This window comes from Thermobacillus sp. ZCTH02-B1 (assembly GCF_002159085.1).
GTDB lineage: Bacteria > Bacillota > Bacilli > Paenibacillales > Paenibacillaceae > Thermobacillus.
Genome location: NZ_LZRU01000030.1, coordinates 115,344 through 171,437, shown reverse-complemented (window position 1 = coordinate 171,437; position 56,094 = coordinate 115,344). Strand labels below are relative to the sequence as shown.

The 56,094-nt window shown below is 64.1% G+C and carries 55 protein-coding genes and 1 pseudogene (2 of these 56 running past the window's edge); 36 read left to right on the top strand and 20 right to left on the bottom strand.

Features of this window, described 5'->3' with window-relative positions; genetic code table 11:
- From A9Z00_RS12675 to A9Z00_RS12655, 5 genes are all read left to right on the top strand, one after another.
- On the top strand, positions 1 to 31 hold the final stretch of the coding sequence (locus A9Z00_RS12675) for an FAD/NAD(P)-binding protein (RefSeq protein WP_296978050.1). 1,385 nt of this gene lie to the left of the window's left edge; only the last 31 of its 1,416 coding nucleotides appear in the window; the start codon falls outside the window, past its left edge; it ends in the stop codon at positions 29 to 31.
- A 212-nt stretch (positions 32 to 243) separates the two neighbouring features.
- Positions 244 to 2,115: a cache domain-containing sensor histidine kinase gene (locus A9Z00_RS12670; protein WP_296977993.1), complete on the top strand. Its 1,872-nt coding sequence runs from the start codon at positions 244 to 246 to the stop codon at positions 2,113 to 2,115.
- Positions 2,084 to 2,863 (top strand): response regulator transcription factor, encoded by a 780-nt coding sequence (locus tag A9Z00_RS12665; protein ID WP_296977990.1) that lies wholly within the window; start codon positions 2,084 to 2,086, stop codon positions 2,861 to 2,863. Before A9Z00_RS12670 ends, A9Z00_RS12665 begins: the two co-directional genes overlap by 32 nt.
- A 15-nt stretch (positions 2,864 to 2,878) precedes the next feature.
- Positions 2,879 to 4,198 (top strand): extracellular solute-binding protein, encoded by a 1,320-nt coding sequence (locus A9Z00_RS12660; protein ID WP_483316305.1) that lies wholly within the window; start codon positions 2,879 to 2,881, stop codon positions 4,196 to 4,198.
- A gap of 148 nt (positions 4,199 to 4,346) precedes the next feature.
- Positions 4,347 to 5,447, top strand: a complete 1,101-nt coding sequence (locus A9Z00_RS12655) for a stalk domain-containing protein (protein ID WP_296977987.1) — start codon at positions 4,347 to 4,349, stop codon at positions 5,445 to 5,447.
- Positions 5,448 to 5,559: 112 nt separating this feature from the next.
- Here the strand turns inward: A9Z00_RS12655 and A9Z00_RS12650 are convergent, their stop codons facing one another.
- Entirely contained in the window at positions 5,560 to 6,246 is a 687-nt protein-coding gene (locus A9Z00_RS12650; protein ID WP_296977985.1) for a C40 family peptidase, read from the bottom strand.
- A 308-nt stretch (positions 6,247 to 6,554) separates the two neighbouring features.
- On the opposite strand from A9Z00_RS12650, the pseudogene A9Z00_RS12645 reads away from it, so the two are divergent.
- A pseudogene (locus tag A9Z00_RS12645) lies at positions 6,555 to 7,850 on the top strand (homocysteine synthase); the annotation flags it as partial.
- A 62-nt stretch (positions 7,851 to 7,912) separates the two neighbouring features.
- Here A9Z00_RS12645 and A9Z00_RS12640 read toward each other — a convergent pair.
- Complete coding sequence (locus A9Z00_RS12640) at positions 7,913 to 9,226, bottom strand: 6-phospho-beta-glucosidase (RefSeq protein ID WP_296977979.1); 1,314 nt, start codon at positions 9,224 to 9,226, stop codon at positions 7,913 to 7,915.
- A 107-nt stretch (positions 9,227 to 9,333) separates the two neighbouring features.
- Here A9Z00_RS12640 and A9Z00_RS12635 point away from each other — a divergent pair, with 107 nt between their 5' ends.
- A complete protein-coding gene (locus A9Z00_RS12635; RefSeq protein ID WP_296977977.1) occupies positions 9,334 to 10,326 on the top strand; it encodes an N-acetylglucosamine kinase in 993 nt (330 codons plus the stop codon).
- Positions 10,327 to 10,508: 182 nt separating this feature from the next.
- On the top strand, positions 10,509 to 10,973 hold the full coding sequence (locus tag A9Z00_RS12630; RefSeq protein ID WP_296977974.1) for a DUF2203 domain-containing protein: 465 nt from the start codon (positions 10,509 to 10,511) through the stop codon (positions 10,971 to 10,973).
- Between the two features lie 13 nt (positions 10,974 to 10,986).
- Here A9Z00_RS12630 and A9Z00_RS12625 read toward each other — a convergent pair whose 3' ends face one another.
- Positions 10,987 to 11,568, bottom strand: coding sequence for an ATP-dependent Clp protease proteolytic subunit (locus A9Z00_RS12625; RefSeq protein WP_296977971.1), 582 nt, complete (start codon positions 11,566 to 11,568; stop codon positions 10,987 to 10,989).
- Between the two features lie 145 nt (positions 11,569 to 11,713).
- On the opposite strand from A9Z00_RS12625, the gene A9Z00_RS12620 reads away from it, so the two are divergent.
- Together A9Z00_RS12620 and A9Z00_RS12615 are read left to right on the top strand one after the other, a co-directional pair.
- Positions 11,714 to 12,421, top strand: coding sequence for an RNA polymerase sigma factor (locus A9Z00_RS12620; RefSeq protein WP_296977969.1), 708 nt, complete (start codon positions 11,714 to 11,716; stop codon positions 12,419 to 12,421).
- Between the two features lie 27 nt (positions 12,422 to 12,448).
- Complete coding sequence (locus tag A9Z00_RS12615) at positions 12,449 to 13,114, top strand: HAD family hydrolase (RefSeq protein ID WP_296977966.1); 666 nt, start codon at positions 12,449 to 12,451, stop codon at positions 13,112 to 13,114.
- Between the two features lie 47 nt (positions 13,115 to 13,161).
- On the opposite strand, the gene A9Z00_RS12610 is transcribed toward A9Z00_RS12615, so the two are convergent.
- Together A9Z00_RS12610 and A9Z00_RS12605 are read right to left on the bottom strand one after the other, a co-directional pair.
- Positions 13,162 to 13,653: a hypothetical protein gene (locus tag A9Z00_RS12610; RefSeq protein ID WP_296977965.1), complete on the bottom strand. Its 492-nt coding sequence runs from the start codon at positions 13,651 to 13,653 to the stop codon at positions 13,162 to 13,164.
- A gap of 27 nt (positions 13,654 to 13,680) precedes the next feature.
- Positions 13,681 to 14,346 (bottom strand): hypothetical protein, encoded by a 666-nt coding sequence (locus A9Z00_RS12605; RefSeq protein ID WP_296977962.1) that lies wholly within the window; start codon positions 14,344 to 14,346, stop codon positions 13,681 to 13,683.
- A gap of 275 nt (positions 14,347 to 14,621) precedes the next feature.
- On the opposite strand from A9Z00_RS12605, the gene A9Z00_RS12600 reads away from it, so the two are divergent.
- Together A9Z00_RS12600 and A9Z00_RS12595 are read left to right on the top strand one after the other, a co-directional pair.
- The gene (locus A9Z00_RS12600; protein ID WP_296977959.1) at positions 14,622 to 15,158 is read left to right on the top strand and encodes a YceI family protein; all 537 of its coding nucleotides are present in this window, start codon (positions 14,622 to 14,624) and stop codon (positions 15,156 to 15,158) included.
- Between the two features lie 167 nt (positions 15,159 to 15,325).
- A complete protein-coding gene (locus tag A9Z00_RS12595) occupies positions 15,326 to 16,192 on the top strand; it encodes a carbon-nitrogen hydrolase family protein (RefSeq protein ID WP_296977957.1) in 867 nt (288 codons plus the stop codon).
- Positions 16,193 to 16,222: 30 nt separating this feature from the next.
- Here the strand turns inward: A9Z00_RS12595 and A9Z00_RS12590 are convergent, their stop codons facing one another.
- Entirely contained in the window at positions 16,223 to 17,077 is an 855-nt protein-coding gene (locus tag A9Z00_RS12590; RefSeq protein ID WP_296977954.1) for a helix-turn-helix transcriptional regulator, read from the bottom strand.
- Positions 17,078 to 17,326: 249 nt separating this feature from the next.
- Between A9Z00_RS12590 and A9Z00_RS12585 the strand changes: the two genes are divergently transcribed.
- The 3 genes from A9Z00_RS12585 to A9Z00_RS12575 all read left to right on the top strand — a co-directional run bounded on the left by A9Z00_RS12585 (position 17,327) and on the right by A9Z00_RS12575 (position 20,477).
- The gene (locus A9Z00_RS12585) at positions 17,327 to 18,430 is read left to right on the top strand and encodes a Gfo/Idh/MocA family protein (RefSeq protein ID WP_483316307.1); all 1,104 of its coding nucleotides are present in this window, start codon (positions 17,327 to 17,329) and stop codon (positions 18,428 to 18,430) included.
- Positions 18,431 to 18,523: 93 nt separating this feature from the next.
- Positions 18,524 to 19,603, top strand: coding sequence for a Gfo/Idh/MocA family protein (locus tag A9Z00_RS12580; protein ID WP_296978042.1), 1,080 nt, complete (start codon positions 18,524 to 18,526; stop codon positions 19,601 to 19,603).
- 103 nt (positions 19,604 to 19,706) lie between these two features.
- Entirely contained in the window at positions 19,707 to 20,477 is a 771-nt protein-coding gene (locus A9Z00_RS12575) for a sugar phosphate isomerase/epimerase family protein (RefSeq protein ID WP_296978040.1), read from the top strand.
- Between the two features lie 50 nt (positions 20,478 to 20,527).
- Here the strand turns inward: A9Z00_RS12575 and A9Z00_RS12570 are convergent, their stop codons facing one another.
- From A9Z00_RS12570 to kduI, 4 genes are read right to left on the bottom strand one after another with little or no spacing between them, the layout of a single operon-like run.
- Positions 20,528 to 21,193 carry a bifunctional 2-keto-4-hydroxyglutarate aldolase/2-keto-3-deoxy-6-phosphogluconate aldolase gene (locus tag A9Z00_RS12570; RefSeq protein WP_296977951.1) on the bottom strand — a complete coding sequence of 222 codons (666 nt, stop codon included), beginning with the start codon at positions 21,191 to 21,193 and terminating at the stop codon, positions 20,528 to 20,530.
- A gap of 31 nt (positions 21,194 to 21,224) precedes the next feature.
- A complete protein-coding gene (gene kduD / locus A9Z00_RS12565; protein ID WP_296977948.1) occupies positions 21,225 to 21,983 on the bottom strand; it encodes a 2-dehydro-3-deoxy-D-gluconate 5-dehydrogenase KduD in 759 nt (252 codons plus the stop codon).
- Positions 21,977 to 22,801: a DeoR/GlpR family DNA-binding transcription regulator gene (locus A9Z00_RS12560; protein WP_296977945.1), complete on the bottom strand. Its 825-nt coding sequence runs from the start codon at positions 22,799 to 22,801 to the stop codon at positions 21,977 to 21,979. The genes kduD and A9Z00_RS12560 overlap by 7 nt, the downstream gene beginning before the upstream one ends.
- Before the next feature lie 6 nt (positions 22,802 to 22,807).
- Positions 22,808 to 23,641, bottom strand: coding sequence for a 5-dehydro-4-deoxy-D-glucuronate isomerase (gene kduI / locus A9Z00_RS12555; protein WP_296977941.1), 834 nt, complete (start codon positions 23,639 to 23,641; stop codon positions 22,808 to 22,810).
- 389 nt (positions 23,642 to 24,030) lie between these two features.
- Between kduI and glpK the strand changes: the two genes are divergently transcribed.
- The 3 genes from glpK (at position 24,031) to abc-f (ending at position 28,087) form a co-directional block, all read left to right on the top strand.
- Positions 24,031 to 25,521 (top strand): glycerol kinase GlpK, encoded by a 1,491-nt coding sequence (gene glpK / locus A9Z00_RS12550; protein ID WP_296977938.1) that lies wholly within the window; start codon positions 24,031 to 24,033, stop codon positions 25,519 to 25,521.
- Positions 25,522 to 25,616: 95 nt separating this feature from the next.
- Positions 25,617 to 26,132, top strand: a complete 516-nt coding sequence (locus A9Z00_RS12545; protein ID WP_296977935.1) for a hypothetical protein — start codon at positions 25,617 to 25,619, stop codon at positions 26,130 to 26,132.
- A gap of 353 nt (positions 26,133 to 26,485) precedes the next feature.
- Positions 26,486 to 28,087 (top strand): ribosomal protection-like ABC-F family protein, encoded by a 1,602-nt coding sequence (gene abc-f, locus A9Z00_RS12540; RefSeq protein ID WP_296977931.1) that lies wholly within the window; start codon positions 26,486 to 26,488, stop codon positions 28,085 to 28,087.
- Positions 28,088 to 28,253: 166 nt separating this feature from the next.
- On the opposite strand, the gene A9Z00_RS12535 is transcribed toward abc-f, so the two are convergent.
- A complete protein-coding gene (locus A9Z00_RS12535; protein ID WP_296977929.1) occupies positions 28,254 to 29,543 on the bottom strand; it encodes a hypothetical protein in 1,290 nt (429 codons plus the stop codon).
- Between the two features lie 614 nt (positions 29,544 to 30,157).
- On the opposite strand from A9Z00_RS12535, the gene A9Z00_RS12530 reads away from it, so the two are divergent.
- From A9Z00_RS12530 to A9Z00_RS12515, 4 genes are all read left to right on the top strand, one after another.
- A complete protein-coding gene (locus A9Z00_RS12530) occupies positions 30,158 to 31,624 on the top strand; it encodes a protein adenylyltransferase SelO (RefSeq protein ID WP_296977926.1) in 1,467 nt (488 codons plus the stop codon).
- A gap of 450 nt (positions 31,625 to 32,074) precedes the next feature.
- On the top strand, positions 32,075 to 32,278 hold the full coding sequence (locus A9Z00_RS12525; protein ID WP_296977923.1) for a hypothetical protein: 204 nt from the start codon (positions 32,075 to 32,077) through the stop codon (positions 32,276 to 32,278).
- A complete protein-coding gene (locus A9Z00_RS12520; protein ID WP_296977921.1) occupies positions 32,275 to 32,724 on the top strand; it encodes a hypothetical protein in 450 nt (149 codons plus the stop codon). The genes A9Z00_RS12525 and A9Z00_RS12520 overlap by 4 nt, the downstream gene beginning before the upstream one ends.
- A 284-nt stretch (positions 32,725 to 33,008) precedes the next feature.
- The gene (locus tag A9Z00_RS12515) at positions 33,009 to 33,584 is read left to right on the top strand and encodes a stalk domain-containing protein (RefSeq protein ID WP_296977918.1); all 576 of its coding nucleotides are present in this window, start codon (positions 33,009 to 33,011) and stop codon (positions 33,582 to 33,584) included.
- A gap of 123 nt (positions 33,585 to 33,707) precedes the next feature.
- On the opposite strand, the gene arfA is transcribed toward A9Z00_RS12515, so the two are convergent.
- The 4 genes from arfA to A9Z00_RS12495 form a co-directional block, all read right to left on the bottom strand.
- Positions 33,708 to 35,222, bottom strand: coding sequence for an arabinosylfuranosidase ArfA (gene arfA / locus A9Z00_RS12510; RefSeq protein ID WP_296977915.1), 1,515 nt, complete (start codon positions 35,220 to 35,222; stop codon positions 33,708 to 33,710).
- A 102-nt stretch (positions 35,223 to 35,324) separates the two neighbouring features.
- Entirely contained in the window at positions 35,325 to 36,173 is an 849-nt protein-coding gene (locus tag A9Z00_RS12505; RefSeq protein WP_296977912.1) for a carbohydrate ABC transporter permease, read from the bottom strand.
- A gap of 1 nt (position 36,174) precedes the next feature.
- Positions 36,175 to 37,113, bottom strand: coding sequence for a carbohydrate ABC transporter permease (locus A9Z00_RS12500; RefSeq protein WP_296977909.1), 939 nt, complete (start codon positions 37,111 to 37,113; stop codon positions 36,175 to 36,177).
- A 76-nt stretch (positions 37,114 to 37,189) separates the two neighbouring features.
- On the bottom strand, positions 37,190 to 38,491 hold the full coding sequence (locus A9Z00_RS12495) for an ABC transporter substrate-binding protein (RefSeq protein ID WP_296977906.1): 1,302 nt from the start codon (positions 38,489 to 38,491) through the stop codon (positions 37,190 to 37,192).
- A gap of 388 nt (positions 38,492 to 38,879) precedes the next feature.
- Between A9Z00_RS12495 and A9Z00_RS12490 the strand changes: the two genes are divergently transcribed.
- Positions 38,880 to 39,791, top strand: coding sequence for an ArsR/SmtB family transcription factor (locus tag A9Z00_RS12490; RefSeq protein ID WP_296977903.1), 912 nt, complete (start codon positions 38,880 to 38,882; stop codon positions 39,789 to 39,791).
- Between the two features lie 47 nt (positions 39,792 to 39,838).
- Positions 39,839 to 40,984, top strand: coding sequence for an FUSC family protein (locus tag A9Z00_RS12485; RefSeq protein ID WP_296977900.1), 1,146 nt, complete (start codon positions 39,839 to 39,841; stop codon positions 40,982 to 40,984).
- 36 nt (positions 40,985 to 41,020) lie between these two features.
- Here the strand turns inward: A9Z00_RS12485 and A9Z00_RS12480 are convergent, their stop codons facing one another.
- The 3 genes from A9Z00_RS12480 to ilvA all read right to left on the bottom strand — a co-directional run bounded on the left by A9Z00_RS12480 (position 41,021) and on the right by ilvA (position 44,276).
- Positions 41,021 to 41,647, bottom strand: coding sequence for a TVP38/TMEM64 family protein (locus A9Z00_RS12480; RefSeq protein ID WP_296977897.1), 627 nt, complete (start codon positions 41,645 to 41,647; stop codon positions 41,021 to 41,023).
- Between the two features lie 33 nt (positions 41,648 to 41,680).
- Entirely contained in the window at positions 41,681 to 42,877 is a 1,197-nt protein-coding gene (locus A9Z00_RS12475) for an MFS transporter (RefSeq protein ID WP_296977894.1), read from the bottom strand.
- Positions 42,878 to 43,007: 130 nt separating this feature from the next.
- On the bottom strand, positions 43,008 to 44,276 hold the full coding sequence (ilvA, locus tag A9Z00_RS12470; protein ID WP_296977891.1) for a threonine ammonia-lyase IlvA: 1,269 nt from the start codon (positions 44,274 to 44,276) through the stop codon (positions 43,008 to 43,010).
- 313 nt (positions 44,277 to 44,589) lie between these two features.
- Here ilvA and A9Z00_RS12465 point away from each other — a divergent pair, with 313 nt between their 5' ends.
- Positions 44,590 to 44,760: a hypothetical protein gene (locus A9Z00_RS12465; protein ID WP_296977888.1), complete on the top strand. Its 171-nt coding sequence runs from the start codon at positions 44,590 to 44,592 to the stop codon at positions 44,758 to 44,760.
- A gap of 215 nt (positions 44,761 to 44,975) precedes the next feature.
- Positions 44,976 to 45,161, top strand: a complete 186-nt coding sequence (locus A9Z00_RS12460) for a hypothetical protein (RefSeq protein WP_296977885.1) — start codon at positions 44,976 to 44,978, stop codon at positions 45,159 to 45,161.
- A gap of 146 nt (positions 45,162 to 45,307) precedes the next feature.
- On the opposite strand, the gene A9Z00_RS12455 is transcribed toward A9Z00_RS12460, so the two are convergent.
- Positions 45,308 to 46,027 (bottom strand): hypothetical protein, encoded by a 720-nt coding sequence (locus tag A9Z00_RS12455; protein ID WP_296977883.1) that lies wholly within the window; start codon positions 46,025 to 46,027, stop codon positions 45,308 to 45,310.
- A 434-nt stretch (positions 46,028 to 46,461) separates the two neighbouring features.
- Between A9Z00_RS12455 and coxB the strand changes: the two genes are divergently transcribed.
- From coxB to A9Z00_RS12405, 10 genes are all read left to right on the top strand, one after another.
- Entirely contained in the window at positions 46,462 to 47,559 is a 1,098-nt protein-coding gene (gene coxB / locus A9Z00_RS12450; protein ID WP_483316306.1) for a cytochrome c oxidase subunit II, read from the top strand.
- 33 nt (positions 47,560 to 47,592) lie between these two features.
- Positions 47,593 to 49,443, top strand: coding sequence for a cytochrome c oxidase subunit I (gene ctaD / locus A9Z00_RS12445; RefSeq protein WP_296977879.1), 1,851 nt, complete (start codon positions 47,593 to 47,595; stop codon positions 49,441 to 49,443).
- A complete protein-coding gene (locus A9Z00_RS12440; RefSeq protein ID WP_296977876.1) occupies positions 49,440 to 50,057 on the top strand; it encodes a cytochrome (ubi)quinol oxidase subunit III in 618 nt (205 codons plus the stop codon). The genes ctaD and A9Z00_RS12440 overlap by 4 nt, the downstream gene beginning before the upstream one ends.
- A gap of 3 nt (positions 50,058 to 50,060) precedes the next feature.
- Positions 50,061 to 50,381: a cytochrome C oxidase subunit IV family protein gene (locus tag A9Z00_RS12435; protein WP_296977872.1), complete on the top strand. Its 321-nt coding sequence runs from the start codon at positions 50,061 to 50,063 to the stop codon at positions 50,379 to 50,381.
- 79 nt (positions 50,382 to 50,460) lie between these two features.
- A complete protein-coding gene (gene ctaG, locus A9Z00_RS12430) occupies positions 50,461 to 51,378 on the top strand; it encodes a cytochrome c oxidase assembly factor CtaG (protein WP_367189535.1) in 918 nt (305 codons plus the stop codon).
- Positions 51,379 to 51,736: 358 nt separating this feature from the next.
- Entirely contained in the window at positions 51,737 to 52,282 is a 546-nt protein-coding gene (locus tag A9Z00_RS12425; RefSeq protein WP_296977870.1) for a hypothetical protein, read from the top strand.
- A gap of 16 nt (positions 52,283 to 52,298) precedes the next feature.
- A complete protein-coding gene (locus A9Z00_RS12420) occupies positions 52,299 to 52,742 on the top strand; it encodes a GntR family transcriptional regulator (protein ID WP_296977867.1) in 444 nt (147 codons plus the stop codon).
- Positions 52,739 to 53,677 (top strand): ABC transporter ATP-binding protein, encoded by a 939-nt coding sequence (locus A9Z00_RS12415; protein WP_296977864.1) that lies wholly within the window; start codon positions 52,739 to 52,741, stop codon positions 53,675 to 53,677. The genes A9Z00_RS12420 and A9Z00_RS12415 overlap by 4 nt, the downstream gene beginning before the upstream one ends.
- Positions 53,674 to 54,582, top strand: coding sequence for an ABC transporter ATP-binding protein (locus A9Z00_RS12410; RefSeq protein WP_296977861.1), 909 nt, complete (start codon positions 53,674 to 53,676; stop codon positions 54,580 to 54,582). The genes A9Z00_RS12415 and A9Z00_RS12410 overlap by 4 nt, the downstream gene beginning before the upstream one ends.
- Complete coding sequence (locus tag A9Z00_RS12405) at positions 54,575 to 55,867, top strand: ABC transporter permease (protein ID WP_296977858.1); 1,293 nt, start codon at positions 54,575 to 54,577, stop codon at positions 55,865 to 55,867. Before A9Z00_RS12410 ends, A9Z00_RS12405 begins: the two co-directional genes overlap by 8 nt.
- Positions 55,868 to 55,991: 124 nt before the next feature.
- Here the strand turns inward: A9Z00_RS12405 and A9Z00_RS12400 are convergent, their stop codons facing one another.
- Positions 55,992 to 56,094, bottom strand: the 3' end of a protein-coding gene (locus A9Z00_RS12400) for a C40 family peptidase (RefSeq protein WP_296977855.1). Its footprint extends 1,199 nt past the window's final position; the window shows 103 of its 1,302 coding nt (coding positions 1,200–1,302); its start codon lies beyond the right edge, outside the window; it ends in the stop codon at positions 55,992 to 55,994.

Genomic DNA, 56,094 nt, shown 5'->3' with positions numbered 1-56,094 from the left:
GGAGTTCACCGGCATGATGGAAGACGAATGAACGGATCGAATGAAAAACGGAAATGCCTGCATCCCCGTGTCGTCTTGTCTGCGGCACGGGGAATTTTTGTCAGGGAGTTTTGGATTTTGCCGACATGAGCTAAAATCGAAAGTGACCGGTCCGGTTTGCGCCCATTGGAATGGTTTTCCGGACCGCAATCAGACACGGTTTGACACATGCCGATCAGGGGCTGCATGAAAGGCGGTGGGCCTTTGCGACGGCAATTCGCGCGGACCGCGCGGGGACTGAGGAACATCTTCGTCAGAACCGGCCTCCTGCTTCGCCTGCATACGCTGCGCGGCCAGATGCTCGCCGGTTTTCTGTCCGTCATGTTCCTTACCCTGGCCCTTGTCGGATTCTACACCTACGAATCCGCGTCGAGGCTGCTCGAACAGAACGCGGAGACGCTCATCCGCCAGGCCGCCGTACAGGGGAACGGCCGGCTGGAAGCGACATTGAAGCAGATCGATTCCCTGACGCTCCAGGCGGCGACGGACGCGTACGTCCAGAACCTGCTCGAGGCCGTGGAAGACGGGGGATTCCCGTCCTTCCTGGACCGGCAGGCGCTGCAGCCGATCGTGGACCGGGTGATGATCTACGGCAGCGGCATCCGCTCGGTCGAGCTCTACACGAGCGAAGGCGACCGGCTGTTTCCGCTGGGCGGCGACGAGCTGTTCGACGCGATCGGCGGAGAGGCGGTCGGGGGCGAGTACATCGTGAAAGCCCACGCGCTCAAGGGCAGCATGTACTGGATCGGCCTGTCGCCGACCAACGAGGAGGAAGTGCTCGCGATCCGGCAGATTCAGTTGATCCAGCGCTCGTTTGCGCCGGCGGGCTACCTCGTCGTGCGGATCGACCGCCAGGTGTTCCGGCTGGACAGCCTCGGCGAGGACATGGGCGTCGGCGCCGTCACGCTGCTCTTCGACCGGGACGGCCGGCTGATCGCGTCGAATACGGAGAACGGGCTGTCCGGCGTCGATTCCGGCAGCCTGATGGCTGCGGAGGACCGGAACGTGGAGCTGGACGGCCGAAGCTACGTGCTCGTCAAGCAGCAGTCGGAAATCGCCGGCTGGACGCTGCTCATCCTGACGCCCGTCGAGGCGATCACGAGGGGGATCTTCGTTCTTCGGGCGGCCGTGCTCGTATCGGCGGCCGTCGGCTCGGTCCTGTTCATCATCCTTTCGTTCCTGCTGTCGACCGCGATCACGCGGCCGATCCTCCGGCTGATCAAATCGATGCGCAGCGCCCGGTTCGGCGAGCTGAAACCCGCGGAGCACATGTCGGCGACGGCCGAAATCGGCGAACTCGTCCATACCTACAACCAGATGGTCGACCACATGAAGAGGCTGATCCGCCTCGTCTACGAGAAGGAGATCATGCAGAACCGGGCCGAGTTGAAAGCGCTGCAAGCGCAGATCCATCCGCATTTCCTGTACAACACGCTGGAGGCCCTGTACTGGTCGCTGATCGAGAAAAACGAGGACGAACTCGCCGAGTACGTCGTGGCGCTCTCCGAACTGTTCCGCTACACCATCTCGGGGCTGAACCGGGAAGAATGGGTGACGCTGGCCGAGGAGCTCGAGCAGGTCCGGCGCTATCTGCTCATCATGGGCATGCGCTTCGGCGATCGGCTGAAATGGAGCATTCATTCGGAAGTGGACAACCATCGCCTGCTGCTGCCGAAGCTGATCATCCAGCCGCTGGTGGAAAACGCGATCCAGCACGGCATCGAGAACAAGCTCGGCTCGGGTCTCGTGACGGTAACGGTGAAGCGGTCGCCGCAGCCGGACTGTTTCCGGGTCATCGTGGAAGACGACGGGGCCGGCATGGACGGGGAGACGCTCCGGAAAATCCGCGAAGCCCTCGAAGAGAGCGGAACGGGTCTCGAACGCAAGACGGCATCGGGGTACGGCATCGCCAACGTGCATCAGCGATTGCGGCTTTACTTCGGCGATGACGCGGCGAACCTGAATCTGCTCGCCATCGAGAGCCGGAAGGGTGAGGGGACGACCGTCACCTTGACGATACCGATCCGGACGGAGGTTGTGGAACATGAACCGGCATACCATCCTGATCGTGGATGACGAGCCGCGGACGCGCATCGGGCTGGCCCGGATGCTGGAGGCCTGGAACGGGGACCGCTACGTGATCCGGTCGGCGGCGGACGGGCGGGAGGCGCTCGGCATTCTGGAGCGCGAGCGGGTGCGGCTGCTGATCACCGACATCAAGATGCCGGAGATCAGCGGCCTGCAGCTCGCCGGCGCGCTGAAATCGATGCCGGAGGAGGATCGGCCGGCGATCATCCTGATCTCGGGTTATGCGGAATTCGAGTTCGCCCAGCGCGCGATCCAGCTCGGCGTCGTCGATTACCTGCTCAAGCCGATCGGGCGGGACAAGCTGATCGCCGCCGTCGAGCGGGCGCTCGCCCAAGCCGAGGAGCGGGCGCGCATCGGCATGATGGAGAAGGTGGTCGATCCGGAACTGCTGCGGAGCGGCGATACCGGCAAGCCGCTCAGCGAGCCGGTGCGGGAGGCGCTCGCGTACATCGACAGCCACCTCGACCAGCCGTTCACGATGCGCGACGCCGCAAGCCGCGTCCACCTGAACCCGAGCTATTTCAGCGTGCTGTTCAAGGACGAGATGGGCATGACGTTCAGCGAATACGTCACGCGCCGGCGGCTGCAGCGTGCGAAGGAGATGCTGCTGCGCACGAAGCTCACGGTCGCGGAGATCGCCGAGCGCGTCGGCTACCAGTCGGCGAAGCATTTCGCGAAGATGTTCCGGCAATACGAAGGCAGCAGCCCGGGCGATTACCGGAATCAGGGTTCCTGAAACCTTCCGGACGAAATGGGGGGGGCTCGCGTGAGAATCCGCATCCCGGTGGCGGCAGCGGTCATGGCGGCCGCCGTTTTGTGCCTCACGGCCTGCGGCGCGGGCATCGGGCCGCGGGAGGGGACGCAGACGGCGGCCGAGAACGTGATGATCCGGCTGATGTCGCCGTGGCCGGACAACGATTCCCTGCAGAACAAGCTGGTGGAGCGCATCGTCGAGGAGTACATGCGGGAGCATCCGGAAGTCACGATCACCACGGAGGCGCTCGAGAACGAGCTGTACAAGGACAGGCTGAAGGTGCTGTCCGCGTCGAACGCGCTGCCGGATGTCGGATTCTCGTGGGCGGCCGGTTTTCTCGATCCGTATGTGGAGGGCGGCCTGTTCACGCCGCTGGACGACCTGCTGGAGGGCGAGCTGAGAGACCGGTTCGTCGCCGGCACGACGGAGGCGTACATGAAGAACGGCAAAACCTATGCGCTTCCGGTCGAGCTCAACATCGTCCCGATTTTCTACAACAAGGCCATCTTCGCGCGCCACCGCCTCAGGCCGCCGGAGACGTTCGAAGAGCTGAAGGACATCATCGTGCGTCTGCGGGAAGCCGGCGAGACGCCGATTTCGCTGGGCGGCAAGGATGCATGGACGCTGTCGTTCTGGTTCATGTATCTCGTCGACCGCGTCGGCGGCGCGGATCTGCTCGACCAGGCGATCGAGACGGCCCGGTTCAACGATCCGCGGATCATCGAGGCGGCGCGGCTCACGCAGGAGCTGGTCGGACTGAACGCCTTTCCGAACGGGTTCATCGGCATGTCCAACGAGGAGGCGAAGGCGAGGTTCATGGCCGAGCGGGCGGCCATGTACGCGATCGGCACATGGGAAGTGCCGAATTACACGACGAATCCGGACGTGCCGGAATCGTTCAAGGACAGGATCGGCTTTTTCCCGTTCCCGCTCGTCGAAGGCGGCGAGGGACGGCTCAACAACTGGATCGGCGGCCCCGGCGTCGGCCTGTTCGTGGCGGAGAACTCGAAGGTCAAGGAAGAAGCCAAGAAGTTCGTCGCCTATTTCGTCAAAAAGTGGGGCGAGCACGCCGTCGCGGACGCGGGCATCATACCGGCGACGAAGGTGGATACGGGCACCGTCCATCTTCCGAAGATGTACACCGAACTGTTGAAGGAGCTGCGCACGGCGAACAAGGTGACGCTGTACGCGGATGTCCAGATGAAGCCGGTCGCGGCCGAGGAGCATTACACGCTCGTACAGGCGCTGTTCGGCGGGGCCATCACGCCGGAAGAATTCGCGCTCAGGCAGGAGCTGGCGCTGCTCAAGAGCCGCTGATCCGTCTTCCCCGCCACCCGCGCCGGCGGCCGGACGGGTCCGCGCGCAGGCATCTTTCGGTCGTCCTGCTGGAACATTTCCGGGGATCCGACCGTCTGTAGAGGTGCAATTGCAATTGCAGCACTACACGGAAGGAGCGGTGGGAACCATGCGAAAATACCGGAAATGGCTGGCGGTCGTGACGGCGGCCGGCGCAATCGTCGCAACGGCTTCGGCCGGCGCGGAAGGCATCGGGGAGAAGATCAGCGGGTGGCTCCGACCCGACATCACGGTCGTCGTCAACGGCGCCGATACCGACCTGACACCGGTCATCATCGACGGCCGGGCCTATCTGCCCGCCCGCGGCTTTGCGGAAGCGGCGGGATACGAGGTGGTCTGGTCGAACGACCGGCTCGAGTTCTCGAAGCCGGATGAAGATGAAGAGGAGGCATACATGACCGTCGAGGGCTACATCGCCTCCGTCGAGCGGGACGGCGACCGCTGGCGGATCGAGACGATCGGCGCCGGGCAATGGCTCATCCTGTACGCGGACGGAGAGACGGTGATCACCGGCGCGGACGGCGAGCCGCTCGGGGCGGAGGATCTGGCGCCGGGAATGGCCATCGAGGCGGAATACGGTCCGATGATGATCATGACCTGGCCCGGCCAGTCGCACGCGGCGTCCATCCGGGTCGTGCGGCAGCATCTGACCGCGAAGCAGGTCGTCCGTTCGGTCGAGCGGACGGAGGATGGCTTCCGGATCGAACTGGCCGATGAAGCGGACGGCGATGTCAAACTGGTGCTCCACGCAGGCCCGGACACGCTGATCATCCGCTCCGACAAGCAGCCGGTGGACGCGGAACGGCTCGCGTCCGGCATGGTCGTGCGCGCCTACTACGGGCCGGAAGTCACGAAGAGCCTGCCGCCGCAAAGCCGTGCGCATTTGATCGAGATCGACGATCAGCGCACGTGGCCCGCTCCGGCGGAGGAACGGGAGTACCGCGAGCTCGCCTGGGATCTGCTGTCGGATGAGGACAAGGCGCATCTGGTTACGCCGAAGGACGAGGCGCTGGTCGAGTACGTCGACGCGGCGGACGCGGCCGTCGTTCCGCTCGAGGGCAAGGAGCGGCAGCTCGAGGACATCCGCGCGCGGGGCGGCAAACTGGTGGCCGTAACGTACCGGACGGACCGGGACGCGCTGCTCGGCCCGCTCACGATCCTGTTCGATCCGGAGACACGGGAACCGGTCGGACACATCGTCCGAATGTAACGTGCACGGGCGCCGCGGATCGGGATGTATTTCCGCCATGCACAGGACCCGTTCGGGGATTCCCCGACGGGTCCTGTCTGCCTTGGGCTCCGTATGCCTCCTCGCCTTTGTTTTACAGCACACGGCGCGCCGTTTTGTATTTTGTCTTCCAGTAGCCGGAATTCAGCGTGTTGATGCCGACCTTGTTGGCCGGGGAGCAGTGGATGAAATCGCCTCCGCCGATATAGATGCCGACGTGGTTGACGCTGCCGTTGCCGTTCGTGTCGAAGAAGACGAGGTCGCCGGGCTTGAGGCTGGACTTGGAGACGAATTTGCCCTGCTTCGCCTGTGCGGCGCTGGTCCGCGGCAGCTTGAAGCCGTGGTGCCGGTTGAAGACGAGCTGCACGAACGCCGAGCAGTCGGAATACTTGTAGTTCGTGTTCCACGGCTCCGCGCCATATTTGTAGGTGAATTTGCCGAGGTACGACTTTGCCGTTGCGACAATTGCGGATCCGGTTGCGGCTTTGGTGCCGGAACCGGCGCTGCCGCCTATGTAATCCGTGTATTTGCTGCTCGCGCTGATGTAGCCGATCTTCCCGTCCTTCGTCTGCACCTTCAGCCAGTAATCGTTGACTTTTTGGATCACGTGAATGCTTTCGCCCTTGGACAGCATGCGATATATGGAAGCGCTGGTGCTCGGGGCCGATCGGAGATTGACGCCGTAGAGAACCTTGGTTTCGTACGTCGCGGCGGAGGCTTGTCCGGCGAACAGACCGGCCGCCAATGTCAGGATTAGGCCAAGAATGGTCAATCGTCTCATTATTGCTCATCTCCTCCTTTGCAATTCATGCTAACGCAAAAAAGTTTGGGCGAAAACCTTAAAAAGTTTCCAATTGTAATTGAAAGATTTCCAATAAATGCATAAAGGCAACATCTTTCTTCCTCAATTAATTCCGTTTCCTCCACACCGTCCGGTTTCCATGTTCTGCAAGGACCGCCATGGTGAGAATTTTCTCATCTACCCCAGAAATTCCCATTGACTTTCTAATGAGAGTGGAATACTTTGGATTTATGCTGAATCCGTCAACGGGACAAGCATAAGCACATCAGCCCGACAAGGAGGATACGAGCATGACCGATGAACGCAAATTCCGTCTCGAGACACTGGCCGTGCACGCCGGTCAGGAGATCGATCCGACGACCGGTTCGCGGGCGGTCCCGATTTACCAGACGACATCGTACGGTTTCCGGGACAGCGACCATGCGGCGAACCTGTTCGCGCTCCGCGAGTTCGGCAACATCTACACGCGCATCATGAACCCGACGACCGACGTGTTCGAGAAGCGCATCGCGGCGCTCGAGGGCGGGGCTGCGGCGCTGGCGACTTCGTCCGGACAGGCGGCCATCACGTACGCGATCCTGAACATCGCCGGCGCGGGCGACGAAATTGTATCCGCTTCCAGCCTCTACGGCGGCACGTACAACCTGTTCGCGATCACGCTTCCGAAGATCGGCATCAAGGTGAAGTTCGTCAATCCCGACGACCCCGAGAACTTCCGCCGCGCGATCACGGACAAGACGAAGGCGCTGTATGCCGAGACGATCGGCAATCCGCGCGGCGACATCCTCGACATCGAAGCGGTCGCCCGCATTGCGCATGAGCACGGCATCCCGCTGATCGTGGACAACACGCTGCCGAGCCCGTACCTGTGCCGTCCGATCGAGCACGGCGCCGACATCGTCGTCCATTCCGCCACGAAGTTCATCGGCGGCCACGGCACCTCGATCGGCGGCGTGATCGTCGACAGCGGCCGCTTCGACTGGAAGGCGAGCGGCAAGTTCCCGGGCTTTACGGAGCCGGATCCGAGCTACCACGGCCTCGTGTACACGGACGCGTTCGGCCCGATCGCCTACATCATCAAGGCGCGCGTCCAGCTGCTCCGCGACATCGGCGCATCGCTGTCGCCGTTCAACGCGTTCCTGTTCCTGCAGGGGCTGGAGACGCTGCACCTCCGGATGGAGCGCCACAGCCAGAACGCGCTCGCCGTCGCGAAGTTCCTCCAGTCGCATGAAGCGGTCGAATGGGTCAACTATCCGGGACTCGAAAACCATCCTTCCTACAAGCTGGCGCAGAAGTACCTGCCGAAAGGCCAGGGCGCCATTCTGACCTTCGGCATCAAGGGCGGCATCGAAGCGGGACGGAAGGTCATCAACCACGTGAAGCTGTTCTCGCACCTGGCCAACGTCGGCGACTCGAAGTCGCTGATCATCCACCCGGCGAGCACGACGCACAGCCAGCTCGAGGGCGAGGAACTGCTGTCGACCGGCGTCACGCCCGGCATGATCCGGCTGTCGGTCGGCACGGAGCACATCGACGACATCATCGAGGACCTCGATCAGGCCATCCGCGCGAGCCAGGCTTGATGGCCCGACAAAAAGGACGGCCCCGGGACGCCTTCCGGCGTTCGGGGCCGTCTTGCTTGTGCCTATTTGAATTGGGGGAGATAGGCCGCGTGCGCCTCCAGCAGCTCGTCGAGCAGGATGCGCGCCGCTTCCGCCGATCCGACCAGCGGATGAATCGTGAGCGCCTGCAGCGCGGCGTCCCGGTCGCCGTGCACCGCCGCTTCCACCGTCAGCTCTTCGTACGCCTTCACGACCTGCAGCAGGCCGCGGATCTGCGGCGAGACGGGCGTCGAAGGCGGCACCGGATGCGCGCCGGCCGCGTCGATCACGCAATTCACCTCGATCGCCGCGTCGTCCGGCAGGCAGCGGATCGCGCCGCCGTTCCGCACGTTGACGGTCTGGATGTCCTTCCGGTTGCGCACGATCGACGCGATCAGATTGACGGCGGCTTCCGAATAGTATGCGCCGCCCCTTTGCTCCAGCTGCGGCGGCTTGACCGCGAGATTCGGATCCTTGTACAGCTCGAACAGCTCGGCTTCGACCCTCTTCACGACCTCCGCGCGCGTGCCGTTTTGCCTGAAGTCCTCGAGCTGCTTCTTCAACATTTCATCCTTCATGTAATAATAACGGTGATAGCTGCAGGGAAGCGCGCCGACGGACCGGAGAAAATCGGCATCCCAACCGAGGTCGGGAATGTTTTTCATCGTCAGGCCCCGCGCGCCCGCCGCCCGCCGGAGCAGCTCGTCCGTCACATCGCGCCCCCTCACGGCGATGCGCGTCACCCAGTTCAGATGATTGATGCCGGTCCATTCCAGATCGACCTCGTCCGGTTCGACTTCGAACAGGCGGGCGATCTGCTTCTTCGTGCCGATCGGGAGATTGCACAGGCCGATCGTGCGGACGTTCGAATACTTGAGCGCGGCTTCGGTCACGATGCCGGCCGGATTCGTGAAATTGATCAGGAAGGCATCCGGCGCCAGCTCCTCGATATCCCGGCAGATGTCGAGAATGACCGGAATCGTCCGGAGCGCCTTCGCAAACCCGCCGGCGCCGGTCGTCTCCTGCCCGATGTATCCGTGCCTGAGCGGGATCGCTTCGTCCTTCGCGCGGGCGTCCAGGAGCCCCACCCGGAGTTGCGTGAGCACGAAATCCGCGCCCCGGATCGCGGATCTGCGGTCCAGCGTCAGCTTCACCTTGATCGGCTTGCCGGCCTTCTCGATCATGCGTTGCGCCAGCGCGCCGACGATCTCCAGCTTGTGCTTTCCTTCCTCCACGTCGACCAGAACGAGCTCTTCGACCGGCAATTCCTCATGGCGCAGAATGAAGCCTTCCACGAGTTCCGGCGTATAGGAGGAACCGCCGCCGATCACCGCGATTTTCAACGGATGTCCCGCCATGTCGCACCTCCGTGCATGCGAGTCTCCTGTCATGATATAGTGGTGGCAGGCAATCGTCAATGCGGAAGGAACGGATCGGAGCAATGCTTGCGAGGGAGGCGGAAAGGTTGACCCTGATCCTGGGCGTGGACGGCGGCGGATTGAAGACGCGCGCGGTGGTGACGGATGCGGACGGCAACGTCCTGGGCGAAGGGCGCGCGGGCTGCGGCAACCACCAGACGGGCGGCATCGACGCGGCGCTGGCCGAGATCCGCGCGGCGGCCGGGCAGGCGGTGCGCGAAGCGGGCGCGGAACCGGACGACATCCGGGCGGTCTGCTACGGATTGGCCGGCGCGGACCGCGCCGCGGATTTCGCGGTCCTGAGACCCGCGCTCGCCACGCTGCCCTATCGGAACTGGGATGTCGTATGCGACACGATGACGGGGCTTCGGGCGGGCACGCCCGACGGCATCGGCGTCGTGCTCGTGTGCGGCAGCGGCACGAACGCGGCAGGCCGGAACGCGCGCGGCGAGACGGTCCAAACCGGCGGATTCGGCTATTTGTACGGCGACGCGGCGGGCGGCTCCCACATGGCGGAGGAAACGTTCCGGGCCGCGGTGCGCTCGTGGGAAATGCGGGACATCCCGAGCAGGCTGACGCGGGATGTGCCCGCCTGGTACGGATTCGAAACGATGGAGGAGCTGGTGAACGACTGGCTGGACCGCGGGGTTTACCGCGTGTCTCCCGACTTGACGCTGGTGCTCCATCGCGCGGCGGACGCGGGAGACGAGCTCGCGATCCGCATCCTGAGGAATGCGGGCCGCGAGCTCGGTCTGGCCGCCGCGTCGGTCATTCTCCGGCTGGGCGGATTCGCCGCGTTCGGCGGGCGGCCGATCCCGGTCGTGCTGACCGGCTCGGTGCTGCAGAAAGGCCGGAATCCGCACCTGCTGGGCGCGCTGGAAGAAACCGTGCGGGAAAGGGCCGGCGGACCTTGCGAATTCGTCATTCCGGCGATCGAGCCGGTCTTCGGCGCGGTGCTGCTGGCCATGGACCGGCTCGGGATTCCGGCGCCTGCGGACGCGCACCGGCGCTGGTCATCCGCGTCCGCGAACGGGGGCTGAACCGCGGCCGGTTCGTTCGCCGGGCCGGCGATGCGGCGCCCGCAAGGGTCGGCAGGCCGCAAGACGAAGACACGCCGCTCCGGATGCGCCTCATCCGGTCGTCGCGCCGGAATGTCCGGGCGGGAGTGGCGCGATGTTTTTCCCGCGGCGGGCAGGATTTTGGCGGACCGGGGTGGAAATCCATGGACAACGCATCGGGAAAGGGGATGTTTGCCGTGGACGTCCGCCTGTTTACGCTTGCGGAAGCGAACGCCATGCTGCCGGAGCTCAAGGTTCAGCTGGCCCGGCTGCAGGCGCTGATCCGCGAAATCGAGCAGCGGATGGAAGAACTGCATCGCATGAAAAAGGAATACCGGAGGCGCATGCGGACGCCGAACGGCGGACGAACGGAACGCGATCGCGGGGATCCGTTCTTCCTGGAAGAAAGCCGGATCGAATTTCTCCGCATGGAAGCGGAGATGGTCATCAACAATTTCCGGCGCAGCGGCGTGCTGCTCAAGTCGGTGTTCCCCGGTCTGCTCGATTTCCCGTCCGTCCTGGACGGCAAGCAGGTGCTCATCTGCTGGAAGGAAGGCGAGGAGCGGGCGACCTGCTACCACGGCTGGCACGACGGATTTCAGGGGCGCCGGCCGCATCCGGATGCGTGATCCGGAAACGGCATCATGCGGGCGCGATGATCCGGTCGACGATTCCGTACTCCAGCGCTTCTGCGGCGGTCATGAACGTATCGCGGTCCATGTCCCGCTCGATCCGTTCGAGCGGCTGACCGGTCCGCTCGGCCGCGATGCGGTTGATGCGCGCGCGGGTTTCCAGGAAACGCTTCGCGGTGATCGCGAGGTCGCTGGCCTGCCCCTGCGCACCGCCGTGCGGCTGGTGGATCATGATCTCGCTGTTCGGCAGCGCGAAGCGGTATCCGGGCTCGCCGCCCATCAGCAGAATCGCGGCAAAGGAAGCGGCGAAACCGACGCAGATCGTATGCACTTTCGGCTTCACGATCTGCATCGTGTCATAGATCGCGAAGCCCGCCGTCACCGAACCGCCCGGACTGTTGATGTAGAAATGGATGTCCCGGTCGGGATCTTCGGCGGCAAGGAACAGCATCTGCGCCACGATCGTGTTCGCGGCGTGGTCGTCGGTCGGCCCGCCGAGCAGGATGATCCGGTCCCTGAGCAGGCGGGAATAGATGTCATAGGATCGTTCCCCGCGGTCGGTCTGCTCCACCACGATCGGCACGTACGGCATGGCGATTCCTCCTTTTGGTGATCCGCTATTTCGTCTGATAAACGAACGGGACGGACGGAAGGATACGCGTATCTTTTCGGGGCTCATATTCGTTTATGGTACGGGGATGCCCAACCGAATCCCGACCGATGGGGGGAACATGGCGATGAAGGGCCTTGTTGAAGAGATCGACCGGGAACTGGTCCGATATTGCCTCGCCGTCACGGGTTCGGCCGGCGAGGCGGAGGATTTGGCGCAGGAAGCCTGGCTCAGAGGGTTTGAATCCGGAGCGCTCGGCGGTCATCCGAATCCGAAGGCGCTCTTGATGCGGCTCGCGAGGCAGAAGTGGATCGACCGCGCGCGCAGGGAGCGGGTTCATGCGCGGATCGTCGCGCTTTTGGCGCGGGAGGTGGCGGGGAAGCGGCAGGCTGACGCGGCGGCGCCGGATGATCTGGAGAAATTGCTGACCTTCGTCGTCCGGCGGATGCTGCCGCTGCAGCGCACCGTGTTCCTGCTGCGGGATGTGCTCGGATTCTCGGCCGCCGATACCGCGCGGCTGCTCCGCACGACGGAGGGGGCCGTGAAATCGGCCCTGTTCCGCGCCCGGCAGGCGCTCCGTCGGGTGCGCGACGATTTGCGGCGCGCGGAACTTTCTGCCGCCGAAGGGCGCGGAGATTCCGATGACGCGGTCCGCGCCCTGGTCCGCGCGCTCGCGTCCGCCCTGCGCCGGGCCGATGCGCACGGCATTGCCGCGCTGGCCCGGATGGATGCGGCGGACGCCGCAGCCGCCCTGCCGGTGCTGGTGCGGCAGCCGCAGGCCCGGTCGGAGCTGCGCCGTCTTCCGCGGCAGCCGCAGGCGCTCGCGGCGGCCTGATCCATCCTGTGCGAAGGGAAGATGCGGGTGGCAGCGTTCAAGGCGATCATCTTCGATTTCGACGGCCTGATCCTGGATACGGAAACGCCGGAATACCGGTCGTTCAGCGAGTTGTACCGGCAGTACGGCGCGGAATTGCCGATCGAGGTGTGGGGACGATGGATCGGCACCGACGCCTCGCCGTTCGATCCGTACGCGCATCTGGAGGCGAGCGCCGGCATCGCGGTGGATCGGGAAGCGGCGCGGGCGTTCCGGCGGGCGCGGTACGACGAGCTGATGGCGGGCGAGCGGGCGCGGCCGGGCGTGGAGGACTATCTGCGCGACGGGCGGCGGCTCGGGCTCCGGATCGGGTTGGCCTCGAGCTCCACGAGGGACTGGGTTCTCGGTTACCTGCGGCGGCTCGGATTGGAAGACCGCTTTGACTGCATCCGGACGCGCGAAGACGTCGCGAAGGTGAAGCCCGAACCGGAGCTGTATCTCAAGGCGCTCGAGGCGCTCGGCGCCGCGCCGGAGGAAGCCGTCGCGTTCGAGGATTCGCCGAACGGCGCGCTCGCCGCGAAGCGGGCCGGATTGAAATGCGTGGTCGTGCCGAACGAGCTGACGCGCCGGCTCGATTTCGGCGAGCACGACCTGCGTTTGTCCTCCATGGCCGACATGCCGCTGGAGGAAGTGTTGAGGAAGCTGTCGCCATGAAGCATGAAGGCCGTACGGACGCATGGTCCGTACGGCCTTCGTCATCATCACGGCGCGGCGTTCTTCGATACGGGCGTGTTCGGATCGATGCTGCCGGCCCCGTCGGAGATTCCGCCTTCCGTCCGAATCGGGCCGTCGCTGACCGGTTCCGGAACGGCCGGCTGGAATTCCATCTCCGGATCGGGCTCGATGGCCGGCAGAATGGTCACGGTGCCTTCATCGCCGGCTTCCCCGTCCATCGCCGGCTCCTCCGGCTGATCGGCCGGCAGGTCGGCCGGCTGGTCGCCGGAATTGCCGGCATTGCTGCCGCCGGCGTCCGTCGACGGTTCGGCGTTCTGCCCGTTGCCTGCGCCGGCCTCGTCTTCCGACTGCGGATCATTCGACAGCGCGTCTTCGTCCGCGTTGTTCTGAGATCCGCCGTCTTGGACAGCCGGTTCCGGCCGGTTGTCCTCATCCTTCGCCGTGTCGGCGTTGCACCCGATGGCCGTGGCCAGGGACAAGGCGGCGATCGCCAACGCGACGGTTCGCCAGGTTTTCATGTTTGGCATCCCTCCGTATTTCCGGTTTCATCCTCTGGACGTGCCGGAATCCGGAAAGGTTGCAGGTTTCCCGGGAAAATGTTTCATGCGGACGAACCGGCGCAGTTCATCCGTCAGGCTGTCCTTCAGCTTCGCGATCAATTCGTCTTCGGACATGCCCTTCGATTTCGCGATTTCGGCGATCGATTGGCCCTTGGCCAGCCGGGATTTCAGTTCGTTCTTCGGGATGCCGATCACGCGCGCGATCTTGTCCAGCAGGTGCAGACCGCCGGGATGACGGCGAATCGGGTTCAGCAGATCGCGCGAATCCACGGCCGCCTCGATGCGCGACCGGAGGCGGGCCTTCAACTGTTCGGCGCGTGCGGCCGGCAGTTTGCCTTCGGTGACCTTCGCGTCGATGCGTTTTGCCGCCGCTTCGGTCAGCCTGCGGATCAGCTCGTCCTTCGAAACGCCCCGCTCCTTCGCGATGTCGGCCAGCGACCGGCCGTTCTCCAGCTTCCGCTTCAGCTCGCCGCGGTCGAGCTTCAGCGCTTCCGCGGCGGCGGACAGCATGCCCGGGTAGGCACGGACCGATGCGGGCTTGCCGCTTGCAGGAGGCTGCGCGGGATGCGCTTCCGCCGTTCCGGCGGCGAGGAGCAGGATCGCCGCCGCCGTCGCAATGATAAGCGCGCGGCTCGAAATCGTACGTCTCATCTTCTGACCGCTCCCTTCCTGTCGTGATGGGGTTACCCGGTTAGTATTGGCAAGTCGGGCGGTCGTTAGACGCGCGTCGCGGGAGCATGCCTCTCCGTCGGTCCGGATGGACGCGCCGGATCTTCGACGCCCGCGGCGTCTCCTTCGGGCCGTCGAAGGCCCGTTCATGGTGCGAGGCGGGAGTTGACAGTGCGGGCGGAAGCCGATATGATGGTTGTAGAATAAAAGTAAGTAAATATTATTTTGTAAGTAAATGTCGAAGGGAGTCAGGGAAGATGGCGAAAACGAAATGGGCAGTCGACCCAACGCACAGCAGCATCGAATTCTCGATCCGCCACATGATGATCGCGAAGGTGAAGGGCGCGTTCCGGCAATTCGAGGCTTCGATCGAAGCGGATCCGAACGACCTCACGACGGCGGACATCTCGTTCAGCGTGGACGCCGCCAGCATCGACACGCGCAACGAAGACCGCGACGCGCACCTGCGCTCCGCCGATTTCTTCGATGTCGAGAACCATCCGAAACTGACGTTCAAGGCGACGAAAATCGTGAAGACCGGCGACGGAGAGTACGACGTGACGGGCGATCTCACGATCCGCGGCGTCACCCGCTCCGAGACGTTCAAGGTGACGTTCGAAGGTTCCGGCAAGGATCCGTGGGGCAACCACAAGGCCGGCTTCAGCGCCGAGGGCACGATCAAGCGCAGCGACTACGGCCTGACGTGGAACGCGGCGCTCGAGACGGGCGGCGTCCTGGTGGGCGACGACGTGAAAATTCACATCGAGATCGAAGCGGTCGAACAGGCCGGCTGATCGGACATCCCGGCAATCTCCCATCACGCGGCAAAAGGACCGGCACCGCCGGAAGGCGGCCGGTCCTTCCGTTTTGGCTCCGGGTGCTTGCCTTCGCCGGCGGGCGGCCGGCATAATGGGAGCATGTAACGCAAGGGACATCGTTCGGAACCCGGGGAGGACTTCGCATGAGAAAAGGCAGATTCCGCGTCTCCGCCGTGCAATACCGGCTCGGGACGATCGATTCGTTCGAGGCGTTCGCCGCGCAGTCGACGCATTATGTGTGCGCCGCGCAGGAATTCGGGGCGGACTTCGTGCTGTTTCCCGAGTTTTTCACGACGCAGCTCCTGTCGATCGGCGACGGTGCGGGGCGGGCGCTGCCGATCGGGCGGCTGCCGGAGTTCACGGACCGCTACCGCGCGTTGTTCACGGGTCTGGCCCGCGAGACCGGCATGCACATCATCGCCGGCACCCACATCGTCGAGCGCGGCGGGAAGCTGTACAACACCGCCCATCTGTTCCTGCCGGACGGCCGGGTGCTGGAACAGCCGAAGCTGCACCTGACGCCGACCGAGGTGAAGGAATGGAAGCTGACGCCGGGAGAAGAGCTGCGGGTGTTCGGGACGGAGCACGGCACGATCGCGCTGCTCACGTGCTACGACATCGAGTTTCCGGAGATCGCGCGGATCGCGAAGGCGAGGGGAGCGGACGTCGTGTTCTGCCCGTCCTGCACGGACGATCAGCACGGTTTCTGGCGCGTCCGCTACTCGTGCCATGCGCGCGCGGTCGAAAACCAGGTGTACGTCGTGACGGCCGGTACGGTCGGCTCGCTGCCGACGGTCGATTTCATGCGCATGAACTACGGCCAAGCCGCGATCATCACGCCGAACGACGTGCCGTTTCCGCCGCGCGGCGTCCTGGCCGAGGGCGTGGTCGGCGAGGACATGATCGTCACCGCCGACCTGGATCTTACGCTCCTGGAAGAGGTGCGCGCGGCCGGTTCCGTGACGACCTGGCGCGACCGGCGGACCGATCTGTACCCGGACTGGAGTTGACGGCCGGCAGGGCGGCGGGCGAAGCGGCCGTCACGGGGCGCCGCGCAGCGAGCGCCGGAAAGCCTCCGGCGTCTGCCCCGCGATCCGTTTGAACGCGCGGGTGAAATGGGACGGATGCTTGAATCCGACCTCGTAGCCCACTTCCGTCACCGGGCGCTCCGGATCGAGCAGGAACAGCAGCTTCGCCTGCGTGATGCGCCGCTGATAGAGATACTCGAAGATCGTGAACCCGGTCGCCGCCTTGAACAGCCGGGCCATGTAATGCCGGTTCATGTGCAGCTCGCGCTCGAGCACGTCGAGATGGATGTCTTCCATGTAATGCGCCTCGAGGTAGGCCGCGATCCGCTGGGCGCCGCGGGCCTTCGCGTCCGAGGGTTCGGAGGCGTCCGGTCCCGGCTCCGCGCCGGCGAAGCAATCGCGGACCTCGTGCAGCAGCCGGAGGAACGCGATCAGGAAGCGGTCGCAGGAGACGGCGTCGTCCCGCCGGTACAGATCGCACATCTCGGCGAGCACCGCCTCGATGCGCTCCCGCCGCCCGCCGGCGAGCCGCACCCGCGCGTTGCCGAGCTCGCGGAACGGCGCGAGCACGTCGGTCCGGAACGGCGGCCGCAGCAGTTCGGCCGCGAACGCCGGATCGAAATGGACGATCGTCCTGAGATACGGCCGGCGGGCATCGACGATCGGCGCATGCAGCGTCATGCCGTGCATGATGATGAGATCGCCGGGCGCAAGCTCGAACATGCGGCCGCCGATCAGGTAGGTGCAGGCGCCGCCGTGGAAGTAGTAGATCTCGTACGCCGGATGCGCGTGGAACCGGCCGGGCGGGTATGGATTCCGGTTGAACGACGCGTCGACCGGAAGACCGTATTGTTCCCCCAGCGTCATCGGACGACACTCCCCCCTTTGCCGCCAAGTGTACCACAGATGCGGAAACCTGCGGCGGCCGGGCGGGAGTTTTTTTGATGGGCAGAAAGTCAACCAGAGTCAAACTTCCGCTCCATTCGGCTACCGTCGTGAAAGTGCCGCCCCCGCCGGCGTGGTAGGATGGTGGCGAATCCATCGTGCGGGGCATCCGCACATCCGGATGAAGGGGTGAAGAGGTTGCTGCGGATCGGATTGATCGGGCTCGGCAACATGGGTACCGCGCACGCGGACATGCTGGCGCGCGGCGAGGTGGAGGGCGGCGTGCTGGCGGCGGTGTGCGATCCCGATCCGGAAAAGCTCGAGCGGGCGCGGGAGCGGTACGGCGAGCGGGTAAAGCGCTTCCGCGACGCGGAGGCGATGATGGCGTCCGGCGAGATCGACGGCGTCGTGATCGCGACGCCGCATTACAGCCATCCGCCGCTCGCGATCCGGGCGTTCGCGCACGGCCTGCACGTGCTGGTCGAGAAGCCGGCCGGCGTGTACACGAAGCAGGTGCGGGAGATGAACGAGGCGGCGGAGCAGGCGGGCACCGTCTTCGCCATCATGTACAACCAGCGGACGAATCCGCTCTACCGCAAGCTGCGCGATTTGGCCGCAAGCGGCGAGCTCGGCGAGATCCGGCGGACGAACTGGATCATCACGGACTGGTACCGGCCCCAGAGCTACTATGATTCCGGGACGTGGCGCGCGACGTGGGAGGGCGAGGGCGGCGGCGTGCTGATCAACCAGTGCCCGCACCAGCTCGACCTGTGGCTCTGGACGACGCAGCTCCGGCCGCGAAGGCTCCGCGCGTTCTGCCACTTCGGCAAATACCGGAACATCGAGGTCGAGGATGAGGTGACGGCCTACGTCGAGTACGAGAACGGCGGCACCGGCGTGTTCGTCGCGACGACGGCCGAGGCGCCGGGCACGAACCGGTTCGAGGTGGCCGGCACGCGGGGCAAGGTCGTCATCGAGGACGGCAGGCTGTCGTTCTGGAGGCTCCGGGTGTCCGAGCCGGAGTTCAACGCGACATGCCGCGGCCTGTTCGACAAGCCGGAATGCTGGAAGGTGGAGGTGCCGGTCGAACCCGGAAGCGGCGGCCAGCATCGGGCCATCCTGCAGAACTGGACGGACGCGGTGCTGAAGGGGACGCCGCTCATCGCGCCGGGCCGGGAAGGCATCCACGGCCTGATGCTGTCCAACGCGATGCTGCTGTCGACCTGGACGGACGGCTGGGTCGAATTCCCGATCGACGAGAACCGGTTCCTGGAGGAACTCGAGGCGCGGATCGCCGAATCGCGGCGCCGGAAGGCGAAGGCGGCGGAAGGATGAAGCGGCTCGCGGGACGCGGGACGAGGGAACGTGAAGCGCGCGGCGGTTTGAAGCGGCGGACGTTTTGGTTTGGATGACGGTACGAAAGGGACGATGGGCGTGAAGGGCGACGGCATGAACTATGCGCCGCAGGGAAAGCCGAACCCGGTCGTAAAGCCGGGCGAGTTCGTGTTCGCGGCGATGGCGCTCGAGCACGGTCACATTTACGGCATGTGCAACGGGCTGATCGAGGCGGGCGGCACGCTGAAATGGGTTTACGACGACGATCCGGCGAAGGTCGAGCGCTTCGTGAAGACGTATCCGGGCGTGCGGGTCGCCCCTTCGGCGGACGCCATTCTGCAGGACCCGGAGGTGATGCTGGTCGCCGCGGCCGGCGTTCCGTGCGAGCGCGGCCCGCTCGGCGTGAAGGTGATGCGCCACGGCAAGGACTACTTCGTCGACAAGGCGCCGTTCACGTCGCTGGAGCAGCTCGGGGAGGCGCGGCGGACCTGCGCGGAGACGGGGCGCAAGTACGCCGTCTACTACAGCGAGCGGCTGCATGTGGAGTGCGCCGTGCACGCGGGCGACCTGATCGCGGCGGGCGCCATCGGGCGCGTCGTGCAGGTGCTCGGGCTCGGTCCCCATCGGCTGAATGCCCCGTCGCGGCCGGGGTGGTTTTTCGAGAAGGCGAAGTACGGCGGCATCCTGTGCGACATCGGCAGCCACCAGGCCGAGCAGTTCCTGTTCTACGCCGGATGCCGGGACGCGAAGGTGCTGCACAGCAAGGTCGGGAACTACCGCAACCCCGAGTACCCCGAGCTTGAGGATTTCGGCGACGCGACGCTGCTCGGCGACAACGGGGCGACGGGCTATTTCCGCGTCGACTGGCTGACGCCGGACGGGCTCGGCACCTGGGGCGACGGGCGGACGCTGATCCTCGGCACGGAGGGTTACATCGAGCTGCGCAAATACATCGACATCGCCCGGTCGCCGGCGGGCGGGCATCTGTACCTCGTGAACGGCGAGGGCGAGTTCCACATCGACTGCACCGGCAAGGTCGGCTATCCGTTCTTCGGCCGGCTCATCCTCGATTGCCTGAACCGGACGGAGCACGCGATGACGCAGGAGCACGCGTTCAAGGCGGCGGAGCTGAGCCTGACCGCGCAGGCCATGGCCGAGCGGGTGCACGGTTGAGCGACTGCCGAGGCGGCACGGGGGGTTGACGGATGCGGCCGGAACAGGGGGAAAACGGTTCGCCGGAAAAGCGGCTGCTGCGTGAAGAAGGGGCGGATTGCGCGTGAGGAAGGAGCAGATTGCGGCGCAGCTCTATACGCTGCGCGAATATACGCGGACGGCGGAGGAGCTCGACCGCGCGCTCGCCCGCGTCGCCGCCATCGGGTATGCGGCGGTGCAGGTGTCGGCGATCGGGCCGATCGATCCGCGCGAAGTGAAGGCTTCGGCCGACCGGCACGGCCTTGCGATCTGCGCGACGCACGTGCCGTACGCGCGGCTCGTGGACGATCTGGACGCGGTCATCGCGGAGCACCGGTTGTGGAACTGCCGGTACGTCGGCCTCGGGATGATGCCGCGGCAGTATCTTGCAGCGGGGATCGAAGGCTTAAGGGCGTTCATCCGCGAAGTGTCGGAGGCGGCGAAGCGGCTGCGCGACGCGGGGCTGCAGTTCGTTTACCACAACCACCGGATGGAGTTTGCGAAATTCGGCGGACGTACGGCGCTGGAGCTGCTGATGGAGGAGACGGATCCGGACGCGTTCCATTTCGAGCTCGACACGTACTGGGCGCAGGCGGGCGGCGCCGATCCCGCGGCTTGGATCCGCAGGCTGGACGGCCGGATGAAGGTTGTCCACCTGAAGGACATGGCCGTCGTCGGGGACGAGCCGCACTTCGCCGAGATCGGCGAGGGCAACATGAACTGGGACGCGATATTGGACGCCTGCCGCGCGGTCGGGATGGAATGGTACGTCGTCGAGCAGGACGTCTGCCGGCGCGACCCGTTCGAGAGCCTCGCGATCAGTTGGCGGTATCTGGCGGAGCGGGCGGAATCGTAAGACGGACAAAGGCGGTCCGGCTGCATGCCGGACCGCCCTTTTTCGCGGCGCTAATCGGCCTTGGCCTTGCGGAACGCATCCATGTAGGCCCGCGCCTTCTCGGCGATGAGATCGTAGTTGCCGGTCTTGACGGCCTCCTTCGTCAGATCGCCGCCGATGCCGACCGCGAACGCGCCGGCCTTGATCCACTCGCCGAGATTGGACAGCGAGACGCCGCCCGTCGGCATGAGGTTGGCCTGCGGCAGCGGCCCCTTGAGCGTCGGGATGATGGACGGCGTGAACATGTTGCCCGGGAACAGCTTGACGACGTCGACGCCGAGCTCGAGCGCCTTCGTGATGTCGGCGATCGTGATCGCGCCTGGCATGACGGGCACCCGGTACCGGTTGCAGAGCCGGATCGTCGGCTCGTCGATCCCCGGCGAGACGACGAATTCGGCACCGGCGAGAATCGCCGAACGCGCCGTCTCGCTGTCCAGCACGGTGCCGGCGCCGACGATCGCGTAATTCGCCGCCGACGGGTCGCCGCTCTGATATTTTTTCGCCAGGGTGGTGATCGCCTCGAGCGCGAACGGTACGGTCAGCGTGATCTCGACCGCCCGGATGCCGCCCTCGATCGCCTTCTCCGCCATCCGCACGACGTCTTCGGGCGAATCGCCGCGCAGGACCGCGACGACGCCGGCGTCGCGCAGCTTGCGGATCAATTCGATTTTCTTCATCGCGTCAAGGCTCCTTTCGGAATTCCCGCGGTTATCGCGCCATCCAGCCGCCGTCCACGCAGAGGATGTGCCCGTGCACATAGTCGGACGCGCGCGACGCGAGGAAGACGACCGGTCCCTTCAGGTCGTCCGGCACGCCCCAGCGTCCCGCCGGAATGCGTTCGGATATGCTGCGATAGCGTTGCTCGTCCGCGCGGATCGGTGCCGTGTTGTTCGTCTCCATGTAGCCCGGCGCGATGGCGTTCACATTGACGCCCTTGCCGGCCCATTCGTTGGCGAGCGCCTTCGTGAGGCCCGCCACGCCGTGCTTGCTGGCCGCGTAACCCGGCACGTTGATGCCGCCCTGGAACGACAGCATGGAGGCGATGTTGATGATTTTGCCGTAGCCGTTTTTTATCATATGCCTTCCGGCAAGCTGGGACAAGATGAAGACGGCGTTCAGGTTGAGCGCGATCACCGCGTCCCAGTCTTCGCGCGAATGTTCCGCCGCGGGCGTGCGCCGGATGATGCCGGCGTTGTTGACGAGAATGTCGATCCGGCCGAAGAGTTCGACCGCCCGGTTCCATGCCCGCTCCGCCTCTTCCGGACGGCTCAGGTCCGCCGGGATGTCCTCGGCGTGGCCGCCGAAGCCGCGGATGATGCCGGCCGTCTCCGCGCTGCCCGAGCTGGACACGAGGGCGACGGACGCGCCGGCTTCCGCCAGGGCGATCGCCATCGCCCGCCCGAGCCCGCCGGAGGTGCCGGTGACGAACGCGTTCATGCCCGTCAGATCGAACAAGCTTTTCACCATCGGAATTCCCCCTTGCGATCCTGTTCCGTTTCTTCCGCGGCCGCCGCGGACGGAAGCGCGCAGGACGCCTTCGTGATCCGGGCGCCGGCCGCCGTGAACCGGGCTTCCGTCTCCGCGTCCAGCCCGCTGTCGGTGATGAGCCGGTCGACGTCCGCAAGCGCGGCGAAGGTGCGCAGGGCGACGACGCCGAACTTGTGCCGGTCGGCCAGCATGTAGCGGTGCATGGCCGTCTCGATCAGCGCGCGCTTGAACTCGACGAGCTCGCCGGTATAGATGGAAAAGCCGCAGGTTTCATGCACGCCCGTCGAGGACAGGAACGCCTTCCGGATGTTCAGGCCGCGCACGAACCGGACCGCTTCCGGACCGGTCAGCATGTTGCGCACGCGGCTGCCGCCGGGCACGACGAGCCGGATTTCCGGCTTGCGCGCGAGCTCGCCGATGATGAAGACATCGTTCGTGACGACCGTAAGCGGTTCGTCCGGAAGCCGCTTCGCCAGTTCCAGCGTCGTCGAGCCGCCGTCGAGGGCGATCGTGTCGCCGGGCTCGATCAGCTCGAGCGCCGCGGCGGCGATCTCCGCCTTTTCCGTGAGGTGGCGGCGGATCGGGCCGCTCCCGGGCAGAATGCCGAGCTGATCGGAACGCGCGAGCACCGCGCCGCCGTGCACGCGGACCAAAAGCCCGCGCTCCTCGAGCTTCGCGAGGTCCCCGCGGATCGTCTTGCCCGACACGTTCAGCCGCTCGCTCAGCTCCGCGACGGTCACTTCGCGGCGCTCGATCAGCAATTCCATGATCGCCTGATGCCGTTTCAGCATGTTCATGGCGGATCAGCGCAGGTCCTGCATCGCGACGGGATCCATGTCATCGAACGCCTGGTTTTCGCCCGCCATGCCCCAGATGAACGTGTAGCTGGCCGTGCCGACGCCGCAGTGGATCGACCAGCTTGGCGAGATGACCGCCTGTTCGTTGCGGACGACGAGGTGGCGCGTCTCATGCGGCTCGCCCATGAAATGGAAGACGACGCCGTTTTCCGGCATGTCGAAATAGAAGTAAACTTCCGAACGCCGGTTGTGCGTGTGGCAGGGCATCGTGTTCCACATGCTGCCCGGTTTCAGCAGCGTCATGCCCATCACGAGCTGGCAGCTCCTGATGCCGCCCTCGTGGATGTACTGGTAGATCGTCCGTTCGTTCGACTGCTCGATGCTCCCGAGATGGCGCGGTGTCGCCTCGCTGATCGCCGCCTTCACCGTCGGATAGGTCTGATGCGCGGGACACGAGTTGAAATAGAATTTCGCCGGCGCGTCCGGGTTGTCGCTCGCGAAGACGACGTCCTTCGCGCCGCGGCCGATGTAGAGGCAGTCCTTCGGCCCCATGGTGTATACCGTGCCGTCGACCGTCACGGTGCCGCTCCCGCCGATGTTGATGATGCCGATCTCCCGCCGCTCGAGGAACGTCGCGGCGCCGATTTCCTTCGGATCGGCTTCCAGCTTGACCGGCGCACCGACCGGCTGGACGCCGCCGACGATGAACCGATCCACGTGGGAATAGGTCAGCACGATTTCGCCGGGCTTGAACAGCCGCTCGATGAGAAAATGCTCCCGGAGCCCCGACGTGTCGTACTTCTTCGCTTCCTGCGGATGCACGGCGTAACGGATGTCCATCGTGCGGATTCCTCCTTGATCGTTCATTTTCGTTCATTTTGTTCCGTTAAGGTTTATTTTATATGACGATTGGAAATTCCGCAACGGCCCATCGCGCTCCGTTCCTCCTCCGCTGCGCCCCGATTCCCTTCCTCCACCGCGGCCGGGCGTTCCGGTTTTCCGCGGCCGCCGGATGCCGCGCGCCCGTCTGCGCCGGGCATGCCGCGCGGGGAGCCCGCGGGCGGATGTCCGGCGCACACCGTGTGCCCCGGGGCGGCGGAAGCCGCGTGCGGCGATACCGTTGACAGCATGGCGGCCGGCGACTATAGTGTAGACAGCGCTTTCATACGAAAGAAACCGGCCGTTGCGATCGGCGCGGCAAATTCGACGCATGCAGGGGGAATGACAGGATGGGCGGACCGTATCTGCTGGCCATCGATCAGGGAACGACGAGCTCGCGGGCGATTCTTTTTGACGCGGAGGGCCATATTGCGGCGAAGGCCCAGCAGGAGATCCGGCAGCATTATCCGCAGCCGGGCTGGGTCGAGCACGACGCGGACGAGATTTGGAGCTCCGTCCATCGCGTTGCGGCGGACGCGATCGCGCAGGCCGGCATCCGGCCGGACGAGATCCGCGCGATCGGCATCACGAACCAGCGGGAGACGACGGTCGTCTGGGACCGCAAGACCGGCCGGCCGATCCACCGCGCGGTCGTCTGGCAGTCCCGGCAGACGGAGGAGATCTGCGAACGGCTGCGCGCGGAAGGCGCGGAACCGCTCATCCGGGAGCGGACCGGGCTGGTCGTCGATCCCTATTTCTCCGGAACGAAGATCCGCTGGCTGCTCGACCACGTCGACGGGGCGCGGGAGAAGGCGGAGCGGGGCGAGCTCCTGTTCGGCACGATCGATTCCTGGCTCATCTGGAAGCTGACGGACGGTGCCGTTCACGTCACCGACGTGACGAACGCCTCGCGGACGATGTTGTTCAACATCCACAAGCTGGAATGGGACCAGGATCTGCTCAGGCTGCTCGGCGTGCCGGCCGCGATGCTGCCGGAGGTCAGGCAGTCGTCGGAGGTGTACGGCCGCACGTCGCCGAACGCGTTCTTCGGCTGCGAGGTGCCGATCGCCGGGGCGGCGGGCGATCAGCACGCGGCGCTGTTCGGGCAGGGATGCTTCGAGCCGGGGATGGCGAAGAACACATACGGCACCGGATGCTTCATGCTGATGAACACCGGAAGCAAGGCCGTCCCGTCGAAGCACGGGCTGCTGACGACGATCGCCTGGGGCACGGGGGGACGGGTCGAGTACGCGCTGGAGGGCAGCGTGTTCGTCGCCGGCTCCGCGATCCAGTGGCTGCGCGACGGCCTGGGCATGATCAAGGCCGCTTCCGAGTCGGAACATTACGCGGCCCGGGTCGCGTCAAGCGAAGGCGTCTACGTCGTGCCGGCGTTTGTCGGGCTCGGCACGCCGTACTGGAACAGCAGCGTGCGCGGCGCGGTGTTCGGGCTGACGCGGGGCACGTCGAAGGAACATTTCATCCGGGCGGTGCTCGAATCGATCGCCTATCAGTCGAAGGACGTGCTGGACGCGATGGAGGTGGACGCGGGCTTCCGGCTGAAGGCGCTGCGCGTCGACGGCGGCGCGGCGATGAACGATCTGCTCATGCAGTTCCAGGCCGATCTGCTCGGCACGTCCGTCGAGCGTCCGGTGAACTACGAGACGACGGCGTTCGGCGCGGCTTGCCTCGCCGGGCTCGGCGCCGGCGTGTACGGCAGCCGGGAGGAGATCGCCGCCATGTGGCGGCTTGACAAGCGGTTCGAGCCCGCGATGGACGCGGCGGAGCGCGACCGGCTGTACGCCGGATGGCAACGCGCGGTGCGGGCGGCGATGGCGTTCTGAGCCTCCGTGGATGCGGATTGTGACACTTTTCACAGCTTTGCGCTGCCGGTTCGGCTACCCTGAAGACAAACCGAAGCCGAATCGGAGGGGTGGACGTGAAGCCGCACGCGCATGGCATCCTCGATGAGCTGAACGCCGTGCTCGGGCATCCGCTGTACCCGCTGGGCGAGGCGGTGCAGCGGATGCAGGAAGAGCGCAGCCTGCTCATGGAAGAGTGGAACGAACTGGCCGTCCTGACCCGATCGATCTTCCGGCACCGGAATGCCCGCTCCCATGAAGGCGAGATCCGTTGGCTGTCGGAGAAAGCCGGAGATCTGCTGAAGGATCTGCGCGGGCATGCCTCCTGGGCGGAGGAGCAGCTCCGGCCGCTGCTGGAACGGGCGCTCGACGAAGGATCCGAACGGATGGACGATCTGCAGGCGATGATCCGGCGCGCGGAGGACGGGCTTGAGCGGTTCATCGCCTGCCTTGCGGCAGCCGAACCGGTTCGCGGGCGCGAGATATCCGGGCATCTGGCGGGGGCCGCGCGCGCGTTCGATGGCCTGTTCTGCCTCGAAGGCGAACTGCTGGACGCGTTGTGGCCGCGCACGGATGAGGACGGAGTGTGTTGAATCGCGGGATATTTTCTGCTACTATCACGATAACCGGATAGGGAAAGGGTGACCTTTGGTCCGATGCGCAACTGATCCTGGCGAATGGAGAACGGTGCAGAACGAATGACGGAAGCCGTGCGGAACGGTCGGTTTCGTGCCGCATCCGGCGCGGTGTTGTTCGTTCGCTGTTTCCGGACGGGATCTTGCGCATGCCGCGGCACATGGCCGCGGTTGGACCCGGGTCATGCCCTGCGCATCGTGCGCATGGCCGCCGCCGATTGGCATTTGCACGCGGGCGTTTCCGGCGGTTCGTGTGCCCCAAGCATGACGCAAGCCTCCTGTCCTGTCGAAGGGTGCGGGAGGTTTTTTTCATGACCATTTTGTTCGAAGCATCGCAGGTGGAAATGTTTGTCGGCGGCAGGCGGCTGTTCAAGGCCGATCAACTGCGCATTGCGGACGGCGAGCGAATCGGCCTGGTCGGCATGAACGGCGCCGGCAAGACGACGCTGCTGCGGCTGATCGCCGGCGAAGTGCAGCCGGACGCCGGATCGGTCCGGATCGCCGGTTCGCGGGCGGTCATTCCGCAGATCAAGCCGGAAGAGGAGACGCTGAGCGGCGGGGAGACGACGGCGCTGTACATGGAGCGGGCACTGGCCGAGCGCGCCGCGCTGCTGCTCGCGGACGAGCCGACCATGCATCTCGACGCCGATCATATCCGGCGGCTGGAGAAGGCGCTCGTGGCGTATGAGGGCGCGGTTGTCGTCGTCTCCCACGACCGGGAATTCCTCGATCGCGTCTGCACGCGCATCTGGGCGATCGAGGACGGCGTCGTGACGGCCTACAGCGGCAATTACTCGTTTTACCGGGAAGCGCGCGAATTGGCGAGGCGGCAGCATCGGGAGCAATACGAAGCCTACGTGGAGAAGAGACGCCAGCTGGAGGAGGCCATCCGGCAGAAGGCGCAGAAGGCGGCCCGCGTGGAGAAGAGGCCGCGCAACCTGGGACCGTCGGAAGCACGAATGGGCAAGGATTATTTCGGCTCCGTGCAGAAGGGCATTCACCGGTCGATCCGGGCGCTCCGGACGCGCATCGGGAAGCTCGGGCGGGTCGACAAACCGCGGGAACCGGAGCGGGTGCGGATGAGCGTTCCGGAGGTGACGCGCCTCGGCAGCCGGGTTGTCATCCGCGTCGAGGGACTGGAAGCCCGCGTGGGCGGCCGGCTGCTCTGGCGTGATGTCTGGTTCTCGCTGCCCGCGGGCAGCAAAACCGCACTGATCGGCCCGAACGGGTCGGGCAAGACGACGCTATTGAGGCGTATCGTGGAGCGAAGCGAAGGCGTATCGATCGCCCCGGCGGTGCGAATCGGCTATTTCAGCCAGCATCTGGACATCTTGAGGCCGGAACGGTCGGTAATGGAGAATGTGTCCGACGGATCCGCGCAGCCGCCGGAGGTGGTGCGCGCCGTGCTGGCCCGGCTGCTTTTCCGCCGAGACGACGTCCACAAGCCGGTCGGCGTGCTGAGTGGCGGCGAGCGCGTACGGACGGCGCTCGCGAAGCTGATCGTCGGCGACGTGAACGTGATGATCCTCGACGAGCCGACGAATTTTCTCGACATCCCGTCGATCGAGGCGCTCGAATCGCTGCTCGCCGATTACGAAGGCACGGTGCTGTTCGTCACGCATGACCGGCGGTTTGCCGACCGATTGGCGGATCGCATCCTCGAGATCCGGGACGGCCGGGTGGATGTGTTCGAGGGCGGCTACCGGGCATACGAGGAGCACAAATCGCGCATGGCGGAAGCCGGTGACCCGGCGCTGGAAGAGGAGTTGATGACGGTGGAAATGAAGCTGTCGGAGATCATCGGCAAGCTGAGCATGCCGGATCCAAGCGACGATCCGGAGGCGCTCGATGCGGCGTTCCGGAAGCTTGCGGCGAGGCGGAATGAACTGCGCCGGCTGCTGGGGAAAGCCTGATCTCCGTTCGGCGCGGCGTTGACATTTCCCGTGAAATGGTATCCACATGCGAGACGGTCGGCGGGAACAGGTGGGTTCCGGCCGACCGTTTACGCTTGGCAGCGTGCGATGCGCTGGCGAAACGGACTTCCCGGCGGCCGCTCCGGATGCGGCCGCCGGGACGCGTTCAGCTTCCGGCGGGTTGCCGGCGGAACAGCCGCTCCCACAGGGAGCGCTTCTTGCGGGCGCGGTGCCGCTCGGAACGGGGAATCAGGATGGCGGCTTCCGGCGACGGATGCCGCATCCGGGCTTGCGAAGGATCGTTCGCCGCGATCATCCCGCCCAAGGCCTGCCCGCCGGTCGACCGTTCCGCGGATGTGCCGCCCGGGGCCGGTCCGCCGGTCGAGCGATCCATGTTCCTGCCGCCCGAGGGCTGTCCGCCGGTCGACCGGTCCGCGGGCGCGCCGTCCATGGATTGTCCGCCGGTCGACCGGTCCGGGCTCGTACCGCCGGAGGCTGGTCCGTCGGCCGTGCGTTCCGGGGACTCGCCGCCCGAGGCTTGTCCGCCGGTCGATCGCTTCACGCTGGTGCCGCCGGAGGCTTGTCCGCCGGCCGTTTCTCCCGGGGATGCATCGCCGCCGGATATCCGCCCGCCGGCCATATCCGGTCCCCCTGCCGAATGGGCCGAGGCCGACCACGGCTCGTCGGCGGACGCATTCGCCGCAATTTCGTCGGCAATGCGCGCTGCTTCGCGCAGCTCGATCAACAGGCTTTCGATCGGCAGCTCCTGCCGTCCCTGCTCCGGCGCGGGTCGATCCCGGAAGAGCGCCGCAGACCGCCTCGGCACGCTGGCCTGCGGTTCGGCGCCGGGAAAAGCGTCATCCCGTCCGATCGCCGGCATCGCCGCGGCGCCGCCGTACGCCCGCTCGACGCCGGCCCAGATCGCGAAGCCGAACGACGCCCGGTCTGTCGCGGCAGCCTGCTGCTCTGGCATGGGCCGGTGCATGGCATCGCTCCCGGATTTCGGGGCATCGCTCCGGTCGAACGCCGGGACTTCGCTCCGGATGAGCGCCGCCGCGTCCCCCCGGTCGAACGCCGGGACTTCGCTCCGGATGAATGCCGCCGCATCACTCCGGCCGAACGCCGGTTCCCTCCGGTCCAACGCTTCGGCATCCTCCCGGCCGAACGTCCCTTCACCCCGGTCCGACCCCGCGGCATCGCTCCGGTCGGATGCCGCCCCGTCCCGCGAGGCCATCCGGTCCACCATCGCCGACAGCCTGTCCACCCGCATGACCAACCTCGCATGTTCTTCCCTGAGCGCTTCAATCCAATCGCGCAATTGGCGCAGCGTCAGCCGCCGGCCCGCTTCCGTTTCCCGCATTCCCGCCGGCATCTCCTCCGCCCTCGCCTTCCGCGCATGATCGCCAATCGGATTCGCAGCGGCCCGGTCGGGCTCCGCCAGTCTCGCGTTTCGCATGAACACCGCCTCCTTGCGATGCAGATGGTGCGTTCCGGGCAACGGAACGATCCGCTTCCATCTTAGTACGCCCCGGACGAGGAGGCTGTCGAAGCCCGCCGTCAGGCCGCAAATTGAACCGTTCGTACCGGCATGTCCGCCGCACGTCCGGGACGGCGGACGCGAGTTGCGAATCTTCCCGCCGTCGCGACAGCATTCGAACGGCGCCGGATATCGGAACCAGGCGGGCGCGATCGGCACGCCCGCCTTCGGTCGGATTCGGCCCGTCGCCGGGACGCCGCATTTCGCCAGCCCGCCGTTCCCGCGCCGACGATCACCGCGCGCATGCGGACGCGGATGCTGATTCCCGTCGACTTCTTGAACACCCGCACAGGCAGGACGGGCTGTTGAACCCGGTCTGCGGCGTGGCCGGCCGCTCCCGAGCGGTGCCCTTGTCCGGACGGATATGATACACTGTATTTGATCGGTTCCGGACGGCCGGACTGCCGGCAGGCGGTCCGGCTGCGGTCGTCCCGGCGCACATTTTCGCCCGCGGCGGGGCAGAATAGGCCTGCGCCGGCCCGTGCAGGGACGCGGGCCGGACGGACTTACGCGATCGAAAGGGGCGGAGCGCGATGGAAAGGACGGAGCGAAGGGCGGGGTGGCGGCTTGAACATACGTACGCCCGGCTGCCGGAGCTGTTCTGGCACCGGCAGGACCCGGCGCCGGCCGCCAAACCGGAGCTCGTGATCCTGAACGATCGGCTTGCGGTCGAACTCGGCCTCGACCCCGGAGCGCTCCGCGCGCCCGCGGGCGTTGAAGCGTTGGCGGGCAGCCGGCTGCCGGAGGGCGCCGAGCCGATCGCCCAGGCGTATGCGGGCCACCAGTTCGGCTGGTTTACGATGCTCGGCGACGGCCGGGCGCTGCTGCTCGGCGAGCAGCGGACGCCCTCGGGCGCGCTCGTCGACATTCAGTTGAAGGGATCGGGCCGCACGCCGTTTTCCCGCGGCGGGGACGGCCGGGCGGCGCTCGGGCCGATGCTGCGCGAATACATCATCAGCGAGGCGATGCACGCCCTCGGCGTGCCGACGACCCGGAGCCTCGCGGTCGTGAAGACCGGCCTGCCCGTCATCCGCGAGACCGTGCTGCCGGGAGCGGTGCTGACCCGCACGGCGGCGAGCCATCTGCGCGTCGGCACGTTCGAGTTCGCGGCGTGGCGCGGCGGCAGGGAGGCGCTCCGGGCGCTGGCCGACTATGCGATCCGGCGGCACATGCCGGAAGTGTCCGGCGATGAACGGCCGTATCTGGCTTTCTTAAGGGAGGTCATCGACCGGCAGGCCGCGTTGATCGCGCGCTGGATGCTGATCGGGTTCGTCCACGGCGTCATGAACACGGACAACATGACGATCAGCGGCGAGACGATCGATTACGGCCCGTGCGCTTTTCTGGATGAATACGATCCGGACACCGTCTTCAGCTCGATCGACACGCACGGCCGCTACGCCTACGGGCGCCAGCCCGCGATCGGCGCCTGGAATCTGGCGCGGCTGGCCGAGGCGCTGCTGCCGCTGATCCACGAAGACGAGGAGAAGGCCGCCGGGCTGGCGGAGGAGGCGCTCGCCGAATACCCCGGCCGGTACGAACGCTACTGGCTGAAGGGCATGCGCGCCAAACTCGGGCTGTTCGGCGAAGAGGCGGAAGACGGGGAGCTCGCCCGGGATCTGCTCGAGCTGATGCGCCGGCACCGGGCGGATTACACGCGAACCTTCTTCGATTTGACGCGCGGCAGGCCGGAGGAGACGGCGATGCATGGCACCCGCGAGTTCGGCGAATGGCTGGAGCGTTGGCGGAATCGGCTCGGGCGGCAGCCGCAGACCGAAGCCGAGGCAAGGCGGCTCATGGAGAGCGCGAACCCCGCGGTCATCCCGCGCAACGCCCGCGTCGAGGAGGCGCTGGAAGCCGCGGCGCGCGGCGATCTGTCCGTCATGGAACGGCTGCTCGCCGCGCTTGCCAAGCCTTACGACCCGGAAGCGGCCGATCCGCTGTACGCTGCGGTGCCGCCGAAGCCGGACCGCCCGTACCGGACGTTCTGCGGCACGTAACCGGGCCGCGTCCGTCCGCGGCCGGACGGCCAGGATGGGCGGCGGGCGGTGAGGAAGGCGCTCGCCGGTCGGATGCGGTTCGCGAAGCTGCCGCGGATGGCGGAGACGGCGCACGATCGGACGGATGCGGACCGCGGGTTGTGCGGGGAAGACGTGCGCGGACAGCCGGAGGCGGCCGGCGGAGGACGTGGTGCGCGAAACATGCGGCGGAAGACGCCCCGGCGGGGAACCGGGGCGTGGTTTTTGTCGCATCATGGCGAATTTCGGCAGGAAAACGGGGATTTTTTACCGAAAAATCTAATGAAACCGACACCGGATTGTCGATACATAAGGATGGATGATGCATCGCGGGATGTTCTCGTCCGGGATGCGGGGAAGAGCGGGCACGGCATGATCGGACGACGCAGCGGCCCGGCCGGACGAAGACGAAGAGAAAGGGGACGGTGTGGAATGAATCTTTTGCAGCGGTTGACGACGATGAAGAAACCCGAGTGGCAAGCCCAGTCCGATCCGTCGCAGGCGGCGGGCCAGGGTCAGGAAGCGAACGGCAAGGCGCCGGTACGATCCCAGGCGTTCGACGATCCGCTGGTCGCGAAGCTGATTGATATCGTGCAGCAGGTGATCGACAGCAGATCGAGGAGCGCGACCGCATGATTGTCGCCAAGGAAGACCAAATCCGCGAGCTGCAATATGACAAAAGCTTCCTGGAGAGCAAGCTGGAGTCGCTGACGGCCGAACTGAACCGCGCGAAGGAGAGCGTCCTCGGGATGAAGACGCAGTACGACCAGATGGTGGCCGAGTTCAATGCGCAGCGGCTGCAGCAGGAGAACCGGATCCGCGAACTGCAGGAGCGGCTGTCGGAGCGGGAGCTGACGAACCGGCAGCTCATGCTGGATTTGAATCGCAATCATAAGGAGTTCGAACTCCGGCTGCGCGAATTCGAGAACCGCGAGCGCGAGAAGGAAGTCAAGATCCAGCATCTCGAACAGAAGCTGCGGCAGACGCAGAACGAGAACGAACGGCTCACGCGGGTCATCAGCGATTTTGCGGCGCAGGCGATGGCGGCGCCGAAGGCGGCCGCCGCGGCGGAAGCCGAGTAAGGATGGGCCGATGCGGCGGTGTGGATCTGCCATGCGGCTCCAAGGCCGCTGCGGAACGCCGTCACTTCATCGGGCAGGCGTACAATACCCGCCCGACGGTGCGGGATTTGGACAAGACCTTCGCATCGAGGATGTTTCCGAACTGTCGACGTCCCCGTCGGCAGTTTTTTTATTGAAAAAACGTATCGGCCCCGCAACGCAACTTCAGAGCCGGTTCCGGCGTCTGATTGAACAGATGACAATTCATGCATGGATCGCGAGGTGTTTACATGAAAGGAAACATCATGGCATCGAGGATGAAATGCTTCGCCTGCCTGGCATTGGCGGCGTCGTTGCTGCTCGGGACATCGGCCGCGGCGGCTGTTCCGGAGGGGGAGACCCTGCTGGAAAGGGCCCGGAATGCCTATGACGTTTTCCGGCCCTATACGTATCTGCACATCAGTCAGGGCGAGAAGGAGGAAGCATACAAGTACCAGTCCGAGTATGTTCCGATTCGGGACGTGTTCGGCGGAAGGGTCGAACGGATCCGATGGAACGGCAAGACGAAGACGGCCGAGATCGTCAACGGCGGAAAAACGCTGGTGTTCAACTTCTCCGACGAGGAGCCGGAGAGCACCGACACGAAGATCGTGCTGCCGAAGGAATGGATTCGCCTGTCCGACGGCAGGACGGAGATCCATGCCGCGCTGCTGTCTTATCTGTTCGACCGGGAAATGTCCATGCAACCTGATGTGGATGAAGAGCGGGAAGCATGGCGGGAGCGCCTGGGTTTCCTGGGCATCAAATCGACTTCCGCTCTGCCCGGGGTGCGCGATGATTATTTGTACGTGTACCTGAGCTTCGAGGACAAAACATCCTGAGCCCGAAACGAACCGCCCGCGGCGACGGTTCGCGCGGGCGGTTCGGGCCGGAAGCCTCCGCCATCCGCGGAGGCGTGTCGCCGCAAATGCGAAGACCTCCGCATCCCGCGGAGGTCTTTTCCATTACGGCTCGTTCCGTTTGCCGAGCCGGATGACGTGCCACGAGTGCTTCGGCAGCTCCGCCTCGAGCAGGCCGTCCGCCGCCTGCGAACGGCCGCCGGCATGCGGCTTCACCCGTTCCCCATCCGGTCCGTTCACGGCCTTCAGGTCGTCGTGCTCCAGCACGATGTGCTCCAGCACGCGGTATCCTTCGAAGCCGCGAAGCGCGCATCGCAGCGTCACCGGATCGGTCAGGCTCCGGTTCAGCGCGAACAACGTGAGCTGTTCCCGCTCCTCGTCGTGCACGCCGATGCCCTCGAGCACCGGCACGTCCGTGTACTCCGACGTATCGTACTTCGGCGAGTCGATGACCGGCTGCAGCGCGACGCCCCGGCCGTAGCGCGAAGCGTACAGGAACGGCCAGTAGATCGTCTGCCGCCAGGCCCTGCCGCCGTTCTCGGTCATGATCGGCGCGATGACGTTGACGAGCTGCGCGAGGCATGCCATCCGCACGCGGTCGCTGTGCCTGAGCAGCGTGATCAGGATGCCGCCGACGACGAGCGCGTCCTCGAACGTGTAAATGTCCTCGAGCAGCGGCGGCGCGATGCTCCACGGCTCGATTTGCTTGTCCTGCTCGTTCGAGTGGAACCAGACGTTCCATTCGTCGAAGCTGAGGTTCAGCGTCTTCTTGCTCCGCTTTTTCGCCTTGACGTAGTCGCAGGTCGCCTTCACCGTCCGGATGAAATGGTCCATCTCGAGCGTCGAGGCGAGGAACGACGCGGTGTCGCCGCTCCGGTTGCCGAAGTACTGGTGCAGCGACACGTAATCGACATAATCGTAGGTGAATTCGAGCGAGACGGCTTCGTATTCGGGGAACGTCGGCATGTTCGGATGGGAGCTGCCGCACGAGACGAGCTCGATCGTCGGGTCGACCCATTTCATCGCCTTCGCCGTCTCCTGCGCCAGCCGGCCGTATTCCGCGGCCGTCTTGTGGCCGATCTGCCACGGCCCGTCCATTTCGTTGCCGAGGCACCACACCTTGATGTTGTGCGGCTGCTCGTACCCGTGCTTGCGCCGGAGATCGCTCCAGTACGAGCCGCCCGGATGGTTGCAATACTCGACCAGATTGCGCGCCTCGTCGATGCCGCGCGTGCCGAGGTTGACCGCCATCATCGGCTCGGCGCCCGCCGCCCGGACCCATTCGATGAATTCGTTCGTGCCGAATTCGTTCGTCTCGACCGTGCGCCAGGCGAGATCGAGCCGGCGCGGCCGTTGCTCTTTCGGGCCGACGCCGTCTTCCCAGTTGTAACCGGAGACGAAATTGCCGCCCGGATAGCGGACGATCGGAACGCCAAGCTCGCGGACCAACCTCAGCACATCCTGCCGGAAACCGCGCGCGTCGGCCTCGGGATGGCCGGGCTCGTAAATGCCGCCGTAGACGGCGCGTCCAAGATGTTCGATGAACGAGCCGTAGATGCGCTTGTCGATTTCGGCGATGCGGTATTCCCGGTCCAGCGTCATGCGTGCTTCCAATGTCATGATGGGTCTCTCCTTTACGGTCGTGGTGACTTGTACGGTCTTGATGACGGGATGGCCTGACGGGGGAAGCGGGCGGTCCGGTTCCGGCCGCCCGCTTCGGCTTCAGCCCTTGATGCCGCCGGCTGTCATCCCTTCGATGAAATACCGCTGGAAGAACAGGAACACGATCAGGATCGGCACGATGGCCAGCACGGCGCCGGAGATGAGCATGTCGTAGTTGTTGCCGTAAGGCGTGAGCAAGGTCGCCAGCCCGATCGGAATGGTGAGCTGCTCATTGGTCCTCAGCACGATGAGCGGCCAGAGGAAGTTGTTCCACGAGAACAGCGACTGCAGGATGAGCATCGACGAAAAGGCCGGCGCCATCAGCGGCACCATGATCCGGAAGAAGATGCCGAATTCCGTGCAGCCGTCCACCCTCGCCGCGTCGAGATAATCCTTCGGCAGTCCGCTGGCATACTGACGGAAGAAGAAGATCGGAAGCGGCGCCACCATGAAGGGCAGGATGACGCCCCACATGTTGTTGATCAGCTTCAGCGAGATCGACAGCTTGTAAAGCGGCAGGATGATGATCTCGAGCGGTATCATCATCGTGACCAGCACGAGCGCAAAGAGCGCGTTCCGGAACCGGAACCGGTAGACGGCGAGCGCGTAGCCGACCATCGACGAGAAGAACAGGCACAGCACGGTGAAGACGGCGGTGATGAGCAGGCTGTTCCCGTACCAGGTCAGGTACAGCGACTGGTCGGAGAAGAGATACGCGTAGTTCTTCAGCGACAGGAGTTCCCAATCAAGCCGGAGATTCAGTCCGTACCGCATGATCTCCTGCGCCGGCTTGAACGACGCGACGATCAGCGTGACGATCGGGGAGACCGCGAACAGGCCGAGCAAAACGAACAGAATGAACAGTGCCGCGGAAGCGAGGCGGCGCCGGAGTGCGTTGCCCGCGCTCATGTCAATCCTCCCTCCGGAACATGCCCGTCAGCTTGAGCTGGATCATCGTCGCCGTGAATGTGATGATGAGCAGGACGATGCCAACCGCCGAGCCGAGGCCGAGATTGTTCTGCTCGATCCCGTTGCGGTACAGGTAGCCGACGATCGTCAGCCCGATGTCGTTCGGCGACCGGTTGCCGGCCCACAGCATGTAGCTTTCGGTGAACATCGCGTAACCGCCGTAGATGCTGATCGTCAGCACGTAGATCGTGATCGGCTTGAGCAGCGGCAGCGTGATCCGGATGAACCGGTCCCAGGCGCTCGCGCCGTCGATTTCCGCCGATTCGTACAGTTCCCGCGGAATATTCTGCAGACCGGCAAGGAAGTAGAGGATATTAATCCCCGTCCAACGCCATGTGGCCAGCAACACGAGCGTGAACATCGCCAGCCCTTCATGCCGCAGCCATTTCTGCGGCTCGAACCCGAAGGCGGTGATGATCGTGTTCATCAGCGAGCCTTCCAGTTCGCCGAACGCCAGCCGGAACACGGTGCCCGCCACGACGACCGAGACCAGCGCGGGGACGAACAGCGTCGAGCGGAAGAAGTTGCGCCACGCCATCAGCTTCGAATTGAGAAATACCGCAAGCACGAGCGGCAGCGGGATGAGGATGATCAGGGTCCAGATCGTATATTCCGTGCTGTTCAGCAACGCCTTGCGGAACGTCGGATTCCACAGGTCGCGGTAGTTCTCGAGGCCGATGTAGCGGACCTGTCCGGGGAGCACTTCCTGAAAGCTCATGTTCACGGCGGACAGGACGGGCCAGGCGAAAAAGACGGCAAACGACAGGATGAACGGCAGCACGAACAGCCAGGGCGCGACCGACTGCGAATAGGCCAGCCTCCGCAGCCGGGCAAGCCCGACGGCCGCCTGCCGCGGCGTTGACGGCACCGGTTGCGCCATCGCGTCATGCCTCCTTCCGGTACAACGTACCGGTCCCGCCGACCGGGCGGGACCGGCGCGTCCTCAGGGTCGTTCGTTACTGCAGCTGGGCTTGCGTTTCTTCCAGCACCTTGACCGGATCTTCGCCGTCCTGGAGAATCCGCACGAGCACCGAAGTACGGAACATGTCGGAAATGGCCGGCGTCTGTTCGTTGACGACGACGCCTTCGATCTCGTCCTTCACTTCCAGCAGCACGTCGAAGATGTAATCCCCGAAGTAGTCGGTGAATTTGTTCGGTTCGCGCAACTCCGGCGCATCCCAGACATCCGAGCGCAGCGGGTCGAAGCCGAGGAATCTCCAGATTTCGATGTTGCCTTCGCGCGACAGCTTGGCGAAGGCGAGGAAATCCTTCGCCAGTTCCATATTCTTCGAAGCGGTCGTAATGACCGTGCCCGTGCCGCCCATGCCGGCCGAGCGCGGTTCACCCGCATTCCAGGCGGGCATCGGCTTGATGACGATCTTGCCCTTCAGGTCGGGCATGTAGTCGGTGAACCGGCCCATGTACCACATCGGCATCCAGACCGACGCGGCGCCGCCGTCATTCATGAAGCCGTAGTATTCCTCGGCATGGTGAGTGCCGCCGGGTGCCGTCACCGCGATGCCCTGATCGATCAGCCGCTTCTGGAACTCCAGCGCTCTGACCACGACCTCGCCCGTCAGATTCGGCCGGCCGTCCGCCGTTTGCAGATCGTCGCCGCCGGGCGCCTGCGCGATCTGGGGCCAGACGGACCACATGTCGCCGGTCTCGATCGTCACCATCGGCTTGCCCGTCGCTTCGAGCACCTTCTTGCCGGCCGCTTCGAAATCAGCCCAGGTCTTGATGTCGTCGGGATTGACGCCGGCTTGATCCAAAATTTCCTTGTTGTAATAGATGACGGATGCCCCGACGTGGAAGTCGATGCCGTAGTAGTTTCCGTCCTTTGCGTAAATGTCGAGCCGGGACCGAACGAGGTTGTCCAATTCGGGTTCGACGATGTCGTTGAGCGGCACGAGCTGCGGCGTTCCCTTCAGGAAGTTCGGGAACTTGTTCAGCTCCACGTCCGCCAGGTCCGGCGCGCCCGTCCCGCTCTGCAGCGCGACGAGCAGCTTGTTGTGCATGTCGTCGTACGGGTAGACGATGCCCTTGAGATTGATCTTGCGGTCGGGATTCTTTTCGTTCCACAGCTGGGCCATGTGCTGGTAGAACTGGTCGTGCAGTTCGTTGAACGTCCAGAACTCGAGCGTCGTGCCTTCGCCGCCGTCCGAAGATCCGCCGGAGTTGCCGCCGCGGGAGCATGCGGCTGCGGCGAGCGACAGAACCAGCAGGAACGCCAGGATCAGGAATGAATGCCGTCTCACTTCTCTTCCCCCTTCAGAAGAATCGGATTGGAAATTGCCAAACCCCGCCGAAGCGGGATTCAGACCGGAACCTATTTGGTTTATAAAAAAATAAAATAATTTATGTTATATGGTATTGGCAGCGTTTTATTTTGTCAATAGCTAAATGAATCCGTTTTCTTAGGAATTTCAAATCATTTAAATATAAAATAAAAGTCGAGTTGTGAAGATTTTTGTAAAACAAAGGCGGATTTGGGCGGCGATGCGGGCGAAGGTTGTCGCATCGGGGGAGCGTTTCGGGAAAAGGGGGATGACGGAATTTTTTCGGATCTTTGCGAAACCCTTCTCAAGACAGGGGGTTTATTTTATAATATAATGAAATAATTTGCAGATGAGAGGATGCTATCCGTTGATTCACATCAAAGAATTGCGGTCCGGGCTGAACCTGTTCAAGGCCCTCGGCTCCGAAATCCGGATCGAAATTCTGGAACTGTTGAACCGGTACGGGAGCCTCAATCTGAACGAGATCGCCGAGAAGCTGGGGCTGTCAAACGGCGCGGTGACGATGCACATCAAGAAGCTGGAAGAGAGCGGACTGATCGCGATCACGACCGCGGTCGGCCGGCACGGCATCCAGAAGATCTGCTACCTGAACGAGGATCAGCTGACGGTCGAGCTCAAAGGCAAGGGGTCGGATAATGTCTACGAGGTCGAGATCAAGGTCGGCCATTATTGCGACTACCATGCGGAGCCGACCTGCGGCCTCGCGACGAAGGACAGCGTCATCGGCGAGTTTGACAATCCGAGCTACTTCGCCGATCCGAAGCGGATCGACGCGGAGATCATCTGGCTGACGCGCGGATTTTTCGAATACCGGATCCCGAACTATCTCAAGCCGAACCACCGGCTCGCCGAGCTGCAGTTCATCATGGAGCTGAGCTCGGAGGCGCCCTGCTACAACAACGACTATCCGTCGGACATCGTGTTCCACGTCAACCAGATGGAAGTGGGAGTCTGGACGTCGCCCGGCGATTTCGGCGGGGAGAAGGGGGCGAACAACCCGGACTGGTGGCCGCCCCACCTGAACCAGTACGGCCTCCTGAAGCTGCTCCGGATCAACGAGAACGGCACGTTCATCGACGGCTGCCGCATCTCGGATGTCAAGATCACCGACATTCCGTTTGACGGGCAGCCGGACTTCAAGTTCCGGATCGGCGTGTCCGAGAACGGCCGGGTCGGCGGGCTCACGATCTACGGATCGCATTTCGGCAATTACAAGCAGGACATCGTCGCGCGCGTGCTGTACGATGTCGTCGACTAGGAATCCTTGACGGTCCGTATCTGCGGAGACGGGGAGGCGGCCGATGCATGACGATCGGAGCGCGCATGCTCAAGACCGGGCTGGCGGTGGTGCTGGCCATATACATCAGCGGGCTGTTCGGGTTCAGCACGCCCATCATCGCGGCGGTCGCGGCCATCTTCACGATCCAGCCGTCGATTTACCGCTCCTGGCAGCAGGTGCAAGACCATGTCCAGTCGAACATTGTCGGCGCCGCGTTCGCGCTGGGGACCGCGTACGCGCTCGGCGTCACGCCGATTTCGGTCGGCCTCGTCTGCGTCGCGGTCATCGTGCTCAACATCCGGCTCAGGACGACGAGCGCAATCGGCCTGACGCTCGTGACGGTCGTGGCGGTCATGGATGCGCAAGCGGACGGTTTGCAGTATGCGCTGGAGCGTTTCCTCATGGTGCTGACGGGGATCGTGTCGGCTTTCCTGGTGAACGTGCTCGTCCTGCCGCCGCGGCCGAAGCGGCAGTTCCGCGAGCAGGTGCACGAGGCCTGCAACATTCTGACGCTGCTGCTTCGGACGGCCGTATCGAACGAGATCCGGGAGAAGGTGTTCCGGGAAGAGCATGAGCGGCTGGAGCAGATATTCCGCAGGCTGGACGAGCAGTACGCGCTGTTCCGGGAGGAGCGCGTCATCCGGCCTTCGGCCCGGCGCAGGCATGCCCGGCAGCTTCTCCTGTCGCGCCGGATGATCCGGACGCTGCGCGCCGGCGCCGCGTTGCTGGAGGCGATCGAGGAACATTTCCATTCGTCGCCGGGCGCGGCCGAATGGGCGGAGCGGTTCGACCGGCGCATTGAAGCGCTGACGAAATGCCACGAACAGCTGCTGCTCAAATGGGAAGGAAAGATCAAGCCCGGCGCGGTGATCCGGCCGGAGCCGGTCGATGATCTCGCGCGGGATCTGACCGCCTGGCTGGGGGAACAGCCGGCGGAACGGAGGCGGCTCCTGTTCGTCGCATCCGCGATGTTCGAGTACGCCTGGAATCTGGACCGGCTCGCCCGGCTGCTGGACCGGATCATGCGCAGGGAATCCGGCCGCGGGGCGCCGGGTTCGGAGGATGGCGGAGCGGAGGAGACGGACGGGAAGGCGGCGGAGCCGGCGGCCGCGGTTGCCGGAGACGCGCGGTACCGGCCGAACGGCCGTCATGCGGGAGAACGAAGCGATTAGCGGACGGATCGGCGGCCCGTTCGCGGGGCCGGCGGGTCAGTCCGCCCGGCGTTTCGCCCGCGCCAGATAGCGGGCTTCGAGTTTCCTGCCGCCGTACCACATGGCGGCGATTGCGACGACGGCCATGACGATGCGCCAGGGCTGATGAGCCAGCCGGGTGATGTCGAACGAGAGGAACGAGACCGAGAAGATCATGATCGCCTTGCCCATCAGGATCGCCAGCGCGAATGTTCCGAACCTTACGCTGCTCAGTCCGGATGCGAGGTTGATCAGGAAGGAGGGCGCGAACGGGATGCAGGCGAACAGGAAGATCGGCGTGAAGCCGTTCCGCTCGATCCAGCGGAAGAAGCGACGGGCCGAGGGGTAGCGGCGCTGCAGCCAGATGCCCGGCCGCCGGCCGATCAGCCGCGCGACCCAGAAGACGCAGATCGAGCCGGACACGACGCCGATCCAGGAATAGAGGATGCCGAGCCACAGGCCATAGACGTTCGCATTGACCGCGATGAAGACGACGAGCGGCAGGAACGCCAGGAAGGCTTCCAGAAACGGCAGCAGAATGCCGGGCAGCGGACCGAATTCGGCGTAGCCCTCGATCGTCTGCTTGAGCTGTGCCTCGTCCATCTGCCGCAGCTCGTTGAACCAGTCTGCAATCGATTCGAACATGTCGGATCAGCCGCTTTCCTGGGTGTCTTGCGGTCATCGGTCCGCCGGCGCGCGGCCGGCGGGTTCGGCGGGGCGGAGCGGAACGAGCAGGTAGAACAGGCCGATCAGGCCGAACAGCATGCCGCTGATGCGGACGACGTCGGCTTCGTCGCCGATCGTCGCGATGATGCCGCCCGCCACGGGGCCGATCATGATGCCGATCCCTTCCAGCGTCGAGAACATGCCCCACCCGAGCCCTTCCTGCGACTTCGGCAGAAAGGACGCGAGCAGCGCGTTCCAGGCGGGCAGCACGGCGGAATAGGCGACGCCGAGCGCGCCCGCGATCACCAGGCATTGCCAGAACGGCGGCGCCGTCGCGAGCAGGATCAGCAGCGCGGAGAACGTGCCGAATCCGGCGGCGAGGAAGGCCTGCTTGCGGCCGAGGCGGTCGGACAGCCGTCCCATCGGCACGAGGCCCAGCACGGTCAGCCCGCCGGCCGCGATGAGGATCAGGGAATAGGTGCCACTGTCCACCGACAGTTCCTTCTCCGCGAATGCCGGCAGCACCGGCAGCAGCATGCCGGCTCCCGCCGTTTGCAGCACCATGCCGGGCAGAAGCGCCCGCATGGCGGTCAGCTTTCCGCCCAGCAGCGCCAGCGGGCGGCCGGCCGGAATCGCCGCGGCCTCGCGCCCGCGCCGGTTGGAGATGAGCAGCGACAGCGCCCAGGACAGGGCCGTCGCCGCGACGATCAGACGGCCGGCCGCGGCGGGCGAGCGGCCGAGCAGCAGGTTGCTCGCGATCAGCCCCGCCCCGAAGCCGATGAACCAGATCGTGTACAGGAATCCCATCCGGGTCGCGCGCCGGTGTTCGCTGACCCTCGTCAGGCAGACGATCCAGATCGGCGAGACGCCGATCCCGAACAGGGCGGCGGAGGCGATGAACAGCCACGGAACCTCCGCGTATTGCATCAACGCGACGCCGGTCAGCGAGGCCAGGAGTCCGGCGCTCACGATCGCGCGCGCCGAAAACCGGTCCAGCAGCCAGCCGATGGCCGTTTTGAGCGCCGTATCCGTCATGAAATGGGCCGTGATGGCCGCGCCGACCACGTCGAGCGACAGGCCGAGCATTTTCTCTCCATAGATCGGAATGAAGCTGGCCGCGACGGCTCCCCGCACGAACATGACCAGAAGCAGGATGAAGCCGAGCAGCGCCGTCTCATCCCGATTCGACCGGATGAACAGAGCTTTCACCTCGCCCTTCTCCGGTCCGGCCGGCGAAACGCTTCGTTCGGCCGTCGTTACGGAAGTTTGCGTCTTTTCGTACCATTATAGTCGAGATCGGGGCGAAAATCATCCGCCGCGGGCCGGGCCGGGCGGTTCGTCATATCAGCAGGCTGAACAGATGCGGATCCTTGTTCAGCTCGATGAACTGGACGCCCTTCTCGCGCATCCGGCGGATGAGCGGCTCGTAGTCTTCCGGCTGCTTCAGCTCGATGCCGACGAGCGCGGGGCCGCTCTCCTTGTTGTTCTTTTTCGTGTATTCGAAGCGGGTGATGTCGTCCGTCGGGCCGAGCACGTCGTCGAGGAATTCCCGGAGCGCGCCCGCCCGCTGCGGAAAGTTGATGACGAAATAATGCTTCAGCCCTTCGTAGATCAGCGACCGCTCCTTGATTTCCTGCATCCGGTCGACGTCGTTGTTGCCGCCGCTGATGACGCAGACGACCGATTTGCCGGCGATGCGATCCCGGCAGGCATGCAGCGCCGCCACCGTCAGGGCGCCCGCCGGCTCGACGACGATCGCGCTCTCGTTGTACAGCTCGAGAATCGTCGTGCATGCCTTGCCTTCGGGAATGACGACGACGTCGTCCAGCAGTTCGCGGCAGATCGAGAACGCCAGCTCGCCGACCCGCTTCACGGCGGCGCCGTCGACGAAGGTGTCGATCCGCTCGAGCGTGCGGATTTCGCCGGCGTCGAGCGAGACCCGCATGGCGGGCGCGCCTTCCGGCTCGACCCCGATCACCTTCGTCTCCGGCGACACGCTCTTGATGTAGGAAGCGACGCCGGCTGCCAGCCCGCCTCCGCCGATCGTCACGAACACGATGTCCGGCGGCGTCTCCGCGTCTTCGAGCAGCTCGAGGCCGATTGTGCCGTTGCCGGCGATGATGCGCGGATCGTCGAACGGATGGATGAACGTCATGCCTTCCTTCCTGCTCGCGTTCAGCGCTTCCGCATAGGCGTCGTCAAACGTGTCGCCGACGAGTACGATCTCGACGGCGTCGCCGCCGAAAAATGCGACCTGCTTCACCTTCTGTCGCGGCGTCGTGCCCGGCATGAAGATGCGGCCCTTCACGCCGAGCGTGCGACAGGAGAACGCGACACCTTGCGCGTGGTTGCCGGCGCTTGCGGCAACGACGCCGCGCCGCAGCGACTCCTCGTCGAGCATCCGCATCATGTGGTAGGCTCCCCGAATCTTGAACGACCGCACCACCTGCAAATCTTCCCGCTTCAGGCTGACGCGGGCGCCGAATCGCTCGGACAGCACGCGGCTGTACTGGAGCGGCGTACGCACGACAACCTCCTTGAGCAGTTGGTGAGCCTTGACGATGTCGGCCAGCCCCGTTCCGTTTCCGGTCTGCGTCAGTTTGTCCATGACGATTGCCTCCGCTCTCGCAAGTACCTGCAATAATATTACAGTTATACGCGCGCCCGGTGCGAATGTCAACCGGCCGTCCGTTCGCGGACGGCGGAATGCGGTACATGCGGTACGGGGGGATGCGGCGGACCGGAGCGCGCCGGAATCGTTGGAACGTGAAAGCGGCTTCGGCGTATATATAGCGTAGGATATCGGAGGAACGTTCGGGTTCGCCGACAAACAATTGTCATTTGAAGCGCTTTCTTGCGTCCGGTATACTGGAATGAGTCCGGATGTTCCGAAACGAAGTCACCGAAAGGCGGGAGTTGCCATGTCCGACATGTGGCTTACGTACACCGGACTGGCGTTCGGCGTCGCGGTCGCCGTCGCCGGCGTGATTGCCTATCTGCGCTTGACCCGCGCGGTGAAACGTTCCGACGCCGGCCGGGACGGCGGAAATCCTTCCGGCCCGAATCCGCCGGATCGGCGGACAAATGGTTGAATTTTCGCAAAATTCTTTGCATCCCGGCGTCCGCCTGTTATAATGGGTGCAAGGGCGGCATACCCCCTCCCGGCGAACATGCAAGCCGCATCTCCCGCAGACGGGGGAAGCGGATGTCCGCCGACAACGGGTGATGATATGCCGGCATCGTTCCGCGCGTGCAAGCGTATGGTGTAAACGGAACAGCCATTCAAGGAATTCGGGAGGGATGCGGCTTGGCGAAACGCGGCCACGACGAAGTCAGGGAAAGTCTCAGGGAGATGGCGCGCATCTATCAGCCGAAGGACGCCCGGAAGTTCGTCCGGGAATACATCCGGAAGTATCGGATCACCGGCGGTTATGAAGATGAGCTCACGTTGCTCGTGGAGCGCGAGCTGGGCAGGATCAACCCGGTCAACTGAATCGCTGCGAAAGCGGGGGACGCCGTCGACGCGTCCCCTTTTGGACTGAGGCCGAAAGGCTGCATTTTTTTCTACCATAATATATATTAATTTCAATTGCCTGTCCCGGTGTCGTCCGCGCGAAGCGGCCGGCGCCGGGACGTTTTTTATTTTCCGGAGCGGGCCTTGAGCTGCGCGAGCGGGGGCGGCAGCACATCGCCGCCGGCGAACTGGTGCTTCACCAGCGTGTTGAACGCGTCGATCCACGGTGTGAGCGGACGGCCGCCCCAGGCTTCCTTCGCGTATTCGATCAGCTCGTTCACGAATTCCCGGTTGGCGGATATGTGCACCTCTTCGACCGCGGGCGCGAGGGCGCGGACGCGGGATGCGATCGTCTGCTTCAGTTCTTCGCTGAGATTGCCGATGTCGTTTACGGTGAAATAGGAATTGTACGGCGTTGCGGCCTGACGGCCGTCCCAGTACGGGCTGCCCGTGTCGTAATTGTACACGCCGTCGCCGGAGCCGCCCATGTTCTGGTCGGTGCGCCGGTCGCCGCCGTCCTTCACGGTTCCGACGGCGGTCCAGTCCAGCATGATGCCGACGTACGCATTCCGGTCCGTCAGCATGACGACGGCGCCCGCGACGCCGTTGATCCGCGAGACCTCCCGGGACAGCGCGCTGCTGTATTCCACCCATCGGTTGTCATGCTGCCGCGGATCTCCGGTCGTCGAGCCGTACAGGCGCGGTCCGGACATCTTCGGGTCGTCCGCCTTGCGGGAACCGTAGTCGTACGTGCTGTCTTCAAATTTGTTCTTGTACGCCGTGCACCCGGCCGTCAGGACGGCGAGCATGGCGGCCAGAATGGCGAGCGCGAGTGTGCGGGACACCGTCAAGCACCTCCGAATCCGGTTCTCGTCCACGCCAGTAGGTTTCACGCCCGCGCCGCCGGACTATGCGCGGAACCGGCATACATAATTCGCCATGAAACCAGCGATAATGGAACTGTTGACGGGTCTTGCGCGCCCGGATCGGAAGCGGGGCGGTCCGGGAAGGCCGGACGGTCCCGGAGACTCCATGCGGCGGAGTTTTGACGGCTTTGGGAACAATTTGTGAACTCGCCCGGATTCGTTGACAATCGATGGATCAAGCTCTTATATTTATTAAAGTGGTTGACTGTGCGAAATATCACAGAATCGGTGTGCAAAATGTCACAGAATAACTGTGCGAAATGTCACAGCACGATGGGAGAACACGCAGTTTGCCGCCTGCCGCGCCACGAATGGCAACTGTGAATACGGAAGAAGCGGGGTTGATGGGTGTGTTGAAGAACCGGTGGCTTCAATGGCTGCGACTGACGTCTCTGCTCGCGGGAGCCGCAATGCTTCTCTCGGCTTGCGGGCGCGCGGATCTGTCGCCGCTGAATCCGCAGGGCGAAGTGGCCAAAGAGCAGCTCAACATCATGAAGATCTCGATCTCGATCATGACCCTGGTCGTCGTCGTGGTGTTCACGCTCGCGATCTACGTGGTCATCCGCTACCGCCGCCGTCCGGGGAACGACGGCATCCCCGTGCAGGTCGAAGGCAATCACAAGCTGGAAATCATTTGGACGGTCATTCCGCTGATTCTGCTTGTCATTCTTGGCGTTCCGACCGTGCAGACGGTGTTTGGGCAGGCGAAGGATTACAGCAAGGATGAGGACGCAATCCTCGTCAACGTGACCGCGCATCAATACTGGTGGAAGTTCGAATATCCGCAGGAAGGCATCGTGACCGCGCAGGAGCTCGTCGTGCCGAAAAACAGCACGATCGTCATCGAGGCGAAGACGGCCGACGTGCTGCACTCGTTCTGGGTACCGGCGCTGGCGGGCAAGATCGACACGAACCCGGCCGGCAACATCAACCGGATGTATATCAAGACGCCGGACAAGACGGGCATCTTCCTCGGCAAGTGCGCCGAGCTGTGCGGGCCTGCGCATGCGCTGATGGACTTCAAGGTGAAGGTCGTGGACGAGGAGTCGTACGCGAACTGGATCAGCGCCATGAAGGCGCCGGCGAAGCTGCCGGAGGATCCGGCGATCGCGGAAGTGTTCGAGAAGAAGTGCCTCTCCTGCCATGCGGTGGGCGACAAGGGCGTTCCGGTTTATCCGGACCTGACGGGCATCGGCGACCGCGAGACGGTCGCGGGCATTCTCGTCAACACGGACAATCCGAAATACAAGCACGAAGGCACCGTCTACGACAATCTGTACAGATGGATCAAGAATCCGCAAGAAGTCAAGCCCGGCAACCTGATGCCGACGGTGGAACTGACGGAAGAGGAGCTTCAGGGCATCGCCCGCTACCTGGCGGATTACAAGCTCCATTACGAATCCGAGGAACTCAGGAACAACGATGCGACGTCCGACAAGGAAGAGAGATAATCAACCAGTGGGGTTTCAAAGGAGGTTCTACCCTTGGCTCACGGTTCGCACGCGGTGAAGCGATATAAGGGCATCCTGGACTGGCTCACGACCGTCGACCACAAGAAGATCGGCATCCTGTATCTTCTTGCGGGCGGTTTCTTCTTCCTGATCGGCGGCCTGGAAGCGATCCTGATCCGGATCCAGCTCTGGAAGCCGATGAATGACTTCGTCAGTCCGGACACGTTCAACGAACTGATCACGATGCACGGCACGACGATGATTTTCCTGGGCGTCATGCCGGTCATCTTCGGGCTCATGAACTGCATCGTGCCGCTGCAGATCGGGGCGCGGGACGTGGCGTTCCCGTTCGTGAACGCACTCGGCTTCTGGACGTTCTTCTTCGGCGGCCTGCTGCTGAACATCAGCTGGCTGACCGGCCACGTGCCCGACGCCGGCTGGACGTCCTACGTGCCGCTCGCGAGCACGACGTTCAGCAACGGGCCCGGCGTTGACTACTACGTGCTCGGTCTGCAGATCTCCGGTATCGGCTCGCTGCTCGGGGGCATCAACTTCCTCGTGACGATCATCAACATGCGTGCACCGGGCATGAGCTTCATGCGGATGCCGATGTTCACCTGGGCGACGTTCGTCACGTCGCTCCTGATCCTGCTCGCGTTCCCGGCGCTGACGGTCGGTCTCGTCGCGCTGATGTTCGACCGGCTCTTCGGGGGCAATTTCTTCGATCCGAGCGCGGGCGGCAACATCATGCTCTGGGAGCATATCTTCTGGATTTTCGGACACCCTGAGGTCTACATCCTGATCCTGCCGGCGTTCGGCATCATCTCGGAAGTCGTCACGACGTTCTCGCGCAAGCGCCTGTTCGGGTACAGCTCGATGGTGTTTGCGACGGTGCTGATCGGCTTCCTCGGCTTCATGGTCTGGGCGCACCACATGTTCACGTCCGGCCTCGGTCCGGTCGCGAACGCGCTGTTCTCGATCGCGACGATGCTGATCGCCGTGCCGACGGGCATCAAGGTGTTCAACTGGCTGTTCACGATGTGGGGCGGCTCGATCAAATTCACGTCCCCGATGTTGTTCGCGATCGGATTCATTCCGACGTTCGTCATGGGCGGCGTGACCGGCGTCATGCTGGCGGCTGCGCCGGCCGACTACCAGTACCATGACTCGTACTTCGTCGTCGGACACTTCCACTACACGATCGTGGGCGGTCTGGTGTCCGGCCTGTTCGCGGGCGTGCACTACTGGTGGCCGAAGATTTTCGGGCGCAAGCTGAACGAGACGCTCGGCAAGCTGACGTTCTGGTTCTTCATCATCGGGTTCCATTTGACGTTCTTCGTGCAGCACTTCCTCGGACTTACGGGGATGCAGCGCCGGATCTACACGTACCTGGACGGCATGGGCTTCAACGAGATGAACCTGATCAGCACGATCGGCGCGATCACGATGGGCGTCGGCGTCATCTTCTTCCTGATCAACGTCATCGTGACGTCGGCGAAGCCGCGGACCGCGACGAACGATCCGTGGGAAGACGGCCGCACGCTCGAATGGGCGATCTCCTCGCCGGCGCCGGAGTACAACTTCGCGCAATTGCCGCTCATCCGCGGTTATGACTGCTACTGGAAGGAGAAGATGGAGGGCAATCGGGAGATGCAGCCGGCCGAGCCGCTCGGACCGATCCACATGCCGTCTCCGTCGATCCTGCCGTTCATCATGTCGGTCGGCCTGTTCATCGCCGGCTTCGGCTTCATCTATCATCAACACATCGTAGCCGCCGCCGGACTGGCCGTGACGCTGATTTGCATGATGCTGCGCTCGGTCATTGAAGACCACGGTTACCATATCGAACCGGAAGAAATCCAGGCCAAGGGGGTTAAAGCATGAGCGGACATTCGCACGCAGAAGGCGTCCTGCCTCACGAGCCGGAGAAGGCGACGCTCGAAGGCCGCAACAAGGTGCTCGGCTTTTGGCTCTTCCTTGGCGGCGAGACGGTTCTGTTCGGTACGCTGTTCTCGGTCTTCATCGCCCTGCGCGATCAGGTGAACGGAGGTCCGACCGCGAACGAGCTGTTCTCGCTCCCCGTGGTCGCGGCCGCGACGCTGATCCTGCTCACCTCGAGCCTGACGAGCGTCTTCGCGATCCAGGCGATGCACCGGAACCAGACGAAGGCGACGGTGAACTGGCTGGTCGTCACGGTTCTGCTCGGCCTCGCCTTCCTCGGGCTCGAGATCTACGAGTTCGTCGAATATGCGCACCACGGCCATACGTTCGCGGCGAGCGCCTTCAGCACGTCGTTCTACTCGCTGGTCGGCTTCCACGGCGGCCACGTGGCGTTCGGCATCCTCTGGATCTCGCTCCTGATCTGGCAGGTGCTGAGACGCGGCATTACGCTCCACACCGCGCCGAAGGTGTACGTCGCCGGACTCTACTGGCACTTCATCGACGTCGTGTGGGTGTTCATCTTTTCCGTCGTCTATCTGATGGGCAAGGTGGGATAATCGATGACAGCCGAACATGCCGCTGCCGCGGAGCAGCCGAAGAAGCGCGTCAAACACGAAGGCCCGAAAAAGCACATCATCGCCTACATCTTTTCGCTGGTCCTGACGATTCTCGCGTTCGCGGTCGTCGTCACGGGTGAAGTTCGGGCGAGCTTCGTCTACGCCATGCTGGTTCTGATGGCTTGCGTCCAGGTGTTCATCCAGATGGCGTTCTGGATGCACATGAAGGATCGCGGGCACACGTTCCCGATCATCGGGATTCTGAGCGGAGTTGTCATCGTATTCACGATGATCATCATGGCCGTCTATTGGACATGGTGGTAATGAGGTAGGGGAAGAGGCGCGTCTTGACGGAATCGCCTCTTCTTTTCATTTATCAGCGAAGCGGAGGTGCGGATTGCCGATGATGCCGGATCTGTCCTATTTCTCCTTCGAGGAGCTGTGGAGCCCGTTCTTCTTCTTCGGGGTTGCGCTGGCCGCCATCGGCTATCTGTACTGGACCGGCCCGTGGCGGGAGAACCATCTGCCCGGCGAGCCGCCCGTCGGCGCTTCGCGTCGGACCCTTGCGCTGAGCGGATTCGCGCTGTTCTATCTGGCGCAGGGCGGACCGTTGGAGCTGCTTGGTCATCTGAACTTCATGTTCCACATGATCAACATGTCGCTGTCCTATCTCATCGTTCCGCCGCTCGTCCTGCTCGGCACGCCGGCGTTCATCTGGCGGTCGCTGTTCGGCGCGGCGTTCTGGCGGAAATTCCGGTGGCTCACAAGCCCGATTCTCTCGCTGCTTCTGTTCAACGGCCTGTTCTCATTCTATCACGTTCCGGCCGTGCACGACTACATCATGACGAACTACGTGATCCACGCCCTCTATTACGCGATTCTGCTCATCGCGGCGTTCCTCATGTGGTGGCATGTGGTGGGCCCGGTACCCGAATGGAACCGGCTGAGCGAACTGCGCAAGATGGGCTACATCTTCGCGAACGGACTGCTGCTGACGCCGGCCTGCGCGCTGATCATCTTCGCCGGCGAACCGCTGTACCGGGTCTACACCGATCCGGCCATCTGGGCCGACGCGCTCGGATACTGCATCGGCGGTAACGCCGCGGCGGTGCTCGAGCTGGCCGGCGGGCCGTCTGCGTTCACCGTGCTCGGCCCGTTTGAAGATCAGCAGACCGGCGGGATCATCATGAAGCTCGTGCAGGAAGTGATGTACGGATCCATTCTCGCCTATGTGTTCTATCAGTGGTTCCGGAAGGAACGGGATGCGGAGGAGAATCCCCCCGCAGCTCGTGCCGCGGGAAACCCGGGGAACCACGCGTAACCCCGATCCCATTCGAATTTCCATGAAGCCTGGCAACCGGGACGCCGGTTGGCCGGGCTTTGTTTTTGTCGGGTTGGATGTTTCGGGCGGAAAGGTGTTGACTCAGGTGTGATTATCGTGTATAGTGTGTATAATGATATACACAGTATACAGAGTCGATCGGGAGGGAGGCCGGCTCAACAACATGTGGCAAGGTACTTGGATGATTGCGAAGCAGGAGTTCAGGATGTCATGGCGGGGCTTATTGGTCACGTTGATCTTTCTTGCATACAGCTTCAGCTTGACCACTCTGTTTCTGGACGCTTTCTTGACCGGGGAAATGCCCGAACGCGTATGGTGGGGGCTGGATATCGGGTACATGGCTTTCATGCCGATCTTCGGCTTTCTGCTGGATCCGGCTTCGTTCCGCTACAGGCGGGAGGATACGTATTCGCGCAAACTGGCGGAATGGCACACGATGCCGATCGGCGTCGGACAGATCATCGCGGGCCGGCTGACGGTGTTCCTGCTCGTGCTGGTCTTCAATTGCCTCCTGTATTTCGGCCTTCAATACGCGGTGCTCGAGGAACTGCGCGACCGAATCGGGTTGGCGGGATTTTTCATCAACCTGCTGTGCTGGTTCGGATACGGCGTCGTCACCGGCGTGATGACGATCTACCTCGAGCTCGGATTTTCCGGCCGCGACTACTTCAATTATTTCTGTATTTTCTTCGTCTTCGGTATTCTGTTGACAGCGTTGCTCCTGAATGTATTCGGCGCGAACGCGGTATCCTTCTTCCTCGAATCGGCGGCGGAGGGAAGCTGGGGGACGGCCGCGGCGATGCTGGCCGCAGCGGCGGCGGCGGTCGCCGGATTCGTCGCGCTGCTCCATCGCCGGATCAATCGGCGCAGCTTCTGGTCATGAGGGGCGGTGGGCCGCGATGTGGAGGTCGATCCGGTTGAACGCGTACAGCGCCGAACCGCTGTACCACCAGATCGAGGTCCAGCTTCGGGCGCTCATTGTCAGCGGCCGGCTGGACGAGGGCGCCATGCTTCCATCCATCCGGGAAATGGCGCAGCACCTGAATTGCAGCGTCATCACGATTCGCCGCGTCTACCAGGACCTCGAGGCGGAAGGGCTGATCGTCACCCGCCAAGGCACCGGCACGTTCGTCGCGAAGGTCGATCCCGAGAAGCGAAGCCGGCACCGGCTGGAATCGGTCGCCGCGGCGATGCGCGAGGCGATCGAGGCGGGACGCAGGGTGCAATGCAGCGATGACGAGCTGCGGGCATTGTTCGAGCAGGCGCTGCGCGAAGGGAAGGAGAATCGGCCGTTGCCGGGGGAAGGCGGCCCTGCGGAAAACGAAAAGGGGGATGCGGAATGAGTGTATCCGGTCAGCCGGCCGTCCGCTTGAGCGGCGTGCGTTACGGGCAATCGCATTTTCAGCTCGGTCCGCTGGATTTGGAAGTGCCGGCGGGATTCGTGACGGCGATCGTCGGGCCGAACAGTTCCGGCAAAAGCACGACGTTCCGTCTCATGCTCGACCTCATGAAGCCGGACGAGGGGAGCATCGAGGTGCTCGGCACGCGGATCGGCAGCGGCAAGCGGACCGAACTGCTGAGGCGCATCGGCTATCTGCCGGAAGAGCCGTACCGTCACGACAGCGCGCTCCGGGGAGCGGACAAGGCGGAATTTTACCGGTACTGGTACCCGGATTGGGATGATCCTTATTACCAGGATCTGATCCGTCTGTTCGAGGTGAACCCGTCGCTCAGGCTCGGCAGCATGTCGAAGGGCATGCGGCGCAAATTCGATCTTGCGCTCACGCTCGCCCATCGCCCGGAACTGCTGCTGCTCGACGAGCCGTCCTCCGGGCTCGATCCGATCGCCTGGCGCACGATGATCGACATCCTGCACCGGTACATGGAGTCCGGCGAGCGCACGATCCTGATCGCCACGCATGTCGTGGAGGAAGTGAAGCGCCTGGCCGACTATATCGTGTTCATGGTGAACGGCAGGGTGCTCGGCATGTTTGAGAAGGACGAGACGCTCACCAGCTGGCATCAATATTACTTCATGGGGTCCGGCGAGCAATGGCTCGGCGCGCTGTCGGGCATGCCGGGACTGGCCGCGCTCGGGGAGACCGGCGGCATCGTCCGCGCGGTGACGAGCTCGGCGCGGGAAGCCGAAGCCTGGCTTGCCGCCCGCGGGCTGGAGCCGGCCGGGCGCAATGCGATGGAACTTGACGAAATCCTCGCCGTGCTGGTCGAACGGGAGAAGACCGTCGGATTACAGGGAACGAAAGGGGTCAGGACATGAGCACGCTTCAGGTTGATCGCATTGTGAAGCAATTCGGCGACAAAACGGCCGTGAACGGCGTGAGCTTTACGGCCGAAGCGGGCGAGATCTACGGTCTGCTCGGCGCGAACGGCGCCGGCAAGACGACGACGATGCGGATGGTCCTCGGCATCATCATGCCGGACAGCGGCAGCATCCTGTATCACGGCAAGCCGTACAGCCGCGAACAGCTGCGCGACCTCGGCTATCTGCCGGAGGAACGGGGGCTTTACCCGAAGATCAAGGTTTGCGATCAGATCCTCTACCTGGCGAAGCTCCGCGGCGTGCCGGCGAAGGAAGCGGACCGGAGGCTCCGCATGTGGCTCGAGAAATTCAACGTGCCGGAATATTACGACAAGAAGGTCGAGGAGCTGTCCAAAGGCAATCAGCAGAAAATCCAGTTCATCGCCGCGGTCATCCACGATCCGTCGATCCTCGTGCTGGACGAAGCGTTCAGCGGCCTCGACCCCGTCAACGTCGAACTGCTGAAGGCGGCGGTGAAGGAACTGCGCGACGCCGGCAAGACGATCCTGTTCTCGACGCACCGGATGGAGCACGTCGAGGAGCTGTGCCGCAACATCCTGATTCTTCACCGTTCGAATGTCGTCTTGCAGGGAAGCATTCGCGACATCAAGAAGCGGTTTCCGCGCGAGCGGGTCATCGTGCGGCTGGAGGACGACCGCGCGATCGAGGGATTGGAGACGATCCCCGGCATCCGGAATGTCGCCAGGCTCGACGGGGGCTACGAGATCCGGATCGACCGGGACGACGCGGCGCAGGCGATTCTCGATCACGCGCGGAAACAGGGGGATGTCGTGCGGTTCGAGCTGATGGAGCCGACGCTCCACGAAATCTTTATCCGTTCGGTAGGTGAGGAACTTGCGTAATTTCTGGACGGTCATGCTCTTCAGCATGCGCAACCGGATGCGGACGAAGGCGTTCATCGTGACGACGATCGTCATCGCGCTCCTGACGTCGGTCATGATTAATGTGGCCTACCTGATCTCCATGAATCCGTTCAGCGAACCGGATCGCATCGGCTTCGTGGAAAGCGACGCGCCTGCCGTGACGGATCGGCTCAAGGACTATTACGGCAGCCAGGAAAAACCGCTCATCGAGCTGATCGGCTATCCGGACGCCGGATCGGCCGAGGCGAACGAAGCGGCGATGAAGGAACGGATCCGGAACGGGGAAATCGAAGGGTATCTCGATTTCGAAGGGGACGGCCTGTTCCCGGAGATTACCTACAAGTCGGAGGACCCGCTGGATACGGGCCGGACGGCTTCCCTGGAAAGCGCGCTGCATGCGATCAAGGCCGACATCATTCTGTCCGGCGCGAATCTGACGGACGAGCAGCGGGAGGCGCTGGCGCAGCGGGTCCGGATCCGGGCGGTCCAGATCTCCACGACGGAGGGCGCGGGATCGGTCGGCGAAGAAGGAAAATCGGAGGCGGAACAGGCGCTGGCGCTCATGCTGGTCTATATCGTCATCTTCATGCTGTATATGGGCATCCTGATTACGGGCCAGCTCATCGCGACGGAGATCACCGCGGAGAAGAGCTCGCGCGTCATGGAGATACTCGTGACGAGCGTGGCGCCGCTGACACAGATGTTCGGCAAAATTTTCGGCATGTGCGTGGTCGGGCTGTCACAGATCGCCGTCTTCGGCCTTGCGGCCGCCGTCAATCTGGCGCTGCCGCACAACCGGGAAATGCTCCGGCATCTCGGTCTCGACGCTTCCAGCCTGGATCCGATGCTCATCGTCTACGCCGTCGTGTTCTACCTGACGGGCTACTTCCTCTATGCGATGCTGTATGCGGCGGCCGGTTCGATCGTCAGCCGGACGGAGGATCTCGGGCAGGCGGTGACGCCGCTGACGACGATCATGATGATTGCGCTGTTTGTGGGCGTGTTCGGCATGTTCAATCCGAACTCGGGAGCCAGCGTCGCCCTGTCGTATGTGCCCTTCTTCACGCCCTACCTGATGTTCGCGCGGATCGGCATGGCCGATCCGGCCTGGTGGGAAGTGCTGCTGTCGCTGGGCATCCTCGTCGCGACGATCATCCTGCTCGGCTGGCTGTCGGCGAAGATTTACCGCACCGGCGTGCTGATGTACGGCAAGCGGCCGAGCTTCAGGGAGCTCCGGAAAGCGATGAAGGCGTACAAGGTCTGAAAAGCGGAAACGGCCGGAACCCGGACGGGGACCGGCCGTTTCAACTTTGTTATGGATGTCTCGTTTTTGTTATCCGCCCGGGACGGAGCGGCGTTTATAATGGAAGTGCGGATCCCGCGCGGCATCAGTACACGAATCCGCCGAACAGGAAGCGGTATTCCCAGTGGGTGCCGGCGATCGGATCGATCCGGACGCCGCCGGATTTTTCCGAATAGGTATGCAGGATT

Excerpts from the sequence above, each read along its gene's own strand:
- A9Z00_RS12525 (WP_296977923.1), top strand. The coding sequence starts at position 32,075 with ATGAATCTTTTGCAGCGGTTGACGACGATGAAGAAACCCGAGTGGCAA.
- A9Z00_RS12660 (WP_483316305.1), top strand. The coding sequence starts at position 2,879 with ATGGGGGGGGCTCGCGTGAGAATCCGCATCCCGGTGGCGGCAGCGGTC.
- A9Z00_RS12520 (WP_296977921.1), top strand. The coding sequence starts at position 32,275 with ATGATTGTCGCCAAGGAAGACCAAATCCGCGAGCTGCAATATGACAAA.
- arfA (WP_296977915.1), bottom strand. The coding sequence starts at position 35,222 with ATGACATTGGAAGCACGCATGACGCTGGACCGGGAATACCGCATCGCC.
- A9Z00_RS12515 (WP_296977918.1), top strand. The coding sequence starts at position 33,009 with ATGGCATCGAGGATGAAATGCTTCGCCTGCCTGGCATTGGCGGCGTCG.
- A9Z00_RS12505 (WP_296977912.1), bottom strand. The coding sequence starts at position 36,173 with ATGAGCGCGGGCAACGCACTCCGGCGCCGCCTCGCTTCCGCGGCACTG.
- abc-f (WP_296977931.1), top strand. The coding sequence starts at position 26,486 with ATGACCATTTTGTTCGAAGCATCGCAGGTGGAAATGTTTGTCGGCGGC.
- A9Z00_RS12605 (WP_296977962.1), bottom strand. The coding sequence starts at position 14,346 with ATGAGACGTACGATTTCGAGCCGCGCGCTTATCATTGCGACGGCGGCG.
- A9Z00_RS12570 (WP_296977951.1), bottom strand. The coding sequence starts at position 21,193 with ATGAAGAAAATCGAATTGATCCGCAAGCTGCGCGACGCCGGCGTCGTC.
- ilvA (WP_296977891.1), bottom strand. The coding sequence starts at position 44,276 with ATGGACAAACTGACGCAGACCGGAAACGGAACGGGGCTGGCCGACATC.
- A9Z00_RS12655 (WP_296977987.1), top strand. The coding sequence starts at position 4,347 with ATGCGAAAATACCGGAAATGGCTGGCGGTCGTGACGGCGGCCGGCGCA.
- A9Z00_RS12415 (WP_296977864.1), top strand. The coding sequence starts at position 52,739 with ATGAGTGTATCCGGTCAGCCGGCCGTCCGCTTGAGCGGCGTGCGTTAC.
- A9Z00_RS12625 (WP_296977971.1), bottom strand. The coding sequence starts at position 11,568 with ATGCCGTACGTGCCGATCGTGGTGGAGCAGACCGACCGCGGGGAACGA.
- A9Z00_RS12440 (WP_296977876.1), top strand. The coding sequence starts at position 49,440 with ATGAGCGGACATTCGCACGCAGAAGGCGTCCTGCCTCACGAGCCGGAG.
- A9Z00_RS12530 (WP_296977926.1), top strand. The coding sequence starts at position 30,158 with ATGGAAAGGACGGAGCGAAGGGCGGGGTGGCGGCTTGAACATACGTAC.
- A9Z00_RS12480 (WP_296977897.1), bottom strand. The coding sequence starts at position 41,647 with ATGTTCGAATCGATTGCAGACTGGTTCAACGAGCTGCGGCAGATGGAC.
- A9Z00_RS12535 (WP_296977929.1), bottom strand. The coding sequence starts at position 29,543 with ATGCGAAACGCGAGACTGGCGGAGCCCGACCGGGCCGCTGCGAATCCG.
- A9Z00_RS12485 (WP_296977900.1), top strand. The coding sequence starts at position 39,839 with ATGACGATCGGAGCGCGCATGCTCAAGACCGGGCTGGCGGTGGTGCTG.
- A9Z00_RS12640 (WP_296977979.1), bottom strand. The coding sequence starts at position 9,226 with ATGGCGGGACATCCGTTGAAAATCGCGGTGATCGGCGGCGGTTCCTCC.
- A9Z00_RS12620 (WP_296977969.1), top strand. The coding sequence starts at position 11,714 with ATGAAGGGCCTTGTTGAAGAGATCGACCGGGAACTGGTCCGATATTGC.
- A9Z00_RS12435 (WP_296977872.1), top strand. The coding sequence starts at position 50,061 with ATGACAGCCGAACATGCCGCTGCCGCGGAGCAGCCGAAGAAGCGCGTC.
- kduD (WP_296977948.1), bottom strand. The coding sequence starts at position 21,983 with ATGGTGAAAAGCTTGTTCGATCTGACGGGCATGAACGCGTTCGTCACC.
- A9Z00_RS12665 (WP_296977990.1), top strand. The coding sequence starts at position 2,084 with ATGAACCGGCATACCATCCTGATCGTGGATGACGAGCCGCGGACGCGC.
- A9Z00_RS12500 (WP_296977909.1), bottom strand. The coding sequence starts at position 37,113 with ATGGCGCAACCGGTGCCGTCAACGCCGCGGCAGGCGGCCGTCGGGCTT.
- A9Z00_RS12580 (WP_296978042.1), top strand. The coding sequence starts at position 18,524 with ATGGGCGTGAAGGGCGACGGCATGAACTATGCGCCGCAGGGAAAGCCG.
- A9Z00_RS12585 (WP_483316307.1), top strand. The coding sequence starts at position 17,327 with ATGGGTACCGCGCACGCGGACATGCTGGCGCGCGGCGAGGTGGAGGGC.
- A9Z00_RS12425 (WP_296977870.1), top strand. The coding sequence starts at position 51,737 with ATGGCTTTCATGCCGATCTTCGGCTTTCTGCTGGATCCGGCTTCGTTC.
- A9Z00_RS12590 (WP_296977954.1), bottom strand. The coding sequence starts at position 17,077 with ATGACGCTGGGGGAACAATACGGTCTTCCGGTCGACGCGTCGTTCAAC.
- A9Z00_RS12595 (WP_296977957.1), top strand. The coding sequence starts at position 15,326 with ATGAGAAAAGGCAGATTCCGCGTCTCCGCCGTGCAATACCGGCTCGGG.
- A9Z00_RS12610 (WP_296977965.1), bottom strand. The coding sequence starts at position 13,653 with ATGAAAACCTGGCGAACCGTCGCGTTGGCGATCGCCGCCTTGTCCCTG.
- A9Z00_RS12560 (WP_296977945.1), bottom strand. The coding sequence starts at position 22,801 with ATGAACATGCTGAAACGGCATCAGGCGATCATGGAATTGCTGATCGAG.
- A9Z00_RS12410 (WP_296977861.1), top strand. The coding sequence starts at position 53,674 with ATGAGCACGCTTCAGGTTGATCGCATTGTGAAGCAATTCGGCGACAAA.
- A9Z00_RS12630 (WP_296977974.1), top strand. The coding sequence starts at position 10,509 with ATGGACAACGCATCGGGAAAGGGGATGTTTGCCGTGGACGTCCGCCTG.
- A9Z00_RS12650 (WP_296977985.1), bottom strand. The coding sequence starts at position 6,246 with ATGAGACGATTGACCATTCTTGGCCTAATCCTGACATTGGCGGCCGGT.
- kduI (WP_296977941.1), bottom strand. The coding sequence starts at position 23,641 with ATGGACATCCGTTACGCCGTGCATCCGCAGGAAGCGAAGAAGTACGAC.
- A9Z00_RS12465 (WP_296977888.1), top strand. The coding sequence starts at position 44,590 with ATGTCCGACATGTGGCTTACGTACACCGGACTGGCGTTCGGCGTCGCG.
- A9Z00_RS12420 (WP_296977867.1), top strand. The coding sequence starts at position 52,299 with ATGTGGAGGTCGATCCGGTTGAACGCGTACAGCGCCGAACCGCTGTAC.
- glpK (WP_296977938.1), top strand. The coding sequence starts at position 24,031 with ATGGGCGGACCGTATCTGCTGGCCATCGATCAGGGAACGACGAGCTCG.
- ctaG (WP_367189535.1), top strand. The coding sequence starts at position 50,461 with ATGATGCCGGATCTGTCCTATTTCTCCTTCGAGGAGCTGTGGAGCCCG.
- A9Z00_RS12600 (WP_296977959.1), top strand. The coding sequence starts at position 14,622 with ATGGCGAAAACGAAATGGGCAGTCGACCCAACGCACAGCAGCATCGAA.